Consider the following 53,749-nt stretch of genomic DNA (forward strand, 5'->3'; position numbering starts at 1 on the left):
GAAGGAGCCGCTGGAGACGGCCGGGAACTTCCTGGTGCCACCCGCGTAGTCGGCGTCGTCGAAGGGCCTGCCGTCCCTGGTCAGGTAGGGGAAGGCGCCCTTGGAGAGGTAGTCGTAGGACTTCTCCTGGTAGTCCACGACGTCGGCGGTGTGGTTGGTGATGACGTCGAAGAAGACCTTCATGCCCTTGGCGTGCGCCTTGGAGATGAGGGTCCTGAGGTCGTTGTTGGTGCCGAAGTGCGGGTCGACCTGGGTGAAGTCGGTGATCCAGTAGCCGTGGTAGCCGGCGGAGGCGTTGCTGCCCGTGCCCTGCACGGGACGGTTCTTGAAGATGGGGGCCATCCAGATGGCGGTGGTGCCGAGCCCCTTGATGTAGTCCAGCTTCCGGGTCAGGCCCTTGAGGTCGCCGCCCTGGTAGAAGCCCTTGTCGGTGGGGTCGTAGCCGGTGCTGAGCCGGGAGCCGGTCAGTCCGCCCCTGTCGTTGGACGTGTCCCCGTTGGCGAAACGGTCCGGCATGACGAAGTAGAACTGCTCGCGGGTGTCGTCGTGCCGGGCGGGTACGGCGGCGAGCTTCGCGTCCGAGGGAGGCACGGGCGGGGTGGCCGCCCGCGCGGCCAGTGGCTGGATCAGGGCGGCGGCGAGGGCCACGGCGGTGACGGCCGCGGCCCGTTTCGCTCTCGGTATCACAGGCGGTAACTCCTAGCGGATGCGGCTCTTTTGGATCCCTTGGGTCCGACCCCGCGCGACCGTATCGCCGCCGAAAGGTTTACAGCAAGAGTCTTGAAACTCATAGCAAGAAGTTTCAGCGTCAACCTTGACGTGCCCTTCTCAACTCCCTCACGCTCACGGGTTGTTGAACGCTGTCCCTTCTTTCGGAGCCGCACATGAACAGACACCGACCCCCGGGTGTCCTCCGCCGGACCGCGACCGCCGCGGCCGCGGGCGCCCTCGCACTGGCCGGAGTCATCGCCCTTCCCGCGACGTCCGCACAGGCGGACACCACCGCCAAGGGCGATGTCATCGCCAACCTGTGGGAGTGGAACTGGGACTCCATCGCCTCCGAGTGCACGAACGTGCTGGGCCCGGCCGGCTACGGCGCGGTCCAGGTGGCACCGCCGGAGGAGTCCCTCAAGCAGTCGTCGTACTACTGGTGGGACGCCTACCAGCCGTACTCGTACAGCCTGAACAGCCGCTTCGGCAGCCAGGCGAAGTTCAGCACCATGATCACCGCGTGCCACAAGGCGGGCGTGAAGGTCTACACCGACGCGGTCATCAACCACACCGCCGCGCAGACCGGCATCGGCTACGACGGCACGACGATCACCGACAAGTACTCCACCCCCGACTGGAGCCGGACCGACTACCACGACTCCAGCGAGTGCCCGACCCCGGACCTGACCATCCAGGACTACTCGAACCTGACCCAGGTCCAGAACTGCGAACTGCTCGGCCTGCCCGACCTGAAGACCGGCTCGGACACCGTCCGCGCGGGCATCGCGAACTACCTCAACTCCCAGCTGGCGCTCGGGGTGGACGGCTTCCGCGTGGACTCCGCCAAGCACATTCCCGAGACCGACATCGCGGCGATCGAGTCCAAGCTGACGAACACCACGTCGGGCTCGGCCCCGTACGTCTTCCAGGAGGTCTACCCGGGTACGACCCCGCAGCCCGCCGACTACTACGCCTCCGGTGACGTCCTGGACTTCACCTACGCGAGCAGGCTGAAGTCGGCCTTCCAGGGCAACGTCAGCGACCTGTCCTCGATCGAGTCCAGCGGCATCCTGCCGGCCGCGAACTCGGTGTCCTTCGTGACGAACCACGACACCGAGCGCAACGGCCTCCACCTGTCCTACAAGGACGGCGACACCTACAAGCTCGCCAACCTCTTCCAGCTCGCCTACAAGTGGTCCACGCCCACGGTGTACGCCAGCTGGGAGTGGACCCAGAGCGACCAGGCCCCGCCGAACTCCTCGGGCTTCGTCACGGACACGGACTGCGCCGGCGGCGCCTGGTACTGCCTGGACCGCGACACCGCGGTGGTCGGCATGGTGGCCTGGCACAACGCGACCGCCACGGCGGCGGTCTCCGACTGGCAGACGATGTCGTCCGACGTGATCGGCTTCGGCCGCAGCGGCAAGGGCTTCTTCGCCCTGAACAACGGGACGTCCGCGGCGACGTACACCTTCGCCACGGGCATGGCCGACGGCACGTACAAGAACGTGATCGACGGCGGCGCGTCGACGGTGACCGTGTCGGGCGGCAGCGCGTCGCTCACCATCCCGGCGAAGGGCGCGGTCGCCTTCTACAACTCCTCCTACACCTGCACGGTGGGCTGCGGCGACGCGGGCGGCGGCTCCGGCGACACGGTCAGCGCGACCTTCGACGAGTACGCGTCCACGACGTCCGGCACCAACGTGTACGTCGTCGGATCCATCGCGGCGCTGGGCGGCTGGGACACCTCGAAGGCGATCCGGCTGTCCTCCTCCGGCTACCCGGTGTGGTCGGGCGAGGTGAGCGTGCCGGTCAACACGTCCTTCACCTACAAGTACGTGAAGAAGGACTCTTCGGGCAATGTGACGTGGGAGTCGAACGCCAACAGGCCGGCGTCCACGACCACGTCGGCCCTGTCCCTCGACAACTCCTGGAACGTGGCGGACGCCGACGCCACCGACGTCACCTTCAACGAGCACGCGACGACCGACTGGGGCACCAACGTCTACGTCGTGGGCTCGATCCCGTCCCTCGGCTCCTGGAACACGAGCGACGCCATCCCCCTGTCCTCCGCCTCCTACCCGAACTGGAGCAGGCTGGTCATCGTCCCCAAGAGCACGACCTTCGCGTACAAATTCCTGAAGAAGGACAGCTCTGGAAACGTGACATGGGAGTCGGGGAGCAACCGCTCGTACACGACGGGCAGCTCGTCAGGCTACACGACCAGTGACACCTGGAAGTAGCCGTAACAGCCCACGACGAACGGGCTGTCACCGAGTCGTCCTTGGCGACAGCCCGTTCTCTTTTCCGAGACCCGAAACCGTGACCGATCGCCATGAGCGTCGTTGATCCGGTCGTATGAAAGCCGACACGGGACGCAAGTACCGCCTGTACCCCACCCCTGGGCAGGAGGAGGTCCTGACCAAGTGGGGTCACACGGCACGAGCCTTGTGGAACTTGGCGTTGGAGCAACGCCAGCACGTCTACAAGCAGCGAGGCGTGACACTGCGTGCCGTGGAGCAATGCCTGCATCTCACGGCAGCGAGAGCCGAAATCGACTGGCTCGCGGAGCTTCCCGCAGCCGCTGGTCAGCAGGTGCTACATCACCTGGACAGGGCGTACGACAACTTCTTCAACCCCTCTCATCCGGCCAGCTATCCCCAGTTCAAGAAGCGTGGCCATCGACTGAAGGTGTCCCTCCCGGGACAAAACCTCAAAGTGCGCAAACTCAGCCGCCACTGGGCGGAGGTACGACTACCCAAGATCGGCTGGGTACGATTCCGTCTCTCCCGAGCGCTGGGTGGGACTCTTCGCAACGCGACGATCAGCAAGGACGGCACTGGCTGGCACATCTCTTTCGGCGTGGCGACGGGGATCAAGCCGATGCCTCGGCTCGACAAGCCGGGGTGTGGCGTGGACTTCGGCGTTGCAGCCTCTGCCTTTGTGTCCACGGAAGACCGGCCCAGGCGAATGCCGCAGACACTCACCAAAGCGGAGAAGACCCGGCTCAAGCATCTGGAACAGAAGAAAGCCCGGCAGCTCACCTACGCGAAGAAGCACCAAGGAGGCCGGTACAGCAAGCGACTGCGCCGGACCATCGAGCAAATCGCCAAGGTCAAGTCCCGCCAAGCCAGCCGAAGAAGAGACTTCACGCACAAGCTCACGACCGATCTCGCCAAGAACCACGGCTACGTCGGCGTCGAAGACTTGCGCGTGAAGAACATGACCAAGAGCGCCAAAGGAAACGCTGAGCGTCCCGGCGTGAGCGTCAAGGCCAAGGCGGCACTGAATCGATCGATCCTGGACAACTGTCCGGGAGAGCGGCGTCGACAGCTTGAGTACAAGTGTAAGCTATCCGGCTCGGAACTTCGAGTGGTTCCTGCCTTTAACAGCTCCAACACCTGCGGGAATCCCGACTGCGGAAAGGTCGATCCGGAGTCACGGCCGGGATGTGGCCGGCTGTTCGTCTGCGTGCACTGTGGGCACGAGGACGACGCCGACCACAACGCCGCCGTCGAGATTCACGCCCGAGCCCGCCGGACGGGTGGCTCGGTTATCAACAGCACGCGCAGGCGCCCATCGGTGCCGAGTCCCGGGCAGTCCTGGAGGCGGCACCGGGAATCGCGGCCAGTGAACGGCAGCGAGAATCGTCAATGCAACGTCCAGAACAACCCAACCCAGCCTAACTAACAGCTCGACTTTCCTGAGTAGATTGCCAGCGCAGTATTGGCACCCAGGGTGGCGGTGAACTGGCCACTGGAGTTCACCGCCACCTGCGTACTGCTCTGGACATCGCAGTAAGTGCCGGCCGCAAGCGAGGTCTGGTACGTACGAGTCAGGGCGGACGACTCGTGGTTGATCGCCACATAGCCCTTGCTTCCCCGGCCGAACGCGATCGCGTTGTTGCCGTCGTCCCACCAGTCGGAGACGGCCTGACCGCGGGTCGCGTTGCGGAAGGCGACCATGCGGATGATCTCCGGCCAGGCGTGCTGGCACTTCCAGCCGTCCTGCCAGCAGGCGTTCACCTGGCCACCGTTGGGCGGTCCCGCGTCCACGTCGGACCACTCGTAGCCGGAGTTGATGTCGGGGGCGCCGTACGGCCAGGCGAGCATGAAGACGTTCGCCAGGGTGTAGTCGGCGCCGTCCTTGTAGTTCAGCGTCGAGCCGTTGCGCTCGGTGTCGTGGTTGTCGACGAAGACGCCGGCCACCGAGCTGCCGAGGTAGCCCCAGCCCTCGCCGAAGTTGGTGAGGTAGGCCAGTTTCTCGTTCTTGAAGACGCGCTTGAGGTCGTAGGCGTAGCGGAACTCCTGGACGTCTCCGTTGCCGGTGTACTCGGAGGGCTGGACGGCCTCGTTCGCGCCGTAGATGACCTCCTGCTTCCAGTACACGGACGGGTTGGTCAGGCGGCTCTTGATGTTCGCCAGGTCCTCCGCCGGGATGTGCTTGGCCGCGTCGATGCGGAAGCCGTCGGCGCCCAGGGAGAGCAGGTCGTTCATGTAGCCGGCGATGGTCCTGCGGACGTACTCCTCGCCGGTGTCGAGGTCGGCCAGGCCGACGAGTTCGCAGTGCTGGACGTTCCAGCGGTCCTGGTAGTTGGTGACCTGGGCGGTGCAGTCGTCGAAGTCGGGGTACGAGTACAGGCCGGGGTAGTCGTACTTGCTGTACGTCGAGCCGCCGGTGCCGGTGCCGCTGCCCGCCGACATGTGGTTGACGACGGTGTCGACGACGACCTTCAGGCCGGCCGCGTGACAGGTGTCGATCATGCTCTTGAAGGCGGTCCGGTCACCGAGCCGGCCCGCGATCCTGTACGACACCGGCTGGTACGAGGTCCACCACTGCGGGCCCTGTATGTGCTCGGCGGGCGGGGAGACCTGGACATAGCCGTAGCCGGCGGGGCCGAGGGTGGTGGTGCACTCGCGGGCCACCGAGGCGTAGTTCCACTCGAAGAGGACGGCGGTGACGTCCTTGGTGCCGGGCGGGGAGGCGTCGGCGGTGGTCGGGTTCATGCCAACCAGAGCGGCGGCCGTGAGGGCGGCCACCGTGGGGAGGGTTCTGCGTGCCATGTGGGGGTCCTTCGTCCTTGAAGGCTGGGGAAAGACCGCTGAAGGTGCTTGCTGCAATGTTTCAGCAAACTTGCGGTGACGCAGATGTTAAAGGCCCGCTGCCTGAAAGGCAGCGGGCCGTTGTGAAGTTGATGCAAGAACTTGTCGACGGACCGCCGGACGGCCTGTCAGGCGGCGTGTCAGGAGGTCGTGAACCACACCGTCGTGTCGGCCGGCACCTTGGTCTCGTCGTCGGCCTCGGTCACCTCACCGCTGGCGAGCAGCACACGGCCGTACGCCGGGGTCGCCACCGACTCCCCCGTGGTGTTCGCGACGCAGACGAACTCCCCGCGCCGGAAGGCCAGAACGCCCTCGGGCGCCCGCAGCCACTCCACCGCCTCGCCCGCGCCGAGGTCCGGCTGCGAACGGCGCAGGCTCAGTGCGGCGCGGTACAGCTCCAGCGTCGAGCCGGGGACACCCGTCTGGGCCTCCACGCTCAGCTCGCCCCAGCTCGCCGGCTGCGGGAGCCAGCTGCCGCCGCTGCCGAAGCCGTACGAGGAGCCCTCGCGGGTCCACGGGATCGGGACGCGGCAACCGTCGCGGAAGCCGTCCTGGCCGGCGCCACGGAAGTACGCCGGGTCCTGGCGCACCTCGTCGGGCAGGTCGACGACGTCCGGGAGGCCCAGTTCCTCGCCCTGGTAGATGTACGCCGAGCCGGGCAGCGCCAGCATGAGGAGGGTCGCGGCGCGGGCGCGGCGCAGGCCCAGTTCGCGGTCGCCCGCCGTGCGGATCTGGGTGCCGAGGCCGGGCGGGTTGGCGAAGCGGGTGGCGTGCCGGGTGACGTCGTGGTTGGACAGCACCCAGGTGGCGGGGGCGCCGACCGGGCGCATGGCCTCCAGGGTGCGGTCGATGACGGTGCGGAGTTCCTTCGCGTCCCACTCGGTGCTCAGGTACTGGAAGTTGAAGGCCTGGTGCAGCTCGTCCGGGCGGACGTAGTGCGCGGTGCGCTCGACGGTCGGGGTCCATGCCTCGGCGACGAAGATGCGCTCGCCCGCGTACTCGTCGAGGATCGTGCGCCACTGGCGGTAGATCGCGTGGACGCCGTCCTGGTCGAAGAACGGCATGACATCGTTGCCCAGCAGCTTGAGCTGGTCGTGGGAGCCGAGGTCGGGCAGGCCCTCGGCCTTGACCAGGCCGTGGGCCACGTCGATGCGGAAGCCGTCCACGCCCATGTCCAGCCAGAAGCGCAGGATGGAGCGGAACTCGTCGCCGACGGCCGGGTGTTCCCAGTTGAAGTCGGGCTGCTCGGGCGCGAAGAGGTGCAGGTACCACTCTCCCCCAGTCTTCGACCGGGAGGTGCCCCCAGCCGAACCATCGGGTTCCGTGACGCGGGTCCAGGCCGGGCCGCCGAAGATCGACTCCCAGTCGTTGGGCGGGAGTTCGCCGTTCTTCCCCTTGCCGGGGCGGAAGTGGTAGCGCTCGCGCAGGGGGGAGCCGGGGCCCTCGGCGAGGGCGCGCTTGAACCACTCGTGCTGGTCGGAGGAGTGGTTGGGCACGAGGTCGACGATGATCCTCAGTCCCAGCTCGTGGGCGTCGCGGATCAGCGCGTCGGCGTCGAGCAGGTTGCCGAACATCGGGTCGACGGCGCGGTAGTCGGCGACGTCGTAGCCCGCGTCGGCCTGCGGGGAGGCGTAGAAGGGGCTCAGCCACACGGCGTCGACGCCGAGGTCGCGCAGGTACGGCAGGCGGGAGCGTACGCCTTCCAGGTCGCCCATGCCGTCGCCGTTGCTGTCGGCGAAGCTGCGCGGATAGACCTGGTAGATGACCGCGTCCCGCCACCAGTCGCGGCGGCGGTCGGCTACGGCGGCGGAGTGGTGGGCCGGTGCGGCGGGCTGCTGCTGGCTCATGGCGTCCTTGATTGCTAAGGGAGTTCGGGTCATGGGCGCGTGGGTGGTACGGCGGCGGAGGCGGGCCGGGGGGTGCGAGGCGGCCGCGGTGACAGCGGGGTCGGATGGGCACCACGGCCGCCTACCCGCGCGGAGTTCGCGCGGGAGCCTCTTCTTGCGATGCGGGCGTCAGCCCTTGGTGCCGCCGGCGGTGAGGCCGGTGACGAGGTTCTTCTGCACGAGGTAGAAGAACACCGACACGGGTATCGCGATCAGCACCGCGGTGGCGGCCATGTAGTTCCACTGCGCGTCGTGCTCGCTGACGAAGGTCTGCAGGCCGACGGCGAAGGTGTACTTGGAGTCGTCCAGCATGAACGTGGTCGCGAAGGCGACCTCGCCGACGGCGGTGATGAAGTTGTAGAAGGCGGCGACGGCCAGGCCCGGGCGGGCCAGCGGCAGGATCAGCCGGAAGAAGGTGCCGAAGGGGCTCAGTCCGTCGACGCGTCCGGCCTCGTCTATCTCGAAGGGGATGGTGTCGAAGTACCCCTTGAGCAGCCAGGCGCTGTACGGCACGGCGGTGGTGCAGTTGATGACGATCAGCGCCCAGTAGGTGTCGATGAGATCGAGCTGGCTGAAGATCTCGTACATCGGCACGATCAGGATGGCGATCGGGAAGGCCTGGGTGAGCAGCAGGACCCACATCAGCTGCTTGTAGCCGGGGAAACGCATCCGGGAGACCGCGTAGCCGGTGGTGGCGGCGACGAAGACGCCGATCACGGTGGTGCCGCCGGCCACGATCATCGTCGACTTGAACCAGTCGAAGAAGCCGGTGTGCTGCAGCACGAAGCTGTAGTTGGAGAAGCTGAGCCTGCCCAGGATCTTGCCCGGGTGCAGATAGTCGTCCTTCTCGGGGCCGAGCGACAGGAAGATCAGCCAGGCCACCGGGGCGAGTGCGATCAGGCTCGCGACGGCGAGGCCGCCGTGCAGGAGGGCGGCGCCGAGCGGGCCGCGCTCGCCACGCCGGCGGGCGCGGCGCGGGGGCTGCGCGGCGGGGGTGGGCCCGGCCTCGGTCTTTTCCAGGGTCGTGGTGCTCATGGCGGCGGCTCCTGCGGCGTCAGACGGCGAGCTGGTCATTGCGCTTCAGCCAGCGGAAGTAGAAGGAGGTGAAGACGGTGATGATCGACAGCAGCAGTACGCCGTACGCGGCGGACTGGGCGAAGTCGCGCGGCTGCTGTCCGAAGCCCAGGAAGTAGGCCCAGGTGACGAGGATCTGGGCGTCCGGGGCGCTGGTCGGGCCGAACAGCAGGAAGATGATGGCGAACTGGTTGAAGGTCCAGATGATGCCGAGGAGCACGACGGTGGAGCTGACGGACCTCAGCCCCGGCAGGGTGACGTGCCTGAAGCGCTGCCAGGCGCCGGCGCCGTCCATCTCGGCGGCCTCGTAGAGAGAGGAGTCGATGGACTGCAGCCCGCCGAGCAGCGAGAGCATCATGAACGGCACACCGCACCAGGTGTTGACCATGATCGCGGCGAAGCGCTGCCAGAAGGTGTCCTCCAGCCACTGCGGCTGGGGCATGTGGAGCGCGTGCAGGATCTGGTTGATCACTCCGGAGTCGGAGAGCATGATCCGCCAGGAGAAGACGGTGACGAAGGTCGGCACGGCCCAGGGCAGGACCAGCAGCACGCGGTAGAAGGTGCGGCCGCGCAGCTTCTCGTTGAGCATGAGCGCGAGGCCCAGGCCGATGGTGTAGTGCAGGGCCACACAGGCGGCCGTCCAGACGACGGTCCACAGGAAGTGCGACCAGAACCGGTCGTACGACAGCGGGCCGAACAGGATGTCCTTGTAGTTGCCGAACCCGATGAACTTGTAGGTGGCCGGAATGTGGTTGACGCCGATCGTGCGCGCCGAGTTCAGGCTGTTGGCGTCGGTCAGCGTCAGGTAGACACCGCGGATCAGCGGGTAGCCCACGATCACGGCGAGCACGACGACCACGGGGGCGATCATCGCGTAGGCGTACCAGTACCTCTGGTAGCCGTGTCTGATGCGCTGCCCCAGCCCGGGCCGAGGCGCGCGGTCACCGCGGCGCCTGCCGGTCGCGCGGTCGATGGCGACTGTCATGGTTCGACACCTTCAAAACGATCAGGAGTTGGGCCGGGCACAGGGCGGTGGCCGCCGGATCCTTCCCCTCCTGACGAGAGGATCCGACGGCCACACGGGCGTCACTTGCTGAAGTCGGGCACCAGCTTGGCGATGGCGACCTCGGCGTTGCTCAGGCCCTTGTCCAGCGGCTCCTTGCCGTCGGCGACCTTCGGCAGCTCGGTGTCGAGCGGACCCCACAGGGAGCTGTACTCGGGCAGTGCCGGGCGGGGCTGGGCGGCGGGGAGGACGGACTGGAAGCCGGCGATGCCGGGGTCGGCCTTGACCTTCGCGGTGTAGGCGTCCTCACGGGTGGGCAGGGTGGAGTTCTTCAGGGCGATGGTCTCCTGGGAGCTCGCCGAGGTCATGAACTTCACGAACTTCAGCGCCGCGTCCTGGTGGGCCTTGTCCGAGCCGGCGTAGACCGCGAGGTTGTGGCCGCCGGTCGGGGCGCCCGCCTTGCCGGTGGAGCCGGCCGGGACGGTGGCGATGCCGAGGTTGGACTTGTCCGTGAAGGCGCTGCCCTTGTAGAAGTTCGTGATCTCCCAGGGGCCCTGGATGATCGCGGCGACCTTGCCGTTGACGAACGCGTCCTGGATGTGGGCGTAGGCGTCGGCGGTGGTGTCGGCCTTGTGCAGGCCCTGCCCGGAGAAGGTGCTCAGCCAGGTGCCGTAGGCCTTCTTGGCGGCGGCGGAGTCGACGGTGATCTTCTTCGCGGAGGCGTCGACGGTGTCGGTGCCCTCGCCGTAGAGGAAGGTCTGGGCGTAGTAGGCCTGGGTGGAGCCCCAGTAGCCGTACACCTTGTCCTTGGTGTCGATCTTGGCGGCGTCGGCCTTCAGCTCGTCCCAGGTCTTGGGGGCATCGGTGATGCCGGCCTTCTTGAACAGGGCCTTGTTGTAGACGAGGGCCAGGGTGTCGGTGACCAGCGGGACGCCGTAGGTCTTGCCCTGGTACTGGGCCTGCTTGATCAGGTTGGGCTGGAACTTGGCCTGGTCGGCGAGGGCCTCGGTGCCGTCCAGCGGCAGGAAGTAGCCCTTCTTGGCGAAGGCCGGGGTCCAGCCGACCTCGGAGCGCAGCACGTCCGGGGCGCCCTTGGAGCCGGCCGCGGTGTCGAACTTGTTCTGCGCCTGGTCGAAGGGGACGTTGACGTACTTGACCTTGATGTTCTTGTTGGCGGCCTCGAACTGCTTGATCAGGGCCTGGTACGTCGGCGCCTCGTTCGTGGCGTTGGAGGTGTCCCACCAGGTGATGGTCACCGGGCCGCCGGCCTTGTCGCCGCTGTTGCTGCTCCCGCCGCCGCAGGCCGTCGCCGCGAGGGCGAGGGACGCCACCAGCGCGGAGGCCGCTATGCCACGCCGCATGAGTTCTCCTTGAGGTTTCAAGCCCGAGTGAGGCAGGGGCGGTCCCGTCCGCCGTCCCTGCGGTCTTGCCGACAGCGCCGTTGCGGCGGCCGGGCGACCAGGAACGTAACAGCGTTGTAAGCCCCGCGAAAGACCTTGCAGAAAAAAAGTGCAAGGGAACACGATGGTTACCCGCTCGTGACCGGCGCTCGACCCCGATGCAACCGTGTATTGGAGCCGGTGGGGCGGTGGCGGCGGCACTTGTGCAAGACTCTGCAAGCTCTTGCCACCATGAATTCGAGGGAGCGCGATGAGGCAGCAACCCACGGCGGGCCGTTCGGCTGCCCGTGCCCGGCGTCCGGCCGGTGGGCAAGGCGACATACGACCGGTACAGTCCGGTGCCGTGACCACACGGCTTGCCGACATCGCTGCGCAGGCGGGGGTGAGCGAAGCGACTGTCAGCCGGGTCCTCAACGGGAAGCCGGGCGTCGCCGCCACCACCCGCCAGTCCGTGCTCGCCGCGCTGGACGTCCTGGGCTACGAGCGCCCGGTCCGGCTGCGGCAGCGCAGCGAGGGGCTGGTCGGGCTGATCACTCCGGAGCTGGAGAACCCGATATTCCCGGCTCTGGCCCAGGTCATCGGCCAGGCGCTGACCCGGCAGGGCTACACGCCGGTGCTCGCCACGCAGACCCCCGGCGGCTCGACCGAGGACGAGCTGACCGAGATGCTGGTGGACCGCGGGGTCGCGGGCATCATCTACGTCTCCGGACTGCACGCCGACACCACCGCCGACATGCAGCGCTACGAGCGGCTGCGGGCGCAGGGCGTGCCGTTCGTGCTGGTGGACGGGTTCTCGCCGAAGGTGCAGGCGCCGTTCATCTCCCCCGACGACCGGGCCGCGATGACGCTCGCGGTGACCCACCTGGTGTCGCTGGGCCACACCCGGATCGGGCTGGCGCTCGGGCCGAAGCGGTTCGTGCCGGTGCAGCGCAAGATCGAGGGCTTCGTGCGGGCCGTGCAGGACCAGTTGGGGCTCGCCGCCGAGGTGGTCGAGACGGAGCTGATCCAGCACTCCCTGTACACCCTGGAGGGCGGTCAGGCGGCCGCGACGGCGCTGATCGAGCGGAACTGCACGGCCGTGGTCTGCGCCAGCGACATGATGGCGCTCGGCGCCATACGCGCGGCCCGTCAGCGGGGCCTGGAAGTGCCCCGGGACGTGTCGGTGGTCGGCTTCGACGACTCCCCGCTGATCGCCTTCACCGACCCGCCGCTGACCACGGTCCGCAAGCCGGTGCCGGCGATGGGGCAGGCGGCGGTGCGCACGTTGCTGGAGGAGATCGGCGGGACGCCCGCGCCGCACAGCGAGTTCGTGTTCATGCCGGAGCTGGTGGTGCGCGGTTCGACCGCTTCGGCACCGAATGTCCTCCGTACGTCGTAGAAGGTGCGTCCCGGACCCGACCTTGGGATGATCGGTCGAAGACGCCTTTTCTGGCAGACTTGATGCCTATGAGTGACTCGACCGTGACGCAGTCGGAAGGTCGCGAGGAGGTGGCCGTTCCGCAGGCCGTCACGGGCGAGGACAGGCGGACTCCGCTGGGCCGGTTGCGGCGCCCGCGCCGGCCCCGGCTCTGGTTCGAGACCCTTCTGATCGCGGTGAGTTACTGGACGTACTCACTGATCCGCAACGCCGTCCCGGAGCAGCGGGGCAAGGCGCTGCGCAACGCCGACTGGATCTGGAGCGCCGAGCACCATCTGGGCATCGCCCTCGAACAGTCCGTCAACCACGCGCTGAACTCGGTGACTTGGCTGATCATCGGGATGAACTACTACTACGCCACGCTGCACTTCATCGTCACGATCGGGGTGCTGGTGTGGCTGTACCGGTGGCATCCGGGGCGTTACGCGGCGGCGCGGCTGGCACTGTTCGCGACGACGGGTGTGGCCCTGCTCGGTTACTATCTGTTTCCGCTCGCGCCGCCCCGGTTGATGCGCGGCGGGCACTTCGTGGACACCGTGATGGTGCACCACACGTGGGGCTCGATGGCCTCCGGCGATCTGAAGCACATGTCGAACCAGTACGCGGCGATGCCGTCGATGCACATCGGCTGGTCGCTGTGGTGCGGGCTGACGATCTTCGCGCTGGCGTCCGTGCCGTGGGTGCGGGTGCTGGGCCTGCTCTACCCGGCGGCCACCCTGCTGGTCATCGTCGCCACGGCCAACCATTTCTGGCTGGACGCGGTGGGCGGAGTGCTCTGCCTCGCCTTCGGGTTCACGGTGGCGCGCATGTGGTACGGCACGCTGCCGTACGCCCTGCCCCGGGTGGTCCCGGCCCGCAGGCGGGAGCCGGAGCCCGCCGTGGCCCGGGCCACCCAGGTGCCGTAGCAGCGGCCGGGCGTCACCCTCCGTTGCCGTAGAACAGCTCCTCGACCACCGTGCGTGCCCGGCGGGTGGTACGGCGGTAGGCGTCCAGCATGTCGCCGGCGTGCCCGGCGCCGTAGCCCAGGTAGCGGCCCACGGCGGCCAGCTCGCGCGGCTCGGTGGGGAAGGTGTCCCCGGCCCGGCCGCGCACCAGCATCACCGCGTTGCGCACCCGCGTCGCCAGCACCCAGGCCTCGTCCAGGATCTCCGTCTCCTCGGCGGTCAGCAGCCCGGCCTCGCGGGCGGCGGCCAGCGCGTCCCGGGTGCGGGTGGTGCGCAGACCGGGCTGGTCCCAGCCGTGCCGGAGCTGGAGGAGCTGCACGGTCCACTCGACATCGGACAGCCCGCCCGGGCCGAGCTTGGTGTGCAGCTTCGGGTCGGCGCCGCGCGGGAGGCGCTCGGACTCCATGCGGGCCTTCAGCCGGCGGATCTCGCGTACGGCGTCCTCGCCGAGGCCGTGGGCCGGGTAGCGGAGGGGGTCGATCAGCTCGGTGAAGCGGCGGCTCAGGTCCTCGTCCCCGGCGACCGGCTCGGCCCGCAGCAGCGCCTGGGACTCCCAGACCAGGGACCAGCGGCGGTAGTACGCCTCGTACGACTTCAGGGTGCGCACCAGCGGGCCCGACTTGCCCTCCGGGCGCAGGTCGGCGTCGATGAGCAGCGGCGGGTCGGCGCTGGGCAGCTGGAGCAGGCGGCGCATCTCGGCGACGACCTTGTTCGCGGCGGCGGCGGCCTCGTGCTCGTCCACGCCGTCCTGCGGCTCGTGCACGAAGACGACGTCCGCGTCGGAGCCGTAGCCCAGCTCGTGGCCGCCGAAACGGCCCATTCCTATGATCGCGAACCGGGTGGGCAGCGTGTCGCCCCAGCCGTCCCGGACCACCGCGCGCAGGGTGCCGGCGAGGGTGGCGGCGGTGAGGTCGGAGACCGCCGCGCCGACCCGGTCCACCAGGGCGCCCTGGTCGGCCTCGGCGGGGCTGGTCTCGGTGCCGTAGGAGCCGACGATGTCGGCGGCGGCCGTGCGGAACAGCTCGCGGCGGCGCACGCCACGGGCCGCGGTGACGCCCTGCTCGGCGTTCTCCGCGCGGCCCACCGCGGCCAGGATCTCCTGCTCCAGGTGGGCGCGCCCGCGGGGGTCGAGGCCGCCGCCGTCGCCGTCGCCCAGCAGGGCCACCGCCTCGGGGGCGCGCATGAGGAGGTCGGGGGCGAGGCGGCCCGCCGACAGGACGCGGGCCAGGTTCTCGGCCGCGGCGCCCTCGTCGCGCAGGAGGCGCAGGTACCAGGGGGTCTTGCCGAGCGCGTCGGAGACCTTGCGGAAGTTCAGCAGCCCCGCGTCCGGGTCCGCCGAGTCGGCGAACCAGCCGAGGAGGACGGGGAGCAGGGTGCGCTGGATCGCCGCCTTGCGGGTGACGCCGGAGGCGAGTGCCTCGAGGTGGCGCAGGGCGGCGGCGGGGTCGGCGTAGCCGAGGGCGACGAGGCGCTCGCGGGCCGCCTCGGGGCTCAGGCGGACCTCGCCCGGGGCGAGTTGGGCGACCGCGTCGAGCAGCGGGCGGTAGAAGAGCTTCTCGTGGAGCCTGCGTACGACGCCGGTGTGCCGCTTCCACTCCCGGATCAGCTCGGCCACCGGGTCGGTGCGCAGGCCGAGGGAGCGGCCGAGACGCCGCTGGTCCTCCTCGGCGACCGGGACGAGGTGGGTGCGGCGCAGGCGGTGGAGCTGGATGCGATGCTCCATCGAGCGCAGGAAGCGGTACGCCTCGTCCAGGCGGGCGGCGTCCTCACGGCCGACGTAGCCTCCGGCGGCCAGGGCCTGCAGGGCGTCCAGGGTGGTGCCGCTGCGCAGGCTCTGGTCGGTGCGGCCGTGCACCAACTGCAGCAGCTGGACGGCGAATTCGACGTCGCGCAGGCCGCCGGGGCCGAGTTTGAGCTCGCGTTCGATCTCGGAGGCGGGGATGTTCTCCACGACGCGGCGGCGCATCTTCTGGACGTCCGTCACGAAGTTCTCGCGCTCGGCCGCCTTCCAGACCAGGGGTTCGAGCGCGTCGACGTACGCCCGGCCGAGCTCCGCGTCGCCCGCGACCGGGCGGGCCTTGAGCAGGGCCTGGAACTCCCAGGTCTTCGCCCAGCGTTGGTAGTAGGCGAGGTGGGAGGAGAGGGTGCGGACCAGGGGGCCGTTGCGGCCCTCGGGGCGGAGGTTGGCGTCCACCGGCCAGATGGAGCCCTCCACGGTGGTCTCCGAGCAGATCCGCATGAGGTGGGAGGCGAGGCGGGTGGCGGCGGTGAGGGCCTTGGCCTCGGTGGTGCCTTCGGCCGCCTCCGCCACGAAGATCACGTCCACGTCGGAGACGTAGTTCAGTTCGTGGCCGCCGCACTTGCCCATCGCGATCACCGCGAGGCGGCAGGCGGCGGCGTCCCCGGGGGCGTTCGCCCGCGCGATGGCCAGGGCGGCGCGGAGGGTGGCGGTGGCGAGGTCGGCGAGTTCGGCGGCCGTCTCGGCGAGGTCCGTGGTGCCGCAGACGTCGCGGGCGGCGATGGAGAGCAGACACCGGCGGTAGGCGACGCGCAGCGAGACGGGGTCGGTGGCCTCGGCCAGGCCGCGCTCGAACTCCTCGACGCCGGGGTGCAGGTCCCTGGGCTCGTACGTGACCAGGGCGTGCCAGTCGCTCGGGTGGCGGGCCAGGTGGTCGGTGAGGGCGGCGGAGGCGCCGAGGACGCCGAGGAGGCGGTCCCGCAGCGGCTTGGCCGCGATGAGGGTGTCCAGCAGTTCACGGTGGGCCGTCTGGCCGTCCTGCGCCTCCAGGAGGCGGACCAGGCCGTGCAGGGCGAGATCGGGGTCGGCGGTGGCGCCCAGGGCTTCCAGGAGGACGGGGTCGTCGCGGACGGGGGCGAGCTCTGGTCCGTCGAGGAGGCGCTCCGCGGCGGAGGGGTCGGTGAAGCCGTGTCGGAGCAGGCGGGTGAACGTACTGCTTCTGCGCCCCGGCGTCATCTCCGTGGCCTCCCCTTGGGTGCGGCTGCGTGCGTCTCGGATCGGCATCGTCCTGGCCAGAGCCTAACCGGAGGGGGGCGGGGCGGCTTGGGGCGCGGGGGCCTGCGGGGCGGGGGGCGGGTTCGGGGTGGGGGTGGGGGTGGGGGTGGGGTCGGGGGCGGGGTGGGTTCTGGTGCGAGCGCCTGCCGGGCGGGGGGGCGGGGGCGTGGGGCCTGCCGGGCGGGGGCGGGTTCGGCGGGTTCGGGTGTGGGGTGCCGTGCCGGTGCGTGGGCCCTGCGCGGGTGGAACGGGTTCGGGCGCGTGGTGCCGTGCCGGTTGCGTGGGCCCTGCCCGGCGCGGGCCGGGGGCGGGGCGTGGCTTCCCCACGGCTGCGGGGCCCTGCGGGGGTGGAGCGGGTTCGGGTGTGGGGTGCCGTGACGGTTCATGGGCAGTGACGGGCGGGTTCGGGTGCGTGGGGCCCTGCGGGTGTGTGGTCCCACTGGCTGCGGCGGCCCGTGTGGGGGTGCCGTGGCTGCGGGCGGACGCCGCCCGGCACGTCCCTTCCCGCCGTGCGCGGCTGCGGCCACGGGTCCGGACCCCGGCCGTTCATCCGCTCTTCACTCTCCCGGTTGGATGCCGTGCGGCGCGGGAATGTTGGCGTGTGCATGCTCTGTCCGCACCGCCAGCCCCGCCCCGCCCCCCACACCGGAGGTTGATGTGTCCGGCAGTTCCGTGTACCGCCGTGCCCGTACCGTCGTGGCGTCCACAGCCGCCCTCGCCGCGGCCGCGTTCGGGCTGTGGACCGGGATCGGCGCAGAGTCCGCGCACGCCGCGGGCGCCGTGCCGAGCCCGGACCACGTGGTCGTCGTGGTCTTCGAGAACCACGCGTACAGCCAGGTCATCGGCTCCTCCAGCGCCCCGTACATCAACTCGCTGAAGTCGGGAGGTGCCAACCTGACGCAGTCGTACGCCGAGACCCACCCGAGCCAGCCGAACTACTACGCGATGTTCTCCGGCGACACCCAGGGCATCACGGACGACAGTTGTGTCACGCCCGGTTTCTCCTCGGCGCCCAACCTGGCGTCCGAGGTGATCGACGCCGGCCGTACCTGGGCCAGCTACAACGAGGATCTGCCCGGCCAGGGCGACACCACGTGCAGCAGCGGCGACTACGCCCAGAAGCACAACCCGTGGTTCGGGTTCAGCAACGTGCCGACGGACAGCGCCATGACGTTCGACCAGTTCCCGACGGACTACTCGACGCTGCCCCAGATGTCGTACGTGGTCCCCAACCTGTGCAGCGACATGCACGACTGCTCGGTGTCCACCGGTGACACCTGGCTGAAGAACAACCTGGGTGGCTATGCGAGTTGGGCCAAGACCCACAACAGCCTGCTCGTCATCACCTTCGACGAGGACAACCGGCTGAGCGGGAACCGGATCCCGACCGTGCTGTACGGGCAGCCGGTGGCCGCCGGGTCGTCCAGTTCCACCACCTACAACCACTACGACCTGCTGCGCACCCTCGAGGACAGCCAGGGGCTGACCTCGCACGCGGGCAACGCGGACTCCGCCAAGGACATCACCGGCATCTGGGCGTCCTGACGTGTACGTAGCGGACAGCCGCGCAAGCACGCCGGCGTCCGCGGACGGTGCCGTCCGGCCACTGGCCGGGCGGCGCCGTGCCGCGATCGCCCCGACCGTGCTCGCGCTCGGAACGGTCAGTCTGGTGACGGACGTGTCGTCCGAGATGGTCACGGCCGTACTGCCGTTGTACCTGGTCACCGGGCTGGGTCTGTCGCCGCTGGGGTTCGGGCTGCTCGACGGCGTCTACAACGGGTTCTCGGCGGTCGTACGGCTGGTGGGCGGGCATCTCGCCGACCGCGGTGGCGGACGGCACAAGTGGGTCGCCGGGTTCGGGTACGCGGTGTCGGCCGTGTGCAAGCCGTTGCTGCTGGTTGCTCATTCGCTGACTCCGATCGGACTGGTCCTCGCCGCCGACCGCACGGGGAAGGGGCTGCGGACCGCGCCCCGGGACGCCCTCATCTCGCTGTCCAGTACGGCGGAGACCCGGGGGCGCGCCTTCGGGGTGCACCGGGCCATGGACACGGCCGGTGCACTGCTCGGACCGCTGGTGGCCTTCCTGATCCTGCGGGCGACGGTGGACGGGTACGACGCGGTGTTCACGGTCAGCTTCTGTGTCGCCGTGCTCGGGGTCCTGGTGCTGGTGCTGTTCGTGCCGGGCGGGCGTGGTGGTGCCGGCACGGACGAGCGGCCCACCCTGCGGGGTGCGGTGGGGCTGTTGCGACGGCGGGGGCTGCGGCGGATCGCGGTGTGCGCGCTGCTGCTGGGGCTGGCCACGGTCAGCGACGCGTTCGTGTATCTGCTGCTGCAGCGCCGCCTCGGCGTCCCGGACCGCTGGTTCGCCCTGCTGCCGCTCGGTACGGCCGCCTCCTTCCTGCTGCTGGCGGTGCCGCTCGGGCGGCTCGCGGACCGGGTGGGCCGGTGGGCGGTCTTCGTGGGCGGACACGGTGCCCTGCTGCTCGCGTACGCGTCGCTGCTCACGGCGTGGCACGGCTCGGCCCTGCCGTACGTCGTCCTCGCCCTGCACGGCGCCTTCTACGCAGCCACCGACGGCGTGCTGATGGCCGCGGCCTCCGACGGGGTGCCGGAGGCGCTGCGCTCGTCGGGGCTGGCCCTCGTGCAGACCGGGCAGGCCGCGGCCCGGTTCGCCTGCAGCCTGCTGTTCGGCGCGGCCTGGACGGTGTGGGGCGACCGGGCGGCGCTGGCGGGCGCGGCGGTGGCGCTGGCCGCGTGCGCCGTCTTCTCCCTCACCCTGCGCCCGAAGGGAACGGTGCCCGCATGACCGTACGCAACCGCGTCCTGATCCTGGTCGCCGCCGTCGCCGTGCTCGCGGTGGTGGGGGTGGCGTCCGTGCTGCACGCCTCGGCCCGGGCGGACCGGCGTGACCAGGTGCAGGCGGGCGGTCCGCGGGTCACGGCGGGGGCGGTGACACTGACCGGGCACGGGCGGATGGTGTTCCGGAACATGGCGTGGGGGCCGCACCGGGACGAGCTCGTCGGCGTTCCGGCCGTCGATCCGTCGGGGGCGCGGACGGCGTCCGGGGTCAAGTGCCTGCGTTTCTACGCCGCTTCGGGCACCGGTGTCTGTCTGCAGGCCGTGCACGGCCCGGTCTCGGACACCTATCGCGCGCTGATCCTGGACGCGCGTCTGCGGACCGTGCACCGCTATGACGTCCCGGGCATCCCCTCCCGCGCCCGGGTCTCGCCGACGGGTCACTTCGCGGCCTGGACGGCGTTCGTGGGCGGTGACTCGTACGCCGGGACGAACTTCTCCACGCGTGCGGCGATCGTGGACACGAGGAGCGGTGCGCTGATTTCCTCCCTGGAGGCCTTCCGCATCGTGAAGGACGGGCACACGTATCACGCGGCGGACGCCAACTTCTGGGGCGTGACGTTCGCGAGCGACGATCGCACGTTCTACGCGACGCTGGCGACCCAGGGCAGTACGTACCTTGTCCGGGGCGACCTGCGCGCCCGTACGGTCACCGCCCTGCACGCGAACGTCGAGTGCCCGTCCCTCTCGCCCGACGGCACGCGGATCGCCTACAAGAAGCGGGTCAAGGGCCTGCCCAAGGACGCCCCCTGGCATCTGTACGTCCTGGACCTGCGCACCATGCGGGAGACTCCGCTGGCCGAGCGCAGGAGCGTCGACGACCAGGTGGTGTGGCGCGATGCCCGTACGGTCGTGTACGCGCTGCCCGGTGACTACGGCGCCGATCTGTACGAGGTGCCGGCGGACGGCTCGGGGGCGGCGCGGCGGATCACCACGGCCGCGGTGTCACCGGCGTACATCGGATAACCGCACCGTCAGCAGCCGCGTGACCTGGGCCGATTCGGTCTCGTTGACCAGGGCGTGAAGAAGATCACCGCTCTCGCAGCGCTCACCGCCGCCGGTCTCGCGCTCGCCGCCCCCGCCCACGCCGACAGCGACGGCACCCGCGGCCGCATCAACATCGCCGGCCGCCCCCTGTCCCCGGACAAACTCTGCGAGACGGCCCTCGGGATCGTCCCGCTCACCGCACCGTGGACGGGCAGCTCGGTGCACGACGCCTGCACCAACCGCCCACACGTCCATCCCGAACGCTCCCAGCAGGCCCGCTCCGACTCCGCCCAGGACTCGAACTCGGTCTCGGTCTCGGACTGGCGGTGAAAAGCAAGCGGCGGCTCGCCCCGAGGGGTGGGCCGCCTGTTGCGGGCCGATGTGAACGCCTGCTCCGGCCTGCCCCTACAGCACCGCCAGGTTCTTCCGCAGCTCGAAGGCCGTGACCAAGACGCCCGGTCAGGACGGTTGCGACGCGGCGAGGCTGTGACGTACGTCATCACCCCCGCCGTCCGCGAGCAGGTCGCAGCCCTCCGCGACGGCCGCCCCGGTCGACGGGCGTGACAGCCCCTGCCCTGCTGCTCTGCCGGCCAGGGGCCGCTCGTTCCGGGGGGCCTGCAGTTACTCGTTGTGACTTATGCCGATCAGGGCTGGGGTGTCACCGCAGTCCACTGAGACTGAGGCGTCATTCCCTGCGCTGGGGCGGGACATACGAGCGTGGTGCCGTTGGCCGCGCAATGCAGCGTGTAGACAGAGCCGCCCTGAGTGATGATCTTGTAGAACGCGTCACTGCCCTGAGCGTCGACCGAGACGCCGCAGACCGGGGAGTTCGTGGGGAATCCGGTGATCGTGCTGAGGTCGGTCCAGCCGGCCGCATTGGCCGGGCCCGAGACGATGTTCGGGCTGTCCGGGTTGGTGTTGGTGTTGGGACGCCTGCCGGCGAATGGCACCCCATTGACGAGGGCGGCGAGGAATTGCTCCATGCCGTTCGGCTTCGTCGAATCGACACCGGTGCCGCATGCAGTCGCAGTCGCGGTCACGGTTGCGGTCGCCGTGGTGGTCGCGGTCACCGTTGCGGTCGCGGTTACGGTCTTCGTTACGGTGACGGTGGGTTTCGGATGGGTGGTGTCGCAGTCGTCTTCGCCCCCCCGTTGGCGAGGCTTGTCGTGGTCGCAGTGGGGATCGACGGCGTATGCCACGCCTGTCTGGGACGTTACGGTGGCGGCCACCGCCACCGCGGGGGCCCCTACCGCGACTGTCACCGCCGTCGTGATCGCGGCGAGCCTGCGGACCCTGTTGAAGCCGCCGTGACCGGCTGACCCGAGTTGGGAGGTCGTCCTGTACTCAGGACTCATCTGGGTGCTCCTTGCTACTAAGTCCCGGGTGATCCCCGAGGCCACATGCGGAGCTTGACCTGGGCGCATCGGAGCATCGGTCCGATGGTGGGAAAACGCGCTTGTAGATCAATAAATCGGACTAGCCGGCATCTTCCGAATAGGCCATTTTCTGTGGATTTGCTGTGCGCGGCGGATCTGGTCGGAACTGCTCGGCGTAAGCGCCCGCCGCAACCCCCACACCCGCCCCAGCTCCCATCCCGTACGCCGTCGACCCACACACCGTGGAGCGGGCGTGGTTCCTGGCGTCCAGGTGGAGCGCGCCACTGTACGAACGGCTGTGAGGAAGTGGACAGTGCCGGCCGATCCCGCGCCGGAGGCACTGCTCTGACCGTCGCGTACGCGGCGATCGACTCATGGCCACCGGCCCTGTCCACCAGTGGGCGCGCGTCGGCGCAGTGCGGGCGGAGCGGGCCGAAGGCAGGAGCGTCGCCCGCAGCGGAGCCGGGAAGCGCGCCCGGCAGAGCGAAGCGCAGCCGGGGCTTGATCGAGGCGGCGGTGAAAGTCTTGACAGCGCTCGGCCTCGCTCTGGCAACGCCAGGGGATCCCCTGCTGCAGCCCTGAGCAGACTCTCGGGGCCGCATGGGACGCGGCTACGGCACGGTGAGTATCAGTTCCGACGACCCAGAGACGGCCCGGCACCCGCGAGACGCACAGGGCCGACGGTCCGCGACCGTCGGCCCCAAGGGATCGTTTCGGCGATAACCCGCCCTGACCTGCCCCTACAGCACCGGCAGGTTCTTCCGCAGCTCGAAGGCCGTGACCTCGGACCGGTACTCCTCCCACTCCTGGCGCTTGTTGCGCAGGAAGAAGTCGAAGACGTGTTCGCCGAGGGTCTCGGCGACCAGGTCGCTGCGTTCCATGAGGGTCAGGGACTCGCCGAGGTTCTGCGGGAGGGGCTCGATGCCCATGGCGCGGCGCTCGGCGTCGGAGAGGGCCCAGACGTCGTCCTCGGCGCCCGGCGGGAGCTCGTAGCCCTCCTCGATGCCCTTCAGGCCCGCGGCCAGGAGGACGGCGTAGGCCAGGTAGGGGTTGGCGCCGGAGTCCAGGGAGCGGACCTCGACGCGGGCCGAGCCGGTCTTGCCGGGCTTGTACATCGGGACGCGGACCAGGGCGCTGCGGTTGTTGTGGCCCCAGCAGATGTAGGAGGGGGCCTCGCCGCCGGCGCCGGCCGTGCGCTCGGAGCCGCCCCAGATGCGCTTGTAGGAGTTCACCCACTGGTTGGTGACCGCGGAGATCTCCGCCGCGTGCCGCAGCAGGCCCGCGATGAAGGAGCGGCCGACCTTGGAGAGCTGGAACTCGGCGCCGGACTCGTAGAACGCGTTGCGGTCGCCCTCGAAGAGGGACAGGTGGGTGTGCATGCCGGAGCCCGGGTGCTCGGAGAAGGGCTTCGGCATGAAGGTCGCCTGCACCCCCTGCTCCAGCGCCACCTGCTTCATGACCAGGCGGAACGTCATGATGTTGTCCGCCGTGGAGAGCGCGTCGGCGTAGCGCAGGTCGATCTCCTGCTGGCCCGGCGCGCCCTCGTGGTGGGAGAACTCCACCGAGATGCCCATCGACTCCAGCATGGTGATCGCCTGGCGGCGGAAGTCCATGCCGACGTTGGTGGGCGTGTGGTCGAAGTAGCCCGAGTTGTCGGCCGGGGTGGGGCGGGAGCCGTCCAGCGGGCGGTCCTTCAGCAGGAAGAACTCGATCTCGGGGTGGGTGTAGAAGGTGAAGCCCAGGTCGGAGGTGCGGGCCAGGGCGCGCTTGAGCACATAGCGGGGGTCCGCGAAGGACGGGGAGCCGTCCGGCATGAGGATGTCGCAGAACATGCGGGCGGTGCCGGGGGTCTCCGCGCGCCACGGCAGGACCTGGAAGGTGGAGGGGTCCGGCTTGGCGATCATGTCGGACTCGTAGACACGGGCGAAGCCCTCGATGGCCGAGCCGTCGAAGCCGATGCCCTCGTCGAAGGCCTGCTCCAGCTCGGCAGGGGCCACGGCGACGGACTTCAGGAAGCCCAGCACGTCCGTGAACCACAGGCGTACGAACCGGATGTCGCGCTCCTCCAACGTCCGGAGCACGAACTCCTGCTGCTTGTCCATCTTCCGCTACCCCATCCTTGCTGGTCAGGCCGCCTGTCCCCCGTCCCGCGGGAGGCGGTCGGGCACCTGAGCATCCCACCACAACACCATTTCATGCGCGTTGCGGACCTTGATCGCGGATGCGTCCTCGGCCTGAACGCCTCTCGTACGGCAGCTGTACTGCCGTGTCGCCCATCTTGCCTGCTCGGACCGATATCCGTAATGGCCGATTCGCTGAAGGCGTGACCGATGCCACGGCCGTTTAATTTGCATCTCAGATGCAACTTTTCCTACGGTTCTGATCAGCTGAGCCGATTGGAGTTCCGATGCTGTCCGAACAGTCCGCAGCCACCGTCCGCGCCACTCTCCCCGCCGTCGGCGCGGCCATCGGCGAGATCACCGAGCGTTTCTACGCCCGTCTCTTCGCCGCCCACCCCGAACTGCTGCGGGACCTGTTCAACCGCGGCAACCAGGCCTCCGGCGCCCAGAAGCAGGCCCTCGCCGGATCCATCGCCGCCTTCGCCACGCACCTGGTGAACCACCCGGACCAGCGGCCGGACGCGATGCTCGGCCGCATCGCCCACAAGCACGCCTCCCTGGGCGTGGCCCCCGAGCACTACCCGATCGTGCACGAGCACCTCTTCGCCGCCATCGCCGACATCCTCGGCGAGGCCGTCACCCCCGAGGTGGCCGCCGCCTGGACCGAGGTCTACTGGCTGATGGCGAACGCGCTCATCGCCATCGAGAAGCGGCTGTACGAGGAGAGCGGCAGCACCGAGCGCCGGCCCTGGGAGGTCGTGGAGCGCATCGAGGAGACGGCGGACGTCGTCACCTTCCGGCTGCGGCCCGCCGACGGCGGCCCGGTGCGCGGCTTCCGCGCCGGCCAGTACGTCTCCGTCCAGGTCGAGCTGGCCGACGGCGCCCGGCAGATACGGCAGTACAGCCTGTCCGGCGCGCCCGGCGAGTCGCTCCGCCAGTTCAGCGTCAAGCGGGTGACCGGCGGCGACGCGACGCCGGACGGCGAGGTCTCGAACCACCTCCACGCGCGCGTGCACGTCGGTGACGTCCTCGGCCTGTCCGAGCCGTACGGCGACCTCGTCCTGGACGCCGACGGCGCCGGGACCCCCCTGCTGCTCGCCTCCGCCGGCATCGGTGTGACCCCGATGATCGCGATGCTGGCCGACCTCGCGGCGGGCGGCCACGGCGGCCCGGTCACCGTCGTCCACGGCGACCGCACCCCCGCCGGCCACGCCCTGCGCACCGACCACGAGATGTACGCCGGGAAGCTCGCGGACGCCTCCGTGCACTTCTTCTACGAGCGGGACGCCGAGCCGGGCACCCGCACCGGCCTGGTCGACCTGGCCGGCATCGCCGTACCGGCCGGCACGCGCGCGTACCTGTGCGGCCCGCTGCCGTTCATGCGCGCGGTGCGCACCCAGCTGATCGAGAAGGGTGTGGCCCCGGCCGACATCCACTACGAGGTGTTCGGCCCCGACCTGTGGCTGGCCCAGGCCTAGCCCTACGGCCGCCGGATCACTCGGCGCCGAAGCGGCGGGCGCCCTCGCGGCCGGTTTCCTGGTTCTCCGCCACGTACGGGCGCAGCTCCTGCTCATAGGCGGCGAAGGCCTTGGTGTGGTCGTCTCCGGACCCGGCGAGTTCCCGGGCGAGAGCGCGGGCGCCGATCAGGGCCTGTGAGGTGCCCATGCCCGAGGTGGGGGCGGCGCAGTAGCCGGCGTCGCCCACCAGCACGACCCGGCCCTCGAACCAGTGGTCGAGGTGGACCTGACAGGCGGAGGAGAAGTAGAGGTCCTCGGCGGCGGACATGTCGTCCAGCAGGCGGGGCACGATCCAGTCGGCGCCGGCCATCCGCTCCCGGGTGATCCGCTCCTGCTCCGGGCGGTCCAGCAGGTCCAGCTTCGGCGAGTCGCTGGCGAAGGAGAGGCTGACGGACATCCGCTCCGGGTCGGCCGCGCTGAAGGCGTAGACCGTCCGGCCCCGGGTCTGCCACAGCGCGCCCCGGTGGTCCAGGCCCAGCCGGTTCGGCGCGGTGAAGCCGACGCCCGACACGCCGAGGTGCCGGACCGTCTCGCTGTGCGGGCCGAAGACCAGCCGGCGCACCGCGGAGTAGAGGCCGTCGGCGCCGACGACCAGGTCGTAGGTGTCCGGGGCGCCGCGTTCGAAGCCGACCCGGACCCCGTCGGCGTCCTGCTCGATCGCATCGACCGAGTCGGCAAAGACATAGCGCACCGCGTCCGCCGTGCGCGCGTGCAGGATGCGGGTCAACTCCCGCTTGGGCACTTCCAGTTCACCGGCGAAGACCTCGGCGGGCAGTTCGCCCGCGCGGTTGCCGTCGGCGTCCAGCAGGTCGGTGCCGCGCATCCCGGTGGCGTGCCCGCGCACCTCCTGAAGGATGCCCAGGTCCGCCAGCGCGTCGAAGGCCGCGCCCCGGAAGTCGACGGCGTAGCCGCTGTCGCGCAGCGCCGGGGCGCGCTCGATCACGGTCACCTCATGGCCGTCGCGGTGCAGGAAGAAGGCGAGGGCGGGACCGGCGACGCTCGCGCCGGAGATGAGGACCTTCATGACGTACCCCCGTCGTCGTGTTCGAGTCGGGGACCAGCCTTCATCAGGTCTGCCCGGTGATCAACACCGTCTTTCGGACACGGGCGTCAGTCGCCCCGCGGCCCCCGCGAGATCCCCAGCAGCAGCGGGCCCGTCGGCTCGGCGACGATCTCGGCGACCGTGACCGGGTCCAGGGCGGCGTAGAAGGCCTCCTGGGCCCGGCGCAGGGCGCCGCGCAGGCGGCAGCCGGAGTTCAGGGGGCACGGAGTCGGGCCCTCGCAGTCGACCACGTCGCCGTCGCCCTCGAAGGTGCGCACCACCGAGCCGACCGAGGCGGTACGGCCCTCGGTGGTGAGGGCGAGGCCGCCGCCCCGGCCGCGCCGGGCGTCCACGAGTCCCAGGTGCTGGAGTTCGGCGACGACCTTCGCGGCGTGCGTGTAGGGCACGTCCATGTCCGCCGCGACCTGGCGGGTGGTGGGCGTGGCGTCGGCGGCCACGGCCAGTCGCATCAGGACGCGCAGGGCCAGGTCGGTGGAGCGCAGGAGCCGCATACCGCGAGCGTAGGTAATGCGCATCCACGATTCAAATTATCCGTCGATCAGCTCTTTGCCGGGACCTCGCTGCGGAAGCCGACCCCCTCCCCATTACGATCGGCGGGCCCCACCCTTCCCGTTGCCGTCCCTTTCCCCAGAAGGACACCTCATGGGTTCCGCCAAGAACAGCAGCGCGGCGCGCAAGGCGCGCATAGAGGAGATGCGCCGTACCGAGCGGGCGCGCGAGCGCCGCAACCGCGCGCTCACCATCGCCGCGAGCGTGGTGGTCGTCGCCGGCCTCGTGGTCGGTGGCATGGTCCTCGTGAAGTCCCAGTCCGGCGACAAGAAGAACAGCGCGAGCGACTCCAAGAGCTCCTCCGGTGACTCCGGGCACTGGACCACCGGCAAGGACGGCGTGCAGGCCTGGAGCGGCAAGCTGGCGCGGACGCACGTGACGGCCAAGGTGTCGTACCCGATGCACCCCCCGGTCGGCGGCAACCACAACCCGATCTGGGCGACCTGCGACGGCACCGTCTACACCAAGCCGCTGCAGGACGAGAACGCCGTGCACTCGCTGGAGCACGGCGCGGTCTGGGTGACGTACACCAGCAAGGCGAACAAGGCCGACGTCGACGCGCTGGCGGCGAAGGTGAAGAAGACGCCGTACTCGCTGATGAGCCCGTACGAGAACCAGGCGGCGCCGCTGATCCTGTCGGCCTGGGGCCACCAGGTGGCCGTCAAGAGCGCGAACGACCCCGAGGTGAACAAGTTCTTCAGCGCCTACGTCCAGGGCCCGCAGACCCCGGAGCCGGGCGCCGCCTGCACCAGCGGGGCGATGTAGTGAAGCGCCGGCACGTCGGCTGGATCTCCGGGGCCGCGGCGGCGCTGCTCGTCGCGGCCGGCGCGATCACGTACGCCGTCGCCGAGAACACGGGCGGCACCTCCGCCGTGCAGACGCCGGCCGCCGAGTCGGCGGACGCCGGGTTCGCGCGGGACATGGCCGTGCACCACCAGCAGGCCGTCGAGATGTCGTACATCGTCCGGGACCGCACGAAGAACGAGGAAGTGCGGCGGCTCGCCTACGACATCGCGCAGACGCAGGCCAACCAGCGCGGCATGCTGCTCGGCTGGCTGGATCTGTGGGAGCTGCCGAAGGTGTCGGAGAAGCCGCCCATGGCCTGGATGGGCATGGGCGACATGCCCGAGCGCGGGGACGGCTCGCTGATGCCGGGCATGGCGACGAACACGGAGCTGAGGAAGCTCCAGTCGCTGAGCGGCAAGCAGGCCGAGATCCTGTACCTGCAGCTGATGACGGACCATCACAAGGGCGGGATCCACATGGCGGAGGGCTGCGTCGCCAAGTGCACCGTCGGCGTGGAGAAGCGGCTCGCGCAGGGCATGGTCGACGCGCAGCAGTCCGAGCTCCAGGTGATGGCCCGGATGCTCAAGGAGCGGGGCGCCGCGCCGCGTTCGTGACCAGCGGTTCGTGAGCAGCGATGGGTGAACGGTGAACGGGTGGTTCGTGAACAGCGGCCACACACTTCCGTTACGCAACCGTGAGGTACGAAAGGTGCAATTCGCCCTACGTGACGGCTACTTGGGCTTCTCTTGACCTTTCCGTTCCCCTGGCATGAACCGTTCATCGAAAGAGTGACCCCCATCGTGTGATCCACAGGGCCGGCCGAACCGCCGCGGGCCGGCACGCGGATGCATGACGTATCGACCACTACATGCATGCGAACCGCATCGCAGGGGGTTCTATGAGATCCAACCGCGCCAAGCTGCGCGCCGTGAGCATGGCAGCGACACTGCCGATGGTCGCCGGCGCGCTGGCGCTGGGCATACCCGCGGCACACGCCGCGGACAGCCCCGCTCGTTCCGCACTGAAGGGCACCAAGCCGCTGTGGGCCACGGCCAAGGCGGACAAGGGCGCGACCGCGAACAGCGCCCCGGTGAACGCCCGGGTCTACTTCGCCGGCAAGGACGCGGCGGGCCTCGCCGCCTACGCCAAGGCCGTGTCCGACCCCAGCTCGCCGCTGTACGGCAAGTACCTGAGCGCCAAGAAGGCGCAGGCCCAGTTCGGGGCCACCAAGGCCCAGGTGGCCGCCGTCAAGTCCTGGCTGACGTCGGCCGGCCTGAAGGTCACCGAGGTCACCCAGCACTACGTCGCCGTCTCCGGTGACGTGGCCGCCGCCGAGAAGGCCTTCGGCACCCAGCTGCACAACTACGCCAAGGGCTCGGCGACTTACCACGCCCCGGCGCAGACGGCCACCGTGCCGGAGGGCCTGAAGGGCGCCGTCCTGACCGTCACCGGCCTGGACAACGCCCCGCACATGGCCAACCACGACGACCAGCTTCCGCCGCCGGACGCCGTGTTCAAGAACTCCGGGCCGTTCTCCTCGTACTACGGCTCGAACATCGCGACGACGCTGCCGGACGCGTACGGCGGCAAGATCCCGTACGCGATCAAGGGTTACACCGGCAAGCAGCTGCGCGCCGCCTACGGCGCGGGCGACTACACCGGCAAGGGCGTCCGCGTCGCCATCACCGACGCCTACGCCTCCCCGACGATCGCCTTCGACGCGGGTACGTACGCGGTCAAGCACGGTGACGCGGCCTGGAAGACCGGCCAGCTGCACCAGGCGCTGCCGAACAACTACACCAAGATCAAGGAATGCAAGGCCGCGGGCTGGTACGGCGAGGAGACCCTCGACGTCGAGGCCGTGCACGCGGTCGCGCCGGACGCCGACGTCACGTACGTGGGCGCCGCGTCCTGCTTCGACAACGACCTGCTCGACTCGCTCAGCAAGGTCGTCGACAACCACCTGGCCGACATCGTCTCCAACTCCTGGGGCGACGTCGAGGCCAGCCAGACGCCGGACCTCGCGGCCGCCTACGACCAGGTCTTCCAGCTGGGCGCGGTCCAGGGCATCGGCTTCTACTTCTCCTCCGGTGACAACGGCGACGAGGTCGCCAACACCGGTACGAAGCAGGTCGACACCCCGGCCAACTCGGCGTGGGTCACGGCGGTCGGCGGTACGTCCCTGGCCGTCGGCAAGGGCAACACGTACGAGTGGGAGACCGGCTGGGGCACCCAGAAGGCGACCCTCTCGGCCGACGGCAAGAGCTGGACCAACTTCCCCGGCGCCTTCACCTCGGGCGCGGGCGGCGGCGTCAGCAAGACGGTCGCCGAGCCGTACTACCAGAAGGGCGTCGTCCCGGACTCGCTCGCCAAGGCCAACAGCGCCGACGGCAACCGCGTCGTCCCGGACATCGCGGCCATCGCCGACCCGAACACCGGCTTCCTGGTCGGCCAGACCCAGACCTTCTCGGACGGCTCGCAGCAGTACAGCGAGTACCGCATCGGCGGCACCTCGCTCGCCGCCCCGGTCATCGCGGCGGTCCAGGCCCTGGCCCAGGAGGCGCACGGCGGCAAGGCGATCGGCTTCGCCAACCCGACGATCTACGCCAAGTACGGCAAGGGCGTCTTCCACGACGTCACGGACAACCCGACCGGCTCCGGCCTGGCGGTCGCCCGCGTGGACTTCGCCAACGGCCTCGACGCGTCGGGCGGCCTGCTGTACTCGGTCCGCAGCCTCGGCAAGGACAGCTCCCTGTCGGCGGTCAAGGGCTACGACGACGTGACGGGCGTCGGTTCGCCGGCGAACGGTTACGTGCAGTCGTACAAGAAGCACTGACGCGCTGACGCTCCGCTGAGGAGCGGGGGGCGTGGGGTCCTGGTGACCTCACGCCCCCTTTGCGTTACGCGGACTTCGACTTCAGTGCGGTGATGAAGGGGGCCCAGGCGGTGGGGGTGAGGAGGAGGACCGGGCCGCCGGGGACCTTTGAGTCGCGTACGGGGACGAGGGCGGGGATGTTGGGGGCCACTTCGACGCAGTTGCCGCCGTCACCGTTGCTGTAGCTCGACTTTCGCCAGAGGGCGGCGCCTGGAAAGTCGCTCGCGATCTCGACGCAATCCCCGCCGTCACCATTGCTGTAGCTGCTCTTGAACCAGAGAGCGTCACTCAAGTCGATCCGGTTGCTTGCCATTTCGGTAATCCTCTGCCGCTGCCTTGATCATGGCGAGGGACGTGTCTGGTGACAGCGCGACGGCCCTGAGCCGATCGTATGCCTTGCGGTATTGCTTCACGAGGGCCGGATCGTCGATGGTGTCCCCGCTGTACGACGCCTCGATGTAGAGCAGCGGCGGCGCGTCCGGAAACGTCATGACCTTGATGGAGGCGGCCATCAGGGGATACGCACCGCACGTCCGCAGAACGATTTGTGGTGTGATCCGGCGCCGCTCGGCCAATGCCACGACCCGGTCCAACTGCTCGGCCGTCTCCAGTGGTGGCAGGATCGGGTCCGTGATCAGCGACTCGTGCAGGATCGCCCAGTACTCCGGGGTGGAGTGGTCCTCCTCGAAGAGGCGGGCACGAGCGAGCCGGGCGGTCACCTTCTCCTCGACCCACTCGTCGGAGGTCGCCGGGTGGGCCGAGCGGACCAGCGCTCGTGCATACGGCGCCGTCTGGAGCAGCCCAGGAAAGGTGATGGGACACCATTCCTCAATGGATTCCGCGTACTTCTCGGCCTCCAGGACCTTCTCGAAGTACGCGGCATGCGGCCCTCGCCGCGCCTTCCGCACATCCTCACAGTTCCGCTCGAAGAACCCGTCGGTCTTCAGCACCCGATCCGCATGCCGGGCCAGGTCGAGCGGCATCCTCCGCTCCCCGCGCTCGATGTCGCTGAGGTACGTCTTGCCGTAGAAGCTGCCTTCGAGGAACGCCTCCAGCGACAGGCCCGCCGCCTCCCTCTTCCACCGCAACTCCTTGCCGTAGAAGGTCGGGACGCTCATCGAGCCGTCGATGTCCTTGCGCCGTGCCATCGTTCACCTTTCGCTGCCCCGGTCGCGAACGCGAAACCGCTTTTACGGTAGCCAGCAGGCGGACAGTCTGTGAGGAGTTCGTCACACAACGCACAGAAGGCGGCCACCCCTCATGCCCGACCACCGCTCCCCCACTGCCTACGACGTCACCCTCTGCGTGGAGGAACTCCGCTCGGCCCTCGCCCTGCACGGCATCACGCTCCCGTCGCTCCGCGTGGATCTGCCGAGTTTCGCGGGTAGATACGGCCGGTCCGCCGGACTCGTCACGCTCGGGAACTGCGACACGGCCACGGCACGGGCGCTGGCCGCCGCCCTCAGGAAGGCGGCGGGCCGGTGAGGACGGTGCTCGAACTCCGCCTGCTCGCCACACCGAAGGCCGCGCCCGAGCTGCGTCACCGGCTCCGCGAACACAGCTACGACGTCCGGCTGTGCGCGACGGAGTTACTGACGAACGTCATCGACCACCTGGGCGAGGGAACACCGGTGACCGTACGGGTCATCGGTACGCCCGCGGATCACGGCCGTACCCGCATCGAGGTGACCGACCCCGCCCCGCGCACCCTGCCCGTCCTGCGGTCCGCGACGCAGGCGGAGGAGTCCGGGCGGGGCCTGGCCCTGATCGACGCCCTGGCCGATCGATGGGGCGTGGACCAGGGACCGGGCCGCAAGACGGTCTGGTGCGAACTCTGACAGCACCGTCGGCCAGACGGGCGGCAGCCCGCCGACGGGGGAAGATCGGCGGGCTGCCCGGGTGTTTCCGCAATGGCTCAGTGGACGGAGTGCTCCTCCAGCGGGAAGCTCCCGGAGACGACGTCCTCGGCGAACGACTTCACCGCGTTCCCCATGACCTCACGCAGATCGGCGTACTTCTTGACGAACTTCGGCACCCGGCCGGAGGTCAGCCCGAGCATGTCGGTCCAGACCAGGACCTGCGCGTCCGTCTCGGGCCCGGCGCCGATCCCGACCGTCGGGATGTGCAGCACCCGCGTCACCTCGGCCGCCAGCTCCGCCGGGACGAGTTCGAGGACGACGGCGAAGGCGCCGGCGTCCTGTACGGCCTTGGCGTCGCGCAGCAGCTGCTGGGCCGCCTCCTCGCCGCGCCCCTGCACGCGGTAGCCCATCGCGTTCACGGACTGCGGGGTCAGGCCGATGTGGGCCATGACCGGGATGCCGGACTCGACCAGGAGCCGGATCTGCTCGTGCGAGCGCTCGCCGCCCTCCAGCTTGACCGCGCCGACACCCGCCTCCTTCACCAGCCGGGTCGCCGAGCGCAGCGCCTGCACCGGGCCCTCCTGGTAGGAGCCGAAGGGGAGGTCGCCGACGATCAGGGATCGCTGGGTGCCGCGTACGACGGCCGCCGACAGCATGGTCATCTCGTCGAGGGTGACGGGCACGGTCGTCTCGTACCCGAGGTGACAGTTGCCCGCCGAGTCGCCGACCAGGATCACCGGGATCCCGGCCTCGTCGAAGACGGACGCGGTCATCGCGTCGTAGGCGGTGAGCATGGGCCACTTCTCGCCGCGTTCCTTGGCGAGGGTGATGTCGCGGACGGTGATGCGGCGGGTGCCCTTCCCCCCGTACAGCGCCTTGCTGCCGTCGGAAGGCTTGTGCTGGGCAGCCGAAAGCTGCGTCATGGCAACGGCTCCTTCAGTCATCTCGAGGCGCCCTGACGGCGTCCCCGGATCGTCTCCATGGTGGCACCTCGTGCCAGTCAGGGCCAGGGGGGTCCGCTGTGATCCACACCCGTGGCCGATCCGCGCCCCTGCCGGACGCGAGCCATGCACGAGCTGTGTAAGGCCTTGGTAAAGAAGCAAGATACGAGACCGTTCCGTATCGGAATGCCCGTAGGCTCGAACACATGACAAGTCCCGTCCCTGCCTCCCGGATACCGGAAGCCGTGCACCGGCGCCGCTGGGCGATCCTCGGCGTGTTGATGCTGAGCCTGCTGATCGTGGTGCTCGACAACTCGATCCTGAACGTCGCCATCAAGACCATTTCCAGCCCCGCGCCGACCGGCCTCGGCGCCACCCAGGGCCAGATCGAGTGGGCGATCAACGCCTACACCCTCGTCTTCGCCGGCCTGCTGTTCACCGCCGGCCTCATCGGCGACCGTCTCGGCCGTAAGAAGGTGCTGCTGGGCGGCATCGCCGTGTTCGGCATCGGCTCGATGCTGGCCGCCGAGTCCGGCTCGCCGGGCCAGCTGATCGCCTACCGCGCGCTGATGGCCCTCGGTGCCGCCTTCGTCATGCCCGCCACCCTCGCCGTCCTGATGAACGTCTTCGAGCGCGAGGAGCAGCCCAAGGCCATCGGCATCTGGGCGGGCGGTGTCGGCCTCGCCATCGCCATCGGGCCGATCACCGGCGGCGCGCTCCTCGACCACTTCTGGTGGGGCTCGGTCTTCTTCGTCAACGTGCCGATCGTGATCGTCGCGCTGGTCCTGATGACCTGGCTGGTGCCCGACTCCCGCGACCCGAAGCCCGGCCGCCTCGACCCCGTCGGCGTCGTCCTGTCCGTCGTCGGACTGGTCCTGCTGGTCTACGGCATCATCAAGGGCGGCGAACTCGCCGACTTCACCGACGCCAAGGTGCTGGCGACCATCGTCGCCGGTCTCGTCGTCCTGGCCGGCTTCGTCGTCTTCGAGAAGCGCAGCGACCACCCGTCGCTCGACGTCACCTACTTCCGGAACAAGGTCTTCTCGGCCGCCATGACCGCCATCGCGCTGGTCTTCTTCGCGCTGATGGGCGTCACGTTCTTCGGTGTCTTCTACACCCAGAGCGTGCGCGGCTACTCGCCGCTGGAGTCCGGTGTGCTGATGCTGCCGCTCGCCTGCGCCCAGCTGATCTTCGCGCCGCGCGCCCGGCTGCTGGTCGACCGGTTCGGCAACAAGGCCACCACCACCGCCGGCCTGCTGCTGATCGCCGCCACGCTGGCCGCGTTCGCCGGCTTCGAGGCCGACACGCCGATCTGGATGCTCGAGGTCGTCTTCTTCCTCATGGGCACCGGCATGGCGCACATCATGACGCCGACCTCGGTCGTCATCATGCAGGCGCTGCCGCGCGAGAAGGCCGGCTCCGCCTCCGCGCTCAGCAACACCTTCCGCCAGGTCGGCGGCGCGCTCGGCATCGCCGTGCTCGGCTCGGTGCTCGCCACCTCCTACCGCAACGGCATCGACGGCAAGCTCGGCATGCTGCCGCCCGCCCTGCGCGACAAGGCGGCCGAGTCCATCGAGGCCACCCTCGGCATCGCCGGCAAGCTCGGCCCGCAGGGCAAGGCCCTGGTCACGCCGGCCGACGACGCGTTCCTGCACGCCATGCACGTCACCGCGCTGTGCGGAGTGGGCGTCGCGCTCATCGGCACCGTGGTGACGGCCCTGTTCCTGCCCGGCAAGCCGCCGGCCGCTCAAGCGGGCGAGCAGGAGGCGGAGTTGGTCGCGGCCGCGGACTGACGCGGCCGCGGCCGTGCCACGGTCGTACACGGGGGAAGGAGGCCGCTGCGGGACAATTCCCGCAGCACAGTGAGAGGACGGACGACGTGAGCCTTGCCGAGAGCCGGCCGCGACCGGACGGGCCCGTGCGGGGACGCCCCCGCAGCGAGGCCGTGGAACGGGCCATTCTGGAAGGCGTGATGAAGCTCCTGGAGGACGGCGTACCGCTCGCCGAACTCTCCATCGAGCGCGTCGCGCGCACGGCCGGGGTCGGCAAGGCCACCATCTACCGCCGCTGGAGCGGCAAGGAGGAGCTGTTCGTCGACGTCATGCGCGCCGCCGAACCCCCCGACCCGGTACTCCCCGGCACCTCCATGCGCGACGACCTGGTCGCCCTGCTGGAGTCGCTGCGCCAACGCGGCCTGGTCAGCCGCTCCTCCGCGATCCTGCACAACGTCTACGCCCAGATGAAGTCCAGCCCGAGGATCTGGTCGGCGTACCACGCCGCGGTCGTCGAGCCCCGGCGCGCCCTCGGTCTCGAAGTCCTGCGCCGCGGACAGCGCAACGGCGAACTGCGCGCGGACATCGACCTGGAACTGGCCAACGACATGTTCGTCGGCCCCATGCTCGTCCGTTCCGTCCTGCGCCGCGACGGCGCACTGCCCGAGGGCCTGGCCGAGCAGATGGTCGACTCCCTCCTGGAAGGCCTACGGCCCGTCAGCTCGACAGCCTCGTAGCGCTCATGTGCGCGTTCTGTCACAGACCCCACGGTTTCGGGGGTAACCGGAACTCCCTGCCCCGACTCGTTCGTCCTCGTCTTCCGTACGGCCGTCATGGGACGGCGGGAACGGAACCGATCATCCCCTAGGGTCGGAAGAACACGGGGGGACGACGGTGTGCACGGCAGGCAGTGAGGCAGACGGTATGGCGCAGCAGGCGTACATGACGGAGACGGACAACGGCGGCTCGGGGCCCGAGCGACCCGGATCCCGGCTTCGGCGCCTGGTGCACCGCCTGCTCGCCGGCTGGCGCGGCGACCCACGCATCTGGCGCCGGGGCATCATCCTCGCGGTCCTCGCCCTCCTGCTCGCCCTGGTGATGCTGGTGCACTCGCGCGTCCCGAACCGGGTGGGCAACCTCGGCAGCCTCACCGAGACGTTTCTGCCGTGGCTGGGCCTCGCGATCCCGGTCCTTTTCCTCCTCGGGCTGCTGCGGAGGTCGGCGACCGCGCTGATCGCCGTGGTCCTCCCGGCCGTCGTGTGGCTGAACCTCTTCGGCGGGCTGCTCACCGACAAGACGGGCTCGGGCGGCGACCTGATGGTGGCGACCCACAACGTCAACGCCGAGAACCCCGACCCCGCCGCGACGGCCCGCGAGGTGGCCGCCTCCGGCGCCGACGTGCTGGCCATGGAGGAGGTCCCGGGGACGGCCGTGTCCACCTACGAGAAGGCGCTCGCGCCGACGTACAGGTACCACGGGGTCGAGGGCACGGTCGGCCTGTGGAGCAAGTACCCGATGAGCGATGTGCAGGCGGTGGACATCAAGCTCGGCTGGACGCGCGCCATGCGCGCCACCATCACCACGCCGAAGGGCCCCGTCGCGGTCTACGTCGCCCACATGCCCTCGGTGCGGGTGAAGGTGGAGGCCGGGTTCACCGCCCGGCAGCGCGACAAGAGCGCCGACGCGCTCGGCGAGGCCATCGCCGACGAGCCGCTGAAGCGGGTGGTGCTGCTCGGCGACCTGAACGGCACGATGAACGACCGCTCGCTCAACGCCGTCACCTCCCAGATGCGTTCCACGCAGGGCGCGGCGGGCAGCGGCTTCGGGTTCAGCTGGCCGGCGTCGTTCCCGATGGCGCGGATCGACCAGATCATGGTCAGGGGTGTGGAGCCGGAGAGCTCCTGGACGCTGCCGCGCACCGGCAGCGACCACCTTCCGGTGGCTGCCCGTGTGAAGCTGGACACGTCGGCGTAACCCCTTGGAATACTGGGCCTGAGAGTCTTTGTTCCGCAGCTGAACATATGCTGGTGCGGAACTCCGCTCTCCGACTTTCCCTGACTTCGAAAGGCACAGGCCCTTCATGCCCCTGGCCCTGCTCGCTCTGGCCGTCGGCGCCTTCGGTATCGGTACGACCGAGTTCGTGATGATGGGCCTGCTGCCCGACGTCGCGGACGACCTGCACATCTCGATCCCCGCCGCCGGTCACCTGGTCTCGGCGTACGCGCTGGGCGTGGTGATCGGCGCCCCGCTGCTGGCCGCGCTCACGGCCCGCATGTCCCGCCGCACGGTCCTGATCGCCCTGATGGCCCTGTTCGTGGCGGGCAACGCCCTCTCGGCGCTCGCCCCCGGCAACGACTCCCTGCTGGCCGCCCGCTTCCTCAGTGGCCTGCCGCACGGCGCCTTCTTCGGCGTGGGAGCGGTCGTGGCCACCACGATGGTCCCGCCGGAGCGCAAGGCCCGCTCGGTCTCCCTGATGTTCCTCGGCCTGACCGTCGCCAATATCGCGGGCGTACCGGCGGCCACGCTGATGGGCCAGCACCTGGGCTGGCGGGCGACCTTCCTCGGCGTGAGCGCGATCGGCCTCGCGGCGATCGCCTCGCTGGCACTGCTCATCCCCCACGACCGTGGACACGCCGCCTCCTCCACCGGCCTGCGCGGCGAACTGGCCGCACTGAAGCCCCTCCCGGTCTGGCTGGCCCTCGGCACGACGGTGGCGGGCTTCGGCGCGCTCTTCGCGGCCTACAGCTACGTGACCCCGATGCTGACCGGGCCGGCCGGGTTCGCGGAGGGCGACGTGACGCTGCTCCTGGCCCTGTTCGGGGTGGGCGCCACGGCGGGCAACCTGCTGGGCGGCCGCCTCGCGGACCACTCCCTGCGGGGCACGCTGTTCGGCGGCCTGGCCTCGCTGGGGCTCGTGCTCCTGCTGTTCCCCCTCCTGATGCGGGCGGAGTGGAGCGCGGCGCTCGCGGTGACCCTGCTGGGCATGGCGGCGTTCATCACGGGTTCGCCGCTGCAGCTGATGGTGATGGAGAAGGCGGCCGCGGCTCCCTCGCTGGCCTCCTCGGCCAACCAGGCGGCCTTCAACCTGGCCAACGCCGGCGGCGCCTGGATCGGCGGCCTGGCACTGGCGGCGGGCTTCGGTACGACGTCCCCCGCGCCGGCGGGCGCGATGCTCGCGGTGCTGGGTCTGGGCGTGGCGAGCGTGGCGTACGCGGTGGACCGGCGCCGGGTGACTCCGTCGGCGGGCCGGGAGAGGCTGGTCGCCTCCCACGTGCCGGAGGGGTCGGGGGCGCTGCAGCACTGACCCGGGCAGGAGTACCGGCGGGCTGTCGGCGTGGTGTCGGTCGGCTGTCGGTGGTTTGTCGGTGGGCCCTGGCACCGTCTTCCCCATGACGCGAATCGATGACAACCCCGTCGGCGGGGGCCACGCCGTGACGGTGCGGGGGCTGGTCAAGCACTACGGCGAGACCAAGGCGCTGGACGGTGTCGACCTGGACGTGCGCGAGGGCACCGTGATGGGTGTCCTCGGTCCGAACGGCGCCGGCAAGACCACCCTCGTGCGGATCCTGTCCACCCTGATCACCCCGGACGCCGGCCGGGCCACCGTGGCCGGGTACGACGTCGTACGGCAGCCCCGGCAGCTTCGCCGGGTGATAGGGCTCACCGGGCAGTACGCCTCCGTGGACGAGAAGCTGCCCGGCTGGGAGAACCTCTACATGATCGGCCGGCTGCTGGACCTGTCCCGCAAGGACGCCCGCGCCCGCGCCGACGAGCTCCTGGAGCGGTTCTCCCTGACGGAGGCGGCCAAGCGGCCGGCGAGCACGTACTCCGGCGGCATGCGGCGGCGGCTCGATCTCGCCGCGTCGATGATCGGGCGGCCGGCCGTGCTCTACCTCGACGAGCCGACCACCGGACTCGACCCCCGTACCCGCAACGAGGTGTGGGACGAGGTGAAGGCGATGGTCGGCGACGGCGTCACCGTGCTGCTGACCACCCAGTACATGGAGGAGGCCGAGCAGCTCGCCTCCGAGCTGACCGTGGTCGACCGCGGCAAGGTCATCGCCACCGGCGGGATCGAGGAGCTGAAGGCCCGCGTCGGCGGGCGCACCCTCCGGGTCCGGCCGGTCGACCCGCTGCAGCTGCGCCCGCTCGCCGACATGCTGGACGAGCTGGGCATCACCGGACTCGCGACCACCACCGTGGACACCGAGTCCGGGACCCTGCTGGTGCCGGTCCTCAGCGACGAGCAGCTGACCGCCGTGGTCGGCGCGGTCACCGCGCGCGGCATCACGATCTCCTCCATCAGCACCGAACTGCCCAGCCTGGACGAGGTGTTCCTGTCCCTCACCGGCCACCGCGCCAGTGCCCCGCAGGACACCGTGCCCGCCGACGCCCGCGAGGAGGTCGCCGTATGAGCGCCGCCACCGTCACTTCCGCAGTCCCTTCGGCCGACACCCGCATCCCGCTGCGCGGGCACCTGCGGCACACCGGAGCCCTGCTGCGCCGCAATCTGCTCTGGATCCGCCAGGACCCGGAGTCGATGTTCGACGCGCTGCTGATGCCGGTCATCTTCACCCTGCTGTTCGTGTACGTCTTCGGCGGCTCGATCGGGAAGGCGCTGGGCGGCGGACAGCAGGCCTACGTCCAGTACGTCTTGCCCGGCCTCATGGCCATGACCAGCCTGTCCATGGCCCAGGGCGTCGGCACCGGCTTCAACCAGGACTTCAACAGCGGGGTCATGGACCGCTTCCGGTCCCTGCCGATCGGACGCGGCTCCGTGCTCTTCGCGAAGATCGCGGTGGAGCTGGCCCGGATGCTGATCGCGACGGCCGTGCTGCTGGTCGTCGGTGTCCTGGTGGGCTTCGACATCACCCACTGGGCCGGGCTGTTCGCCGCCGTGGGTCTGGCGACGCTCTTCGCCTCGTCCATCATGTGGGTGTTCCTGACCCTCGGTGTGATCATGAAGAACGCACAGTCCGTGCAGGCGATGGGCTTTCTGACGCTGTTCCCGCTCCAGTTCGGCTCGTCGATCTTCGCGCCGACGAACTCGATGCCGGGCTGGCTGCGCCACTTCACCGACTACAACCCCATGTCCGGCCTGGCCGACGCCGCACGCGGCCTGATGAACGGCGGACCGGTCGCGCACGGCCTGTGGGTGACGGTGGCCTGGTCGGTGGGCATCACCGCGGTCATGGCGCCGGTGGCCATCCACAAGTTCCGTACGAAGAGCTGACGCCTCCGGTGTCACACCAGGGCGGTGGCCTCCGCGAGGGAGAGGCCACCGCCCTCGGCGTACGCGGCCCGGTAGGCGGGTTCGTCCAGGGACTCCCAGATCCGCTCCTCGGCCATGTCGTGGCACCGGCGCTCGACGCCGGAGAGGACGTGCCCGGGCGGCAGCAGGGCGTGGGCGGCGCCCAGGCAGCGGGCGGCGTCGGCGGCGCGGCCGCCGCCGTCGAGGCGGGCCAGGGCCATCGCGGCGGTGTAGAGGCAGACGGAGCCCATGTGCGGGGCGATGGTCCTGGTCAGCGGGTCCCGGGCGAGCTCCAGCGCCCGCCGGGTCCGGTCCAGGGCGTCCTCGGCACGGCCGTCGAGGGCGTCCAGCCAGGCCTCCTGGGTGAGGATCATGGAGTCGAAGACGACGAAGTGCGCGATCTTGAACTCCTCGCGGAGCAGGCGCAGTTGCTCCCGGGCCTCGGCGATGCGACCGGTCAGGCCCAGCCAGCAGCCGAGGAAGAGCCGGGCGGCGGGCATCGCCTCGTTGTGGGAGCCGTCCTGGCTCGCGATGACGTCCCGGAGCAATTGCTCGCCGCGCTCGAGGTCGCCCGTCTCCATGAGCACGCTGCCGAGGCGGGCGCGGAGGATGGCCACCTGGCCGCGGGCGCCGAGACGTTCGGCGTGCCCGATGGCCGCCCGGTAGTCGGCGGCGGCCTCACGGTAGGCGCCCTGGCGTTCGTGGGCCTCGCCGCGGGCGGACAACGCCTCGGCGATGCCCCAGGTGTCCCCGAGCCGGCGGAAGATCTCCAGCGATTCCTCGGCGTCGCGGGTGGCGTTGCCGGCCCATTCGGCGCGGTTGGCGAGGAGGTTGGCGCGCAGCTGCAGGGTATTGGCCAGGTCCCATTCGTAACCGGGGGTCTCGCGGCAGGTCCGGACGCAGGCGTCGACGACGGCCCACATCCGCTCGGCCCCGCCGGTGAGCATGACGGCGAAGAACCAGAGCAGGCCGGGCACCCGGCAGGTCTGCGGCATGCCGGGCTCGTAGGTCTCCACGATGGCACGCAGCTTGGCCTGTGCCTCGGGCGTCTGCCACGACTCCAGGTCGTGGTCCATGCAGGAGAGGTGGGCCAGGTGGACGCCGCGCCGGGCCTCGGCGAGGACCTCGCCGGTGTACGGGGGCGGGGCGTCGGTGCAGCGCTGCCCCAGCGGCGCGGCAGGCCGTACGGGTGCGGCGAAGGGGTCGGGGCCGAGCGCCATGACCTCCTCGCACCAGGTGCGGGTCTCGATGCGCTGGTCCCGCATCTGCCAGAAGACCACCAGGGACAGCACCAGGCACAGCCCCTCCTGCTCGTCCCCCGCGGCGACGGCGTGCCGCAGCGCGGTGCGCAGGTTCTCGTACTCCAGCTGGAACCGGTCGATGGCGGTGCGCTGCCCGGGGCCGCGCAGCAACAGGTCGGTGGTGCGGGCGAGTTCGCGGTAGTACGTCAGATGGGCGCGCTCGGCGTCGGCGCGGTGCCCGGTCTCGTCCAGCCGTTCGCCGGCGTACTCGGCGACGGTCTCCAGGAGCCGGTAGCGCATCCCGCCCTCCGCCGAAGGCGCGGCCACCACCAGGGACTTGTCGACCAGGGAGCCGAGCGCGTCCAGGGCGACGGGCCCGCACACGGCCTCGGCGGCGGCCAGGTCGCAGCCGCCCGCGAAGACGGACAGCCGGGCGAGGACGTCCCGCTCGTCCGCGTCGAGCAGCTCCCAGGACCAGTCCACGACGGCCCGCAGGGTCTGCTGGCGGGGCAGGACGGTGCGGCTGCCGGAGGTGAGCAGCCGGAAGCGGTCGTCGAGCCGGTCGGCTATCTGGCGCGGGCCCAGCATCCGCAGCCGGGCCGCCGCCAGCTCGATGGCGAGCGGGAGTCCGTCGAGCCGCCGGCAGATCTCCGCGCAGGCCTCCGGGTCGTCCTCGATCCGGAATCCGGGCCGGGCCGCCGCGCCCCGGTCGGCGAGCAGCCGCAGCGCGACCGGCTCGGGCAGCGGCTCCACCGGGCGCACCCGCTCCCCCGGTACGCCGAGGGGTTCGCGGCTGGTGGCGAGCACCGTCAGCTGCGGGCAGCGGGCCAGCAGGCGCTCGGTGAGACGGGCGGCGGCCTCGATCACATGCTCGCAGTTGTCCAGGATGATCAGCATCCGGCGCCGGGCGCAGTGCTCCACGATCCGTTCGAGGGGGTCGTCGTACCGGTCGGTGACCGCGCGGATGCTCTCGGCGCCGGCGCCGTGCAGCACGGTGTCGCGGGCGCCGATCGCGGTGAGCACGGCCTGCGGTACGGCCTCGGGGTCGTCCACGGGCGCCAGCTCGGCCAGCCACGCCCCGTCCCGGACGGTGTGCCGTACCGCGTCGGCGGCCTCCTGGGACAGCCGGGTCTTCCCGGCGCCGCCCGGGCCGAGCAGGGTGACCAGGCGGGCGGCGGTCAGATCGGCGCCGATGGCCTCGATGTCGGTCTCCCGGCCGACGAAGGAGGTGAGCCGGGCGGGCAGATTGCCCGGAGCGGTCGGCACGGGCCTCGGCGCCGGGGGTTCCTCGGCGGTCAGCAGCTCGGCGTGCAGGGCGCGCAGGTCCGGCCCGGGATCGGAGCCGAGCCGGTCCGCGAGCAGCCGTCGTACGTCCTCGTAGGCGGCGAGGGCCTGGGCCGGGCGGCCGGCGTCGCGCAGGGCGCGCAGCCGCAGCGCCTGCAGCGGCTCGTCCAGCGGGTGGTCGTCGCACAGGGCGGTCAGCTCGGGCAGCACCTGCTCGGCGTGTCCGAGGGCGAGGGCGGCGGCGTGCCGGGCGCGCAGGGCGTCCAGCCGACGGGTCTCCCAGCGGGCCGCCTCGGCGTGGTGGTCGGGCAGGTCGGCGAGGGCGGGGCCGCGCCACAGGGCGAGCGCGTCGTCCAGGACGGCGGCGGCCTTGGCCGGGTCGCCGTCGGCGAGGGCCCGCAGACCGTCGCCGGTCAGCCGCTCGAAGCGGGTCAGGTCGACGTCGTCGGGCCCGGCGGTGAGCCGGTAGCCGCCCTCGGCGGAGGCGACGGCGTCCGCGCCGAGGGTACGGCGCAGCCGGCCGACCAGCGCGTGGAGCGCCCCGGCGGCGTCGGCGGGCGGGTCGGCGCCCCAGACCTCGTCGACCAGCACGCCCGCGGGCACGGTCCGCCCGGCCCGGAGCGCGAGAACGCCCAGCAGGGCGCGCAGCCGCGCCCCGCCGACCGGGACGGCCGTACCGTCGGGGCGGAGTACCTGGGTGGTGCCGAGCAGCGAAAAGCGCACGGAGTCCATTGTCGCCGCAGCGGTCACCGGCGGTCACCGGGTTCCGGCGGCGCGCCGTCCGGGAGCTCCAGGGTGACGAGGACGCCACGGGTGCGGCGCACCCTCCCGAGCCCGTCCACCGCGCCGCGGTCCACCTCCTCGAACCACTCCGTCCGCCCGTCCTCGCAGAACACCCTCATCCGTGGCATCCCCCCAGGGTCCAGGAACCGGACGGCGAGCGCGAGACGTTTCCCCCGCGGGGGCACGGCCGGTACGGTCGCACTCCGCACCCTCCCCACCGCACAGGAGCCCGCCGATGACCACCGCCACCACCCGCCGCGGCGACCGCCGGGTCAGTCCCGTGTTCGTCGGGATCCTGGCCGTGACGGCGGTGACGGGCTGGGCCACCTGGACGGGGTTTGCGGCACAGCCGGGCGTCGCGGTGTTCCTGTTCGTGACCGCGGCCTGGATCGTCTCCCTGTGCCTGCACGAGTACGCGCACGCGCGCACGGCCCTGCACAGCGGCGACATCACGATCGGCGCGAAGGGCTACCTGACCCTGAACCCGCTGAAGTACACCCACGCGCTGCTGAGCATCGTGCTCCCGGTCGTCTTCGTGATCATGGGCGGGATCGGTCTGCCCGGCGGCGCGGTGTTCATCGAGCGCGGCCGGATCCGGGGCCGCTGGCGGCACAGCCTGATCTCGGCGGCGGGCCCGCTGACGAACGTGCTGTTCGCGGTCGTGTGCACCGCCCCGTTCTGGCTGCACGCGCTGGACGGCGTACCGAGCGACTTCCGGTTCGCGCTCGCCTTCCTGGCCCTGCTGCAGGTGACGGCGGCGATCCTGAACTTCCTGCCCGTGCCGGGCCTGGACGGCTACGGCGTCATCGAGCCCTGGCTGTCGTACAGGGTCAAGCGGCAGGTGGAGCCGTTCGCGCAGTTCGGCCTGCTGTTCGTGTTCGCGTTGCTGTGGGTGCCGTCGATCAACATCACGTTCTTCAACATGATCCACGCGATCCTGCGCGTACTGGGAGTCAGCGACTGGGACACGTCGTACGGCTGGAGCCTCTACCGCTTCTGGGCCTAGGCCGCCCGGTCGCGCTTGATGTAGTACCAGGTCATGTTGGACGTCAGGCCCGCCAGCAGTACCCAGACGATCCCCAGCCAGCTGCCCTGGACGAACGAGACGACGGCGGCGGCCACCGCGAGCACGCAGACGACGAGGGTGCAGAGGGCGATGCGGGGCATGGGGGTCGGCTCCTTGCGGGGGACACTGCTACGACGAACAGTGTCCCCCATGCGCTCAGACGTCGGTGACGCGGAGCCCGGCGTGTGCCTTGTAGCGGCGGTTGACGGAGATCAGGTTCGCGACCAGCGACTCGACCTGGTGGGCGTTGCGCAGCCGCCCGGCGAAGACGCCGCGCATGCCGGGGATGCGCCCGGCGAGGGCCTGCACGATCTCGACGTCGGCCCGCTCCTCGCCCAGCACCATCACGTCGGTGTCGATCTGCTCGATCTCCGGGTCCTGGAGCAGCACGGCGGACAGGTGGTGGAAGGCGGCGGCGACCCGGGAGTCGGGCAGCAGGGCGGCGGCCTGCTCGGCGGCGCTGCCCTCCTCGGGCCTGATCGCGTAGGCGCCCTTCTTGTCGAAACCGAGGGGGTTGACGCAGTCCACGACGAGCTTGCCGGCCAGTACCTCGCGCAGGGCCTTCAGCGTGTCGCCGTGGCCGTCCCACGGTACGGCGACGATCACGATGTCGCTGCGGCGCGCGGCCTCGGCGTTGTCGGCGCCCTCGACGCCGTGGCCGCACTCCTGGGCGGCGGCCTGGGCGCGCTCGGCGGACCGGGAGCCGATGATCACCTTCTGGCCGGCCCGGGCGAGCCGGTAGGCGAGGCCCTTGCCCTGCGGTCCGGTGCCGCCGAGCACGCCGACGACGTACCCGGAGACGTCGGGCAGGTCCCAGGGGTCCTTGGCGGGGGCCTTGGCCGGGGTCTGTGCGCTGTCGGTGGAGGTCGTAGAGGTCATGGGTGCGACTCTACGTCCGCCGGGGGTACGGCACCGGCCCACCCGAGCCGCTCCACCGCAACCCTGCGGAAGGTGATGGTCTCGTAGGCGCTGAAGTCGCCGGTCTCGTAGAGGAGTCCGACGGTGTCCGGGTCGACGCGGACCAGGTCGGAGTAGGCGGCGGGCAGTCCGTCGACGGTGAACGCCGTGCGCCAGGTGGTGCCGCCGTCGGTGGAGGCGCGGATCGTCATCAGGGCGCGGAAGGCGGGGTCGGCCGGGCCGGAGTAGAGGAGCAGGTCGGGGCCCCGGAGCTGGAGGACGGAGGCCTCGCAGACGGGTGCGGTGAGCCCGGCCTGCGGCCGGAAGGGTCTGACGAGTGTCCTGCCGCCGTCCGCCGAGTGGGCGTCGGCACGGTTGCCGGGGGACGGGCTGTCGTTGCGGGTGTTGAAGTAGACGCGGCCGTCGGGGAGTTCGGCGGCGGTGGTCTCGTTGACGTTGATGTACCCGTCGGTGTTCTCGTCGAGGTACCCGAGGCACCAGGACTCCCCCCGGTCGTCGCTGAGCAGGCAGTGGCCGCTGTTGTACCGCGGCTCGGCGCCGGTGTCGGTGCCGGTGGGCGGCAGGGTGTGGTTGGCGGGGACGAGTACGCGGCCGGCGCTCAGCTGGAGGGCGTGGCCGGGGGTGGTGGCGTACCAGCGCCAGCCGGGCTTCTTCACCTGCGCGGTGATCTCCCGGGGTGCGGACCAGGTCGCCCCCTCGTCGTCACTGTGCTGCACCCACACCCGCCGCCCGTCGGCGTCGGGCACCTGGCCGCGCAGGACGGCGGCCTCGGTGGCGGTGGCGGCCGCACGGATGTGCACGAGCAGGATGCGGCCGGTGTCGAGGAGGACGGGGGCGGGGTTTCCGGCGAGGTCGTCGCCGTTGCTCGCGACGACCTGGAGCGGCCCCCAGGTGCGGCCGCCGTCCGTGGACCGCTTGAGCACGATGTCGATGTGCCCGTGGTCGGCGGCGGAGTCGGCGCGGCCCTCGCAGAAGGCGAGCAGTGTGCCGGCGCGGGTGGCGACGACGGCCGGTATCCGGTAGGCGGCATAGCCCTCGCGTCCGGCGCGGAAGGGGACGGTGACGTCGGTCATCGGGCGGCTCCTGGGGACGCCGACGGTACGGATGTGGTGTTGTACGTCCCCGGGGCGGGCGAATTCCGGGTGAACTCCGCGTCACGGGTGACCGGTTGCGGCAGGATGCGGGCGCATGGACGCCGTACGGGTCGCACTGCTGCGGGAAGTGCTCGCCGGGACCGAGTGGCTGGGGGCCACCCGGAGGTTCGCGGGGGTGCTGCGCGGGTCGGTGGTGGCGCACGGGGGCGGACTGCTGCTGGTGGGCACGCCGGAGTACGAGCCGTGGCACCTGGCGGCGCATCTGGTGGACGAGGCCGCGTGGTCCGGGACGCCCGAGCTGGCCCCGACCCTGGTACGGCATCACGCGCGCCCCTCGGACCCGCCGCACCTGGCCGTGGGGCCGGGCCGGATCGAGGCGGCGCGGCGGGGTGAGACCCTGCTGGTCGTGGCCCCCGAGGAGCCCGCGCCGCTGCTGGAACGCGTGCACGACGCGCGCCGGGCCGGGGTGACGGTGCTCGCGCTGGGCGCGGGTGGCGGCGACCTTGCCGCGATGGCCCATGACACGCTGGCCGTGCCGGAGGGGGCGGAGCTGGACCTGGACACCGTCCAGCACCTGGTCAGCGCGGCGGCCGGGGAGAACCGGGGCTCTCCGAGGGCGCGGCGGGGGTTCCGGGACAGGTGGGCGAGACTGGCGGAAGCTTTGACGGCACCGCCGCCGGCCCCCTGGTGACCTTGCCCGCCCGCGCAGGAACACGGGGGTCTGGGGCCGGGGCCCCAGGGGGCCGGGAAAAGCAGTTGCCCCTGGACTCCGCCCAATCGAACATGCCTGAAGTGAGCCGCGCCCTCCTCCCCGACCTCGCCCCCTGGAAGTCCTCCGCGGACTTTCGCCGACTCTGGAAGTCGGGGCTGATCAGCAACTTCGGCAGCTTCCTCACCTTCGTCGCGCTCCCGGTCCAGCTGAAGGACCTGACGGAGTCGACCGCGGCGGTGGGCGCGATCGGCGCCGTAGAGCTGCTGCCGCTCATCGTGTGCGGTCTGTACGGCGGCGCCCTCGCCGACGCGCTCGACAAGCGGAAGCTCATCGTGCGGACGGAGGCCGGTCAGGGCCTGCTCAGCGCCGCCCTGCTGCTCAACGCCCTGCTCCCGCACCCCGCGGTCTGGCCGCTGTACGCCGTCGCCGCCCTCTCCTCCGCCCTGGTCTCCGTCCAGCGCCCGGCCCTGGACTCCCTGTGGCCCCGGATCGTCGCCCACGACGACATGCCCGCCGCGGCCTCGCTGAACTCCCTGCGCTGGACCGTCGGCGGCGTCGCGGGCCCGGCCGTCGCGGGCGTGGTCGTCGCCTACGCGGGCCTCGGCTGGGCGTACGCCGCCGACCTGCTGACCTTCGTCGTCTCGCTGGCGTACATGATCCGGACCGCCCCCTCCCCCGCCTCCCACGAGGCGTCGAAGCCCTCCCTGCACGCCATCCTGGAAGGCGCCCGGTACGCCTGGAGCCGCAAGGAGCTCCTCGGCACCTACGTCGTCGACCTCGCGGCGATGTTCCTGGCCATGCCGCTCGCGGTGCTGCCGTTCCTCGCCGACGAGCTGCACGCCGACTGGGCGCTCGGCCTGATGTACGCCGCCGTCCCGGCCGGCGCGATGCTGGTGAGCCTGACCGGCGGCTGGGCTTCCCGGGTCCACCGGCACGGGCTGGTGGTGCTGTTGTCGGCCGCCGGCTGGGGCATCGCCGTAGCGGCGGCCGGCGTCTGCGGAAACCTGTGGCTGGTCCTGCTGTTCCTGACCGCCGGCGGCGGCTTCGACATGGTCAGCGGGATCTTCCGGTCGGCCATGTGGAACCAGACGATCCCGGACGAGCTGCGCGGCCGGCTCGCCGGGATCGAGCTGCTGTCCTACTCGGTCGGCCCGCAGCTCGGCCAGGTCCGGGCGGGCGGCATGGCCGCCTGGGCGGGCGTGCGGACCTCCGTCGTCTCCGGCGGCCTGGCCTGCGCCGGCGCCATGGGACTGCTCGCGCTGTGCCTGCCGGGGCTCATGACGTACGACGCCCGCACCAACGAGCACGCGGTACGGATGCGCGAGCGGCGCACGGCCGTACAGGCCTGATCAGTCCTCCTCGCCGCTCCCGCCGGCCTGCGCGTCGTGCCAGCGCGGGTCGTTCTCCCACTGGAGGTTGCGCTCGGCGGCCGTCTCCATGGCGTGCCGGGCCTCCTCGGGCGAGGCGTACGGCCCGAAGCGGTCCTTGCCCGGGCACTCCGGGCCCTCCTCGACCTTCTTGTGCTCCAGGCAGTAGTACCACTCGCCCGGCTTGCCGACGGTGCGCTTCTTGAACAGGGGCATGAACAGCTCCTCTCGCCAACGACATGATCCCCCAACTCGGCTCGATAGACTCGCTGCATGTCTGGCCAGTCGCTGCTCGTGCCGGGGGAGCTGTCCCCCACCCGTTCGGTCCCCGGAAACATCCGCCGCCCCGAGTACGTCGGCAAACCCGCGCCGGCGCCGTACACCGGTCCGGAGGTGCAGAGTCCGGAGACCATCGAGGCGATGCGGCTCGCCGGCCGTATCGCCGCGCAGGCGATGGAGGAGGCCGCGAAGATCATCGCGCCGGGGGTCACCACGGACCAGCTGGACAAGGTCGCCCACGAGTACATGTGCGACCACGGCGCCTACCCCTCCACGCTCGGCTACCGCGGCTTCCCGAAGTCCCTGTGCACCTCCGTCAACGAGGTCATCTGCCACGGCATCCCGGACTCGACGGTCCTCAGGGACGGCGACATCGTCAACCTGGACGTGACGGCGTACATCGGCGGGGTGCACGGCGACAACAACGCCACCTACCTGGTCGGCGACGTGGACGAGGAGTCCCGGCTGCTGGTGGAGCGGACCCGGGAGGCCCTGAACCGCGCGATCAAGGCGGTCAGGCCGGGCCGGCAGATCAATGTCATCGGCCGGGTCATCGAGTCCTACGCCAAGCGTTTCGGCTACGGGGTCGTCCGCGACTTCACCGGCCACGGCATCAGCTCCTCGTTCCACTCCGGCCTGATCATCCCGCACTACGACAGCCCGCACGCGACGACGGTCATGCAGCCGGGCATGACGTTCACGATCGAGCCGATGCTGACGCTGGGCACCCACGAGTACGACATGTGGGACGACGGCTGGACGGTCGTGACGAAGGACCGCAGGCGGACGGCCCAGTTCGAGCACACGCTGGTGGTGACGGAGACCGGCGCGGACATCCTGACCCTGCCGTAACGCCGCGCTCGCTCCTGCCACGACCGCACGGCCCGCCCTCTGCGAGGGCGGGCTTTCTCTTGTAGACTTTTACCGACAGGATGTCGGCAAGATGTCGTGCAAGATTGGGACGGCCTCATGGACTCCTCCTTCTCCACCCTCATCCGCACCGCGTCCCATGAGGCACACGGCGAGGCGGAGACGTCGGCGTTCATGAGCGACCTGCTCGGCGGCCGGCTGGGCGTGGCCGCCTACGCGCGCTACACCGAGCAGCTGTGGTTCGTGTACGACGCACTGGAGCGCGGCGCCGGACGGCTGGCGGCGGACCCGGTGGCGGGGCCGTTCGTCCGGCCCGAGCTGTTCCGGCTGGCCGCGCTGGAGCGGGACCTGGCGCATCTGCGGGGGCCGGGGTGGCGGGCGACCCTGAGCGCCCTGCCCGCCACGCGGCAGTACGCGGCCCGGGTCCGCGAGTGCGCCGAGCGCTGGCCCGGCGGCTATGTCGCCCACCATTACACGCGGTACCTGGGCGACCTGTCGGGCGGCCAGATCATCCGCGACCGGGCGGAGAAGACCTGGGGCTTCACCAGAAAGGGTGACGGCGTCCGCTTCTACGTCTTCGACGGCGTCCCCAACCCGGCCGCGTTCAAGCGGAGTTACCGGCAGCTGCTCGACGGGATACGGGTGGACGACCTGGAGAAGCAGCGGGTCGTCGGGGAGTGCAGGCGGGCTTTCGCCCTGAACACCGCGGTGTTCCGGGCACTCGGGGACGAGTTCCCGCTGAGCGCCTGACACCCGGGGGCGACTAGCGCTCCAGGAACACCCGGCCCCCGACCTCCACCCACCCTTCCGGCTGGGGCGCGGTCAGGATCTGGGAGCCCTTGCCCTGGGTGATGTTCAGGGCGCGGCCCAGCCGGTCGGTGAGGAGCAGGGCGGCGGCGCCGGTGGCCTCGTCCTCGTCGATGCCGTCGTCGCGGCCGGGGAAGGCGCGGGCGCGGATCCGTCCGGCCGCCTCGTCCTCCCAGGCCCAGGCGTAGATCCACTCGCCGGGGGCCGGGATCTGAAGAGCATCGACCTCGGCGGCGCTGCCGTACTGTCGCAGCGTGCGTGGCGGCGCCCACTCCGCGCGTGCCTCGATCCAGCTGAACTCGCCGTCCAGCCGGGCACCGACGACACCGGCGGGCGTGACCAGTTCGGGCACGTCGAGCAGCCAGGCGGTGCCGACGCAGGGGTGACCGGCGAAGGGCAGGCGCAGAGTGGGCGTGTAGATGTCGATCACACCGCGCTCGGGGTCGTCCACGAACACGGTCTCGCTGAAGCCGAGTTTGGCCGCCAGCTCCTGCCGGTCGCTCCGCTCGGGCAGCACCGAGCCGTCGCGGACGACGCCGAGCTCGTTGCCGTAGCCGCCGTCCGGTCCGCAGAAGACGCGGAGTACGTCGTAGTCAGTCACGGGGGAATTGAAACATCGCGGCGGTCAGGAGCGCGTCCCGGGCGGGGCACCGTCGACGGCGTTGCCGACGGCGTGTTCGGCTTCCGGCCCGAGCCGACCGTCCGCCAGGTCACGGTGTGGCTGCTGTACCTGATCCCGGCACTCGCGGTCTTCCGCGCCCCGGTAGGGTTCGCCTCCGGAAAGGGGAAGGTGAAGGGACCCGATGAGCAGGGATCGCAGCCCGCGCAGGCTCCGCAGGCGTGACCGAAACGCACTCATAGCGGCCTCGCTGACCGCTTTGTCGCTGTCGGCGAGCGGTTGCGTGGTGGTGCACGGGGAGCGGGAGGTGCTCCCCGCCGCCACCCGCGCCGAGGCCGGCAAGGCGCTCACCGCGTTCACGGCCGCGTACAACAAGGCCGACAAGGCCTACGACAGCTCCCTGGACGCGCCCTACCTGACCGGCCCGTTCGGCGACATCACCGCCGCGCGGCTGAAGGCCGGGCACGCCAACAGCCCGTCCGGCAACCCGAACCACGTGCCGCTGAAGCTGTCGGACGTGAAGGTCACGATCCCCCAGAAGGCCGGCTGGCCGCGCTGGTTCGTCGCCGACGCGAAGGGCAACAAGACCGGCGACCTGCGCTGGCTGATGGTGTTCACCCGGGGCGACCTCGGCGAGCGCTGGCGGGTGGCGTACGTCACCCTCGTGGCGCCGGGCGCGGTACCGGCGTTCAAGACGGACAAGGACGGCTGGGCCGAGGCGGTACCGGCCGGCTCCCAGCAGCTCGCCGTCGCGCCAGGGAAGCTGAGCCAGGAGTACGCGACGTACCTGAAGAAGGGCGGTCAGGCCTTCGCCGACGGCAGGTACACCAGCGTCGAACGCGCCGACCGGGCCAAGCGGGCCCGCAAGCCGGGCCTGGTCACCCAGTTCATCGACGGCCCGCTGACGAACGGCAGTTACGCGCCGCTGGCGCTGCGCACGGCGGACGGCGGGGCACTGGTGTTCTTCACCACCCACCACTACGAGAAGCAGACCGCCGCGGCCGGAACCACCGTGCCGGTCACGAACAAGGACGTACAGGCACTGACCACGGGCGAGGTGAAACAGTCCCTGACGCTGCAGTTCATGTCGGGCGAGGTCGCCTTGGACCCGGCGGGCAGCGGCAGGGTGTCGGTGCTGGGGCGGGTGCCGGGTCTTACATCGGCGCAGGGCGAGTGAGACGCGCTGCCTAGTGCCGCAGCGGCCAGGCGGCACCCTGATGGCCGGCGCCCGCGTACCGCGCGCAGGCGTCGGTGAGCGCCTCCAGCAGGCTCAACGGATCCGGCAGCGCATGCTCCGGCCCCCGCACCCAGCGCACCCGCTGGTCGTCACCGGGGAGCCGGGCGGGCGGCACCAGGACGTACGACCCCCGGCAGTGCCAGCGCAGCCCCGGATGCTCATCCATGGTCTCGGGGCGGCAGTCCAGCTCGCACGGCCACCACTCGTCCTCGTCCTCGGGGGTGCCGCGGGTGAGGGTGAAGAACAGCATGCGGCCGTCGTCGCTCTCGGCGACCGGCCCCACCTCGACGCCGGAGCCGAGCAGCCGCTCCAGCGCCTCCCGGCCGGCCTGCAGGGGCACGTCCAGGACGTCGTGCACCATGCCGGTCGCGGTGATGAAGTTGGCCTGCGGCTGGTGCCGGGCCCAGCGTTCGATCTGGGCGCGGTCGGTGGTGGACTGCGTCTGCCAGGCGAACGACACCGGGTGCCGGGCCGGGGTGGGACAGCCCACGCGGTCGCAGGAACAGCCGTAGCCGGGGGCGGGGTGCGCGGCGGGGGCGAGCGGCAGGCCCGCCGCGGCAGCGGCCAGCAGCAGGGCCTCACGGCCACCGTCGTCGGCGGCATCCTTCGGGCGGCGTCCGAGCAGCCACTGGGAGAGTTTGCCCTGCCGGCCGGACCGGCCGCCGAACGTCGCGCTCATCTATCCCCTCAGTCTGGTCGTCGCCTCGCTGCTGTGCGGACAGTGTGCCTTATCGTCCCATCTTCGTGCGCTTGGGGGTGTCTGGGGTCCCGATTCCGTGCGGGGCGGGCCACCGTGATCCGCAGCACCGCCTTGAGGCCGGCGGCGAGGCCGGCGGTGTCCGGGACGGCGTACTGCTTGCCCGCCCCGGCCCGCGCGGCTACGCGGACGGCTCCTGCGGGGGGACCTGGGGCGGCCACGGTGTCCCGATTCCGTGCGGGGCGGGCCACCGTGATCCGCGGCACCGCCTTG

Annotated in this window: 48 protein-coding genes and 1 pseudogene (1 of these 49 cut by a window edge); 27 read left to right on the forward strand and 22 right to left on the reverse strand. The window is 70.7% G+C overall.

Translation table 11 applies throughout. The features are described 5' to 3' along the window. On the reverse strand, positions 1 to 687 hold the 5' portion of the coding sequence (gene pulA / locus ACWDEN_RS17935; protein WP_450859619.1) for a pullulanase-type alpha-1,6-glucosidase. The gene continues 4,686 nt to the left of window position 1, outside the view; the window shows 687 of its 5,373 coding nt (coding positions 1–687); it begins with the start codon at positions 685 to 687; its stop codon lies off the left edge, out of view. Positions 688 to 884: 197 nt separating this feature from the next. Between pulA and ACWDEN_RS17940 the strand changes: the two genes are divergently transcribed. Both ACWDEN_RS17940 and ACWDEN_RS17945 read left to right on the forward strand, forming a co-directional pair. Then, positions 885 to 2,954: a carbohydrate-binding module family 20 domain-containing protein gene (locus ACWDEN_RS17940; RefSeq protein ID WP_450859620.1), complete on the forward strand. Its 2,070-nt coding sequence runs from the start codon at positions 885 to 887 to the stop codon at positions 2,952 to 2,954. Positions 2,955 to 3,069: 115 nt separating this feature from the next. Continuing rightward, positions 3,070 to 4,401, forward strand: a complete 1,332-nt coding sequence (locus ACWDEN_RS17945; protein WP_450859621.1) for an RNA-guided endonuclease InsQ/TnpB family protein — start codon at positions 3,070 to 3,072, stop codon at positions 4,399 to 4,401. On the opposite strand, the gene ACWDEN_RS17950 is transcribed toward ACWDEN_RS17945, so the two are convergent. From ACWDEN_RS17950 to ACWDEN_RS17970, 5 genes are all read right to left on the reverse strand, one after another. After that, complete coding sequence (locus tag ACWDEN_RS17950; RefSeq protein WP_450859622.1) at positions 4,398 to 5,774, reverse strand: alpha-amylase; 1,377 nt, start codon at positions 5,772 to 5,774, stop codon at positions 4,398 to 4,400. The genes ACWDEN_RS17945 and ACWDEN_RS17950 overlap by 4 nt on opposite strands. A gap of 179 nt (positions 5,775 to 5,953) precedes the next feature. After that, complete coding sequence (locus tag ACWDEN_RS17955) at positions 5,954 to 7,660, reverse strand: glycoside hydrolase family 13 protein (protein ID WP_351616572.1); 1,707 nt, start codon at positions 7,658 to 7,660, stop codon at positions 5,954 to 5,956. A gap of 168 nt (positions 7,661 to 7,828) precedes the next feature. Continuing rightward, positions 7,829 to 8,734, reverse strand: coding sequence for a sugar ABC transporter permease (locus tag ACWDEN_RS17960; protein WP_351616575.1), 906 nt, complete (start codon positions 8,732 to 8,734; stop codon positions 7,829 to 7,831). 19 nt (positions 8,735 to 8,753) lie between these two features. Then, positions 8,754 to 9,758, reverse strand: coding sequence for a carbohydrate ABC transporter permease (locus ACWDEN_RS17965; RefSeq protein ID WP_450859623.1), 1,005 nt, complete (start codon positions 9,756 to 9,758; stop codon positions 8,754 to 8,756). Positions 9,759 to 9,859: 101 nt separating this feature from the next. Continuing rightward, positions 9,860 to 11,137, reverse strand: coding sequence for an extracellular solute-binding protein (locus ACWDEN_RS17970; RefSeq protein ID WP_450859624.1), 1,278 nt, complete (start codon positions 11,135 to 11,137; stop codon positions 9,860 to 9,862). 382 nt (positions 11,138 to 11,519) lie between these two features. Between ACWDEN_RS17970 and ACWDEN_RS17975 the strand changes: the two genes are divergently transcribed. Together ACWDEN_RS17975 and ACWDEN_RS17980 are read left to right on the forward strand one after the other, a co-directional pair. Continuing rightward, positions 11,520 to 12,554, forward strand: coding sequence for a LacI family DNA-binding transcriptional regulator (locus tag ACWDEN_RS17975; protein ID WP_351616584.1), 1,035 nt, complete (start codon positions 11,520 to 11,522; stop codon positions 12,552 to 12,554). Positions 12,555 to 12,622: 68 nt separating this feature from the next. Beyond that, on the forward strand, positions 12,623 to 13,498 hold the full coding sequence (locus ACWDEN_RS17980; protein ID WP_351616587.1) for a phosphatase PAP2 family protein: 876 nt from the start codon (positions 12,623 to 12,625) through the stop codon (positions 13,496 to 13,498). 13 nt (positions 13,499 to 13,511) lie between these two features. On the opposite strand, the gene ACWDEN_RS17985 is transcribed toward ACWDEN_RS17980, so the two are convergent. Further along, on the reverse strand, positions 13,512 to 16,511 hold the full coding sequence (locus ACWDEN_RS17985; RefSeq protein WP_450859625.1) for a bifunctional [glutamine synthetase] adenylyltransferase/[glutamine synthetase]-adenylyl-L-tyrosine phosphorylase: 3,000 nt from the start codon (positions 16,509 to 16,511) through the stop codon (positions 13,512 to 13,514). A gap of 696 nt (positions 16,512 to 17,207) precedes the next feature. Between ACWDEN_RS17985 and ACWDEN_RS17990 the strand changes: the two genes are divergently transcribed. The 4 genes from ACWDEN_RS17990 to ACWDEN_RS18005 are packed head-to-tail and all read left to right on the forward strand — an operon-like array spanning position 17,208 to position 20,723. Then, positions 17,208 to 18,095: an alkaline phosphatase family protein gene (locus tag ACWDEN_RS17990; RefSeq protein ID WP_351604557.1), complete on the forward strand. Its 888-nt coding sequence runs from the start codon at positions 17,208 to 17,210 to the stop codon at positions 18,093 to 18,095. A 1-nt stretch (position 18,096) separates the two neighbouring features. Then, positions 18,097 to 19,356 (forward strand): MFS transporter, encoded by a 1,260-nt coding sequence (locus ACWDEN_RS17995; RefSeq protein ID WP_351604555.1) that lies wholly within the window; start codon positions 18,097 to 18,099, stop codon positions 19,354 to 19,356. Continuing rightward, complete coding sequence (locus ACWDEN_RS18000; protein WP_351604553.1) at positions 19,353 to 20,372, forward strand: TolB family protein; 1,020 nt, start codon at positions 19,353 to 19,355, stop codon at positions 20,370 to 20,372. The genes ACWDEN_RS17995 and ACWDEN_RS18000 overlap by 4 nt, the downstream gene beginning before the upstream one ends. Before the next feature lie 54 nt (positions 20,373 to 20,426). After that, positions 20,427 to 20,723: a hypothetical protein gene (locus ACWDEN_RS18005; protein ID WP_351604551.1), complete on the forward strand. Its 297-nt coding sequence runs from the start codon at positions 20,427 to 20,429 to the stop codon at positions 20,721 to 20,723. A 314-nt stretch (positions 20,724 to 21,037) separates the two neighbouring features. Here ACWDEN_RS18005 and ACWDEN_RS18010 read toward each other — a convergent pair whose 3' ends face one another. Next, a complete protein-coding gene (locus tag ACWDEN_RS18010; protein ID WP_351604549.1) occupies positions 21,038 to 21,748 on the reverse strand; it encodes a hypothetical protein in 711 nt (236 codons plus the stop codon). Between the two features lie 761 nt (positions 21,749 to 22,509). Beyond that, positions 22,510 to 23,871: a type I glutamate--ammonia ligase gene (gene glnA, locus ACWDEN_RS18015; RefSeq protein WP_351604548.1), complete on the reverse strand. Its 1,362-nt coding sequence runs from the start codon at positions 23,869 to 23,871 to the stop codon at positions 22,510 to 22,512. Positions 23,872 to 24,176: 305 nt separating this feature from the next. Between glnA and ACWDEN_RS18020 the strand changes: the two genes are divergently transcribed. Beyond that, positions 24,177 to 25,367 (forward strand): globin domain-containing protein, encoded by a 1,191-nt coding sequence (locus tag ACWDEN_RS18020; RefSeq protein ID WP_450859626.1) that lies wholly within the window; start codon positions 24,177 to 24,179, stop codon positions 25,365 to 25,367. Between the two features lie 16 nt (positions 25,368 to 25,383). Here ACWDEN_RS18020 and ACWDEN_RS18025 read toward each other — a convergent pair whose 3' ends face one another. Both ACWDEN_RS18025 and ACWDEN_RS18030 read right to left on the reverse strand, forming a co-directional pair. After that, entirely contained in the window at positions 25,384 to 26,430 is a 1,047-nt protein-coding gene (locus ACWDEN_RS18025; protein ID WP_351604545.1) for an FAD-dependent monooxygenase, read from the reverse strand. A gap of 86 nt (positions 26,431 to 26,516) precedes the next feature. Beyond that, positions 26,517 to 26,960, reverse strand: a complete 444-nt coding sequence (locus ACWDEN_RS18030; RefSeq protein ID WP_351604543.1) for an RrF2 family transcriptional regulator — start codon at positions 26,958 to 26,960, stop codon at positions 26,517 to 26,519. 151 nt (positions 26,961 to 27,111) lie between these two features. Here ACWDEN_RS18030 and ACWDEN_RS18035 point away from each other — a divergent pair, with 151 nt between their 5' ends. From ACWDEN_RS18035 to ACWDEN_RS18045, 3 genes are all read left to right on the forward strand, one after another. Continuing rightward, complete coding sequence (locus ACWDEN_RS18035) at positions 27,112 to 27,783, forward strand: DUF3105 domain-containing protein (RefSeq protein ID WP_450859627.1); 672 nt, start codon at positions 27,112 to 27,114, stop codon at positions 27,781 to 27,783. Further along, entirely contained in the window at positions 27,783 to 28,418 is a 636-nt protein-coding gene (locus ACWDEN_RS18040) for a DUF305 domain-containing protein (protein WP_351604539.1), read from the forward strand. Before ACWDEN_RS18035 ends, ACWDEN_RS18040 begins: the two co-directional genes overlap by 1 nt. Before the next feature lie 284 nt (positions 28,419 to 28,702). Further along, positions 28,703 to 30,640, forward strand: a complete 1,938-nt coding sequence (locus tag ACWDEN_RS18045; RefSeq protein ID WP_351604537.1) for a S53 family peptidase — start codon at positions 28,703 to 28,705, stop codon at positions 30,638 to 30,640. Between the two features lie 64 nt (positions 30,641 to 30,704). On the opposite strand, the gene ACWDEN_RS18050 is transcribed toward ACWDEN_RS18045, so the two are convergent. Both ACWDEN_RS18050 and ACWDEN_RS18055 read right to left on the reverse strand, forming a co-directional pair. Continuing rightward, complete coding sequence (locus tag ACWDEN_RS18050) at positions 30,705 to 30,992, reverse strand: DUF397 domain-containing protein (RefSeq protein WP_450859628.1); 288 nt, start codon at positions 30,990 to 30,992, stop codon at positions 30,705 to 30,707. Next, a complete protein-coding gene (locus ACWDEN_RS18055; RefSeq protein ID WP_351604533.1) occupies positions 30,964 to 31,827 on the reverse strand; it encodes a helix-turn-helix domain-containing protein in 864 nt (287 codons plus the stop codon). Before ACWDEN_RS18055 ends, ACWDEN_RS18050 begins: the two co-directional genes overlap by 29 nt. Before the next feature lie 112 nt (positions 31,828 to 31,939). On the opposite strand from ACWDEN_RS18055, the gene ACWDEN_RS18060 reads away from it, so the two are divergent. Further along, positions 31,940 to 32,164: a hypothetical protein gene (locus ACWDEN_RS18060; RefSeq protein WP_351604531.1), complete on the forward strand. Its 225-nt coding sequence runs from the start codon at positions 31,940 to 31,942 to the stop codon at positions 32,162 to 32,164. Then, positions 32,161 to 32,517 (forward strand): ATP-binding protein, encoded by a 357-nt coding sequence (locus tag ACWDEN_RS18065; RefSeq protein WP_351604529.1) that lies wholly within the window; start codon positions 32,161 to 32,163, stop codon positions 32,515 to 32,517. The genes ACWDEN_RS18060 and ACWDEN_RS18065 overlap by 4 nt, the downstream gene beginning before the upstream one ends. Before the next feature lie 77 nt (positions 32,518 to 32,594). Here the strand turns inward: ACWDEN_RS18065 and panB are convergent, their stop codons facing one another. Beyond that, on the reverse strand, positions 32,595 to 33,461 hold the full coding sequence (gene panB, locus ACWDEN_RS18070) for a 3-methyl-2-oxobutanoate hydroxymethyltransferase (protein WP_351604527.1): 867 nt from the start codon (positions 33,459 to 33,461) through the stop codon (positions 32,595 to 32,597). 224 nt (positions 33,462 to 33,685) lie between these two features. Here panB and ACWDEN_RS18075 point away from each other — a divergent pair, with 224 nt between their 5' ends. From ACWDEN_RS18075 to ACWDEN_RS18100, 6 genes are all read left to right on the forward strand, one after another. Next, positions 33,686 to 35,272, forward strand: a complete 1,587-nt coding sequence (locus ACWDEN_RS18075) for an MFS transporter (RefSeq protein WP_351604525.1) — start codon at positions 33,686 to 33,688, stop codon at positions 35,270 to 35,272. Between the two features lie 86 nt (positions 35,273 to 35,358). Beyond that, positions 35,359 to 35,988, forward strand: coding sequence for a TetR/AcrR family transcriptional regulator (locus ACWDEN_RS18080; RefSeq protein WP_351604523.1), 630 nt, complete (start codon positions 35,359 to 35,361; stop codon positions 35,986 to 35,988). Between the two features lie 187 nt (positions 35,989 to 36,175). After that, a complete protein-coding gene (locus ACWDEN_RS18085) occupies positions 36,176 to 37,225 on the forward strand; it encodes an endonuclease/exonuclease/phosphatase family protein (RefSeq protein WP_450859629.1) in 1,050 nt (349 codons plus the stop codon). Between the two features lie 106 nt (positions 37,226 to 37,331). Further along, positions 37,332 to 38,555, forward strand: coding sequence for an MFS transporter (locus tag ACWDEN_RS18090; RefSeq protein WP_450859630.1), 1,224 nt, complete (start codon positions 37,332 to 37,334; stop codon positions 38,553 to 38,555). Between the two features lie 85 nt (positions 38,556 to 38,640). After that, positions 38,641 to 39,666 carry an ATP-binding cassette domain-containing protein gene (locus ACWDEN_RS18095; RefSeq protein WP_450859631.1) on the forward strand — a complete coding sequence of 342 codons (1,026 nt, stop codon included), beginning with the start codon at positions 38,641 to 38,643 and terminating at the stop codon, positions 39,664 to 39,666. Then, positions 39,663 to 40,484, forward strand: coding sequence for an ABC transporter permease (locus ACWDEN_RS18100; protein WP_351604515.1), 822 nt, complete (start codon positions 39,663 to 39,665; stop codon positions 40,482 to 40,484). The genes ACWDEN_RS18095 and ACWDEN_RS18100 overlap by 4 nt, the downstream gene beginning before the upstream one ends. A gap of 11 nt (positions 40,485 to 40,495) precedes the next feature. Here the strand turns inward: ACWDEN_RS18100 and ACWDEN_RS18105 are convergent, their stop codons facing one another. Together ACWDEN_RS18105 and ACWDEN_RS18110 are read right to left on the reverse strand one after the other, a co-directional pair. Then, a complete protein-coding gene (locus tag ACWDEN_RS18105; protein ID WP_450859658.1) occupies positions 40,496 to 43,759 on the reverse strand; it encodes a BTAD domain-containing putative transcriptional regulator in 3,264 nt (1,087 codons plus the stop codon). Between the two features lie 14 nt (positions 43,760 to 43,773). Further along, the gene (locus tag ACWDEN_RS18110) at positions 43,774 to 43,938 is read right to left on the reverse strand and encodes a hypothetical protein (RefSeq protein WP_351604513.1); all 165 of its coding nucleotides are present in this window, start codon (positions 43,936 to 43,938) and stop codon (positions 43,774 to 43,776) included. A gap of 107 nt (positions 43,939 to 44,045) precedes the next feature. Between ACWDEN_RS18110 and ACWDEN_RS18115 the strand changes: the two genes are divergently transcribed. After that, a complete protein-coding gene (locus ACWDEN_RS18115) occupies positions 44,046 to 44,816 on the forward strand; it encodes a site-2 protease family protein (RefSeq protein ID WP_351604511.1) in 771 nt (256 codons plus the stop codon). Here the strand turns inward: ACWDEN_RS18115 and ACWDEN_RS18120 are convergent. The 3 genes from ACWDEN_RS18120 to ACWDEN_RS18130 are packed head-to-tail and all read right to left on the reverse strand — an operon-like array spanning position 44,813 to position 46,867. Then, entirely contained in the window at positions 44,813 to 45,028 is a 216-nt protein-coding gene (locus ACWDEN_RS18120) for a hypothetical protein (protein ID WP_351604509.1), read from the reverse strand. The genes ACWDEN_RS18115 and ACWDEN_RS18120 overlap by 4 nt on opposite strands. A 4-nt stretch (positions 45,029 to 45,032) precedes the next feature. Further along, positions 45,033 to 45,755 carry an NADPH-dependent F420 reductase gene (gene npdG / locus ACWDEN_RS18125; RefSeq protein WP_351604507.1) on the reverse strand — a complete coding sequence of 241 codons (723 nt, stop codon included), beginning with the start codon at positions 45,753 to 45,755 and terminating at the stop codon, positions 45,033 to 45,035. Continuing rightward, positions 45,752 to 46,867 (reverse strand): sialidase family protein, encoded by a 1,116-nt coding sequence (locus tag ACWDEN_RS18130; RefSeq protein WP_450859632.1) that lies wholly within the window; start codon positions 46,865 to 46,867, stop codon positions 45,752 to 45,754. The genes npdG and ACWDEN_RS18130 overlap by 4 nt, the downstream gene beginning before the upstream one ends. A 115-nt stretch (positions 46,868 to 46,982) precedes the next feature. Between ACWDEN_RS18130 and ACWDEN_RS18135 the strand changes: the two genes are divergently transcribed. Together ACWDEN_RS18135 and ACWDEN_RS18140 are read left to right on the forward strand one after the other, a co-directional pair. Next, entirely contained in the window at positions 46,983 to 47,579 is a 597-nt protein-coding gene (locus ACWDEN_RS18135) for a hypothetical protein (protein WP_351604503.1), read from the forward strand. Between the two features lie 92 nt (positions 47,580 to 47,671). Further along, a complete protein-coding gene (locus ACWDEN_RS18140) occupies positions 47,672 to 48,949 on the forward strand; it encodes an MFS transporter (protein ID WP_450859633.1) in 1,278 nt (425 codons plus the stop codon). On the opposite strand, the gene ACWDEN_RS18145 is transcribed toward ACWDEN_RS18140, so the two are convergent. Continuing rightward, complete coding sequence (locus ACWDEN_RS18145; RefSeq protein ID WP_351604501.1) at positions 48,950 to 49,183, reverse strand: hypothetical protein; 234 nt, start codon at positions 49,181 to 49,183, stop codon at positions 48,950 to 48,952. A 57-nt stretch (positions 49,184 to 49,240) separates the two neighbouring features. On the opposite strand from ACWDEN_RS18145, the gene map reads away from it, so the two are divergent. After that, positions 49,241 to 50,098, forward strand: a complete 858-nt coding sequence (gene map / locus ACWDEN_RS18150; RefSeq protein WP_450859634.1) for a type I methionyl aminopeptidase — start codon at positions 49,241 to 49,243, stop codon at positions 50,096 to 50,098. A gap of 117 nt (positions 50,099 to 50,215) precedes the next feature. Continuing rightward, positions 50,216 to 50,866 (forward strand): biliverdin-producing heme oxygenase, encoded by a 651-nt coding sequence (locus ACWDEN_RS18155; RefSeq protein WP_450859635.1) that lies wholly within the window; start codon positions 50,216 to 50,218, stop codon positions 50,864 to 50,866. Positions 50,867 to 50,879: 13 nt separating this feature from the next. Here ACWDEN_RS18155 and ACWDEN_RS18160 read toward each other — a convergent pair whose 3' ends face one another. Then, positions 50,880 to 51,524, reverse strand: a complete 645-nt coding sequence (locus ACWDEN_RS18160) for a PhzF family phenazine biosynthesis protein (RefSeq protein WP_351604497.1) — start codon at positions 51,522 to 51,524, stop codon at positions 50,880 to 50,882. A gap of 66 nt (positions 51,525 to 51,590) precedes the next feature. Here ACWDEN_RS18160 and ACWDEN_RS18165 point away from each other — a divergent pair. Then, positions 51,591 to 51,767: pseudogene (locus tag ACWDEN_RS18165) on the forward strand (iron transporter); the annotation flags it as partial. Beyond that, entirely contained in the window at positions 51,727 to 52,719 is a 993-nt protein-coding gene (locus ACWDEN_RS18170; protein WP_351604495.1) for a hypothetical protein, read from the forward strand. The pseudogene ACWDEN_RS18165 and the gene ACWDEN_RS18170, both read left to right, overlap by 41 nt. Positions 52,720 to 52,729: 10 nt before the next feature. Here ACWDEN_RS18170 and ACWDEN_RS18175 read toward each other — a convergent pair whose 3' ends face one another. Further along, positions 52,730 to 53,458, reverse strand: coding sequence for a bifunctional DNA primase/polymerase (locus tag ACWDEN_RS18175; RefSeq protein ID WP_351604493.1), 729 nt, complete (start codon positions 53,456 to 53,458; stop codon positions 52,730 to 52,732). Positions 53,459 to 53,749: the final 291 nt, after the last annotated feature.

The organism is Streptomyces sp. NPDC001153 (genome assembly GCF_053598315.1).

Excerpts from the sequence above, each read along its gene's own strand:
- ACWDEN_RS17940 (WP_450859620.1), top strand. The coding sequence starts at position 885 with ATGAACAGACACCGACCCCCGGGTGTCCTCCGCCGGACCGCGACCGCC.
- ACWDEN_RS17945 (WP_450859621.1), top strand. The coding sequence starts at position 3,070 with ATGAAAGCCGACACGGGACGCAAGTACCGCCTGTACCCCACCCCTGGG.
- ACWDEN_RS17950 (WP_450859622.1), bottom strand. The coding sequence starts at position 5,774 with ATGGCACGCAGAACCCTCCCCACGGTGGCCGCCCTCACGGCCGCCGCT.
- ACWDEN_RS17955 (WP_351616572.1), bottom strand. The coding sequence starts at position 7,660 with ATGAGCCAGCAGCAGCCCGCCGCACCGGCCCACCACTCCGCCGCCGTA.
- ACWDEN_RS17960 (WP_351616575.1), bottom strand. The coding sequence starts at position 8,734 with ATGAGCACCACGACCCTGGAAAAGACCGAGGCCGGGCCCACCCCCGCC.
- ACWDEN_RS17965 (WP_450859623.1), bottom strand. The coding sequence starts at position 9,758 with ATGACAGTCGCCATCGACCGCGCGACCGGCAGGCGCCGCGGTGACCGC.
- ACWDEN_RS17970 (WP_450859624.1), bottom strand. The coding sequence starts at position 11,137 with ATGCGGCGTGGCATAGCGGCCTCCGCGCTGGTGGCGTCCCTCGCCCTC.
- ACWDEN_RS17980 (WP_351616587.1), top strand. The coding sequence starts at position 12,623 with ATGAGTGACTCGACCGTGACGCAGTCGGAAGGTCGCGAGGAGGTGGCC.
- ACWDEN_RS17985 (WP_450859625.1), bottom strand. The coding sequence starts at position 16,511 with ATGACGCCGGGGCGCAGAAGCAGTACGTTCACCCGCCTGCTCCGACAC.
- ACWDEN_RS18000 (WP_351604553.1), top strand. The coding sequence starts at position 19,353 with ATGACCGTACGCAACCGCGTCCTGATCCTGGTCGCCGCCGTCGCCGTG.
- ACWDEN_RS18010 (WP_351604549.1), bottom strand. The coding sequence starts at position 21,748 with ATGAGTCCTGAGTACAGGACGACCTCCCAACTCGGGTCAGCCGGTCAC.
- glnA (WP_351604548.1), bottom strand. The coding sequence starts at position 23,871 with ATGGACAAGCAGCAGGAGTTCGTGCTCCGGACGTTGGAGGAGCGCGAC.
- ACWDEN_RS18020 (WP_450859626.1), top strand. The coding sequence starts at position 24,177 with ATGCTGTCCGAACAGTCCGCAGCCACCGTCCGCGCCACTCTCCCCGCC.
- ACWDEN_RS18025 (WP_351604545.1), bottom strand. The coding sequence starts at position 26,430 with ATGAAGGTCCTCATCTCCGGCGCGAGCGTCGCCGGTCCCGCCCTCGCC.
- ACWDEN_RS18030 (WP_351604543.1), bottom strand. The coding sequence starts at position 26,960 with ATGCGGCTCCTGCGCTCCACCGACCTGGCCCTGCGCGTCCTGATGCGA.
- ACWDEN_RS18035 (WP_450859627.1), top strand. The coding sequence starts at position 27,112 with ATGGGTTCCGCCAAGAACAGCAGCGCGGCGCGCAAGGCGCGCATAGAG.
- ACWDEN_RS18045 (WP_351604537.1), top strand. The coding sequence starts at position 28,703 with ATGAGATCCAACCGCGCCAAGCTGCGCGCCGTGAGCATGGCAGCGACA.
- ACWDEN_RS18050 (WP_450859628.1), bottom strand. The coding sequence starts at position 30,992 with ATGGCAAGCAACCGGATCGACTTGAGTGACGCTCTCTGGTTCAAGAGC.
- ACWDEN_RS18055 (WP_351604533.1), bottom strand. The coding sequence starts at position 31,827 with ATGGCACGGCGCAAGGACATCGACGGCTCGATGAGCGTCCCGACCTTC.
- ACWDEN_RS18060 (WP_351604531.1), top strand. The coding sequence starts at position 31,940 with ATGCCCGACCACCGCTCCCCCACTGCCTACGACGTCACCCTCTGCGTG.
- panB (WP_351604527.1), bottom strand. The coding sequence starts at position 33,461 with ATGACGCAGCTTTCGGCTGCCCAGCACAAGCCTTCCGACGGCAGCAAG.
- ACWDEN_RS18075 (WP_351604525.1), top strand. The coding sequence starts at position 33,686 with ATGACAAGTCCCGTCCCTGCCTCCCGGATACCGGAAGCCGTGCACCGG.
- ACWDEN_RS18085 (WP_450859629.1), top strand. The coding sequence starts at position 36,176 with ATGGCGCAGCAGGCGTACATGACGGAGACGGACAACGGCGGCTCGGGG.
- ACWDEN_RS18090 (WP_450859630.1), top strand. The coding sequence starts at position 37,332 with ATGCCCCTGGCCCTGCTCGCTCTGGCCGTCGGCGCCTTCGGTATCGGT.
- ACWDEN_RS18095 (WP_450859631.1), top strand. The coding sequence starts at position 38,641 with ATGACGCGAATCGATGACAACCCCGTCGGCGGGGGCCACGCCGTGACG.
- ACWDEN_RS18100 (WP_351604515.1), top strand. The coding sequence starts at position 39,663 with ATGAGCGCCGCCACCGTCACTTCCGCAGTCCCTTCGGCCGACACCCGC.
- ACWDEN_RS18105 (WP_450859658.1), bottom strand. The coding sequence starts at position 43,759 with ATGGACTCCGTGCGCTTTTCGCTGCTCGGCACCACCCAGGTACTCCGC.
- ACWDEN_RS18110 (WP_351604513.1), bottom strand. The coding sequence starts at position 43,938 with ATGCCACGGATGAGGGTGTTCTGCGAGGACGGGCGGACGGAGTGGTTC.
- ACWDEN_RS18115 (WP_351604511.1), top strand. The coding sequence starts at position 44,046 with ATGACCACCGCCACCACCCGCCGCGGCGACCGCCGGGTCAGTCCCGTG.
- ACWDEN_RS18120 (WP_351604509.1), bottom strand. The coding sequence starts at position 45,028 with ATGGGGGACACTGTTCGTCGTAGCAGTGTCCCCCGCAAGGAGCCGACC.
- npdG (WP_351604507.1), bottom strand. The coding sequence starts at position 45,755 with ATGACCTCTACGACCTCCACCGACAGCGCACAGACCCCGGCCAAGGCC.
- ACWDEN_RS18130 (WP_450859632.1), bottom strand. The coding sequence starts at position 46,867 with ATGACCGACGTCACCGTCCCCTTCCGCGCCGGACGCGAGGGCTATGCC.
- ACWDEN_RS18135 (WP_351604503.1), top strand. The coding sequence starts at position 46,983 with ATGGACGCCGTACGGGTCGCACTGCTGCGGGAAGTGCTCGCCGGGACC.
- ACWDEN_RS18140 (WP_450859633.1), top strand. The coding sequence starts at position 47,672 with ATGCCTGAAGTGAGCCGCGCCCTCCTCCCCGACCTCGCCCCCTGGAAG.
- ACWDEN_RS18145 (WP_351604501.1), bottom strand. The coding sequence starts at position 49,183 with ATGCCCCTGTTCAAGAAGCGCACCGTCGGCAAGCCGGGCGAGTGGTAC.
- map (WP_450859634.1), top strand. The coding sequence starts at position 49,241 with ATGTCTGGCCAGTCGCTGCTCGTGCCGGGGGAGCTGTCCCCCACCCGT.
- ACWDEN_RS18155 (WP_450859635.1), top strand. The coding sequence starts at position 50,216 with ATGGACTCCTCCTTCTCCACCCTCATCCGCACCGCGTCCCATGAGGCA.
- ACWDEN_RS18170 (WP_351604495.1), top strand. The coding sequence starts at position 51,727 with ATGAGCAGGGATCGCAGCCCGCGCAGGCTCCGCAGGCGTGACCGAAAC.
- ACWDEN_RS18175 (WP_351604493.1), bottom strand. The coding sequence starts at position 53,458 with ATGAGCGCGACGTTCGGCGGCCGGTCCGGCCGGCAGGGCAAACTCTCC.